Source organism: Bosea vestrisii (assembly GCF_030144325.1).
GTDB lineage: Bacteria > Pseudomonadota > Alphaproteobacteria > Rhizobiales > Beijerinckiaceae > Allobosea > Allobosea vestrisii_A.
Genome location: NZ_CP126308.1, coordinates 285,720 through 340,989, shown reverse-complemented (window position 1 = coordinate 340,989; position 55,270 = coordinate 285,720). Strand labels below are relative to the sequence as shown.

Annotated in this window: 60 protein-coding genes and 1 pseudogene (2 of these 61 only partly in view); 29 read left to right on the top strand and 32 right to left on the bottom strand. The window is 62.8% G+C overall.

Features of this window, described 5'->3' with window-relative positions; translation table 11 throughout:
- The 5 genes from QO058_RS30825 to QO058_RS30805 form a co-directional block, all read left to right on the top strand.
- On the top strand, positions 1-309 hold the end of the coding sequence (locus tag QO058_RS30825; protein WP_284173271.1) for a phosphoribosyltransferase-like protein. The gene continues 813 nt to the left of window position 1, outside the view; only the last 309 of its 1,122 coding nucleotides appear in the window; its start codon lies off the left edge, out of view; the stop codon is at positions 307-309.
- A gap of 5 nt (positions 310-314) precedes the next feature.
- Positions 315-2,222, top strand: a complete 1,908-nt coding sequence (locus QO058_RS30820) for a hypothetical protein (protein WP_284173270.1) — start codon at positions 315-317, stop codon at positions 2,220-2,222.
- 7 nt (positions 2,223-2,229) lie between these two features.
- On the top strand, positions 2,230-3,348 hold the full coding sequence (locus tag QO058_RS30815) for a hypothetical protein (protein WP_284173269.1): 1,119 nt from the start codon (positions 2,230-2,232) through the stop codon (positions 3,346-3,348).
- Positions 3,349-3,357: 9 nt separating this feature from the next.
- Entirely contained in the window at positions 3,358-5,190 is a 1,833-nt protein-coding gene (locus QO058_RS30810) for a hypothetical protein (RefSeq protein ID WP_284173268.1), read from the top strand.
- A gap of 138 nt (positions 5,191-5,328) precedes the next feature.
- Positions 5,329-6,282: a PfkB family carbohydrate kinase gene (locus QO058_RS30805; RefSeq protein WP_284173267.1), complete on the top strand. Its 954-nt coding sequence runs from the start codon at positions 5,329-5,331 to the stop codon at positions 6,280-6,282.
- Position 6,283: 1 nt separating this feature from the next.
- Here the strand turns inward: QO058_RS30805 and QO058_RS30800 are convergent, their stop codons facing one another.
- On the bottom strand, positions 6,284-6,787 hold the full coding sequence (locus QO058_RS30800; RefSeq protein WP_284173266.1) for an NADAR family protein: 504 nt from the start codon (positions 6,785-6,787) through the stop codon (positions 6,284-6,286).
- A 48-nt stretch (positions 6,788-6,835) separates the two neighbouring features.
- Here QO058_RS30800 and QO058_RS30795 point away from each other — a divergent pair, with 48 nt between their 5' ends.
- The gene (locus QO058_RS30795) at positions 6,836-7,207 is read left to right on the top strand and encodes a helix-turn-helix domain-containing protein (RefSeq protein ID WP_284173264.1); all 372 of its coding nucleotides are present in this window, start codon (positions 6,836-6,838) and stop codon (positions 7,205-7,207) included.
- Positions 7,208-7,261: 54 nt separating this feature from the next.
- Here the strand turns inward: QO058_RS30795 and QO058_RS30790 are convergent, their stop codons facing one another.
- From QO058_RS30790 to QO058_RS30770, 5 genes are all read right to left on the bottom strand, one after another.
- A complete protein-coding gene (locus QO058_RS30790; protein WP_284173263.1) occupies positions 7,262-8,110 on the bottom strand; it encodes a PD-(D/E)XK nuclease domain-containing protein in 849 nt (282 codons plus the stop codon).
- A 399-nt stretch (positions 8,111-8,509) separates the two neighbouring features.
- A complete protein-coding gene (locus QO058_RS30785) occupies positions 8,510-8,833 on the bottom strand; it encodes an acylphosphatase (protein WP_284173261.1) in 324 nt (107 codons plus the stop codon).
- Between the two features lie 282 nt (positions 8,834-9,115).
- Positions 9,116-9,484, bottom strand: a complete 369-nt coding sequence (locus QO058_RS30780) for a RidA family protein (protein ID WP_432212097.1) — start codon at positions 9,482-9,484, stop codon at positions 9,116-9,118.
- Complete coding sequence (locus QO058_RS30775) at positions 9,481-11,817, bottom strand: molybdopterin-dependent oxidoreductase (protein ID WP_284173257.1); 2,337 nt, start codon at positions 11,815-11,817, stop codon at positions 9,481-9,483. The genes QO058_RS30780 and QO058_RS30775 overlap by 4 nt, the downstream gene beginning before the upstream one ends.
- A gap of 16 nt (positions 11,818-11,833) precedes the next feature.
- On the bottom strand, positions 11,834-12,562 hold the full coding sequence (locus tag QO058_RS30770; protein WP_284173256.1) for a GntR family transcriptional regulator: 729 nt from the start codon (positions 12,560-12,562) through the stop codon (positions 11,834-11,836).
- 285 nt (positions 12,563-12,847) lie between these two features.
- Between QO058_RS30770 and QO058_RS30765 the strand changes: the two genes are divergently transcribed.
- The 8 genes from QO058_RS30765 (at position 12,848) to QO058_RS30730 (ending at position 20,413) form a co-directional block, all read left to right on the top strand.
- Positions 12,848-14,773, top strand: coding sequence for a TRAP transporter permease (locus QO058_RS30765; protein ID WP_284173255.1), 1,926 nt, complete (start codon positions 12,848-12,850; stop codon positions 14,771-14,773).
- The gene (locus tag QO058_RS30760) at positions 14,770-15,492 is read left to right on the top strand and encodes an aspartate/glutamate racemase family protein (RefSeq protein ID WP_284173252.1); all 723 of its coding nucleotides are present in this window, start codon (positions 14,770-14,772) and stop codon (positions 15,490-15,492) included. The genes QO058_RS30765 and QO058_RS30760 overlap by 4 nt, the downstream gene beginning before the upstream one ends.
- Before the next feature lie 8 nt (positions 15,493-15,500).
- Positions 15,501-16,496, top strand: coding sequence for an NAD(P)/FAD-dependent oxidoreductase (locus QO058_RS30755; protein WP_284173250.1), 996 nt, complete (start codon positions 15,501-15,503; stop codon positions 16,494-16,496).
- A gap of 104 nt (positions 16,497-16,600) precedes the next feature.
- On the top strand, positions 16,601-16,912 hold the full coding sequence (locus QO058_RS30750) for a (2Fe-2S)-binding protein (RefSeq protein WP_284173248.1): 312 nt from the start codon (positions 16,601-16,603) through the stop codon (positions 16,910-16,912).
- Positions 16,909-18,303: an FAD/NAD(P)-dependent oxidoreductase gene (locus QO058_RS30745; protein WP_284173247.1), complete on the top strand. Its 1,395-nt coding sequence runs from the start codon at positions 16,909-16,911 to the stop codon at positions 18,301-18,303. The genes QO058_RS30750 and QO058_RS30745 overlap by 4 nt, the downstream gene beginning before the upstream one ends.
- Positions 18,300-18,695: a carboxymuconolactone decarboxylase family protein gene (locus QO058_RS30740; RefSeq protein WP_284173245.1), complete on the top strand. Its 396-nt coding sequence runs from the start codon at positions 18,300-18,302 to the stop codon at positions 18,693-18,695. The genes QO058_RS30745 and QO058_RS30740 overlap by 4 nt, the downstream gene beginning before the upstream one ends.
- 8 nt (positions 18,696-18,703) lie before the next feature.
- Positions 18,704-19,396: an RraA family protein gene (locus QO058_RS30735; protein ID WP_284173244.1), complete on the top strand. Its 693-nt coding sequence runs from the start codon at positions 18,704-18,706 to the stop codon at positions 19,394-19,396.
- A gap of 33 nt (positions 19,397-19,429) precedes the next feature.
- Positions 19,430-20,413, top strand: a complete 984-nt coding sequence (locus tag QO058_RS30730) for a TAXI family TRAP transporter solute-binding subunit (protein WP_284173243.1) — start codon at positions 19,430-19,432, stop codon at positions 20,411-20,413.
- Between the two features lie 375 nt (positions 20,414-20,788).
- Here QO058_RS30730 and QO058_RS30725 read toward each other — a convergent pair.
- The 16 genes and pseudogenes from QO058_RS30725 to QO058_RS30650 all read right to left on the bottom strand — a co-directional run.
- Positions 20,789-21,651: pseudogene (locus QO058_RS30725) on the bottom strand (transposase); the annotation flags it as partial.
- A gap of 203 nt (positions 21,652-21,854) precedes the next feature.
- Positions 21,855-23,987 carry a type IV secretory system conjugative DNA transfer family protein gene (locus QO058_RS30720; RefSeq protein ID WP_284173242.1) on the bottom strand — a complete coding sequence of 711 codons (2,133 nt, stop codon included), beginning with the start codon at positions 23,985-23,987 and terminating at the stop codon, positions 21,855-21,857.
- Positions 23,965-25,023 carry a P-type DNA transfer ATPase VirB11 gene (virB11, locus tag QO058_RS30715; protein WP_284173240.1) on the bottom strand — a complete coding sequence of 353 codons (1,059 nt, stop codon included), beginning with the start codon at positions 25,021-25,023 and terminating at the stop codon, positions 23,965-23,967. Before virB11 ends, QO058_RS30720 begins: the two co-directional genes overlap by 23 nt.
- Positions 24,983-26,347 (bottom strand): type IV secretion system protein VirB10, encoded by a 1,365-nt coding sequence (virB10, locus tag QO058_RS30710; protein WP_284173239.1) that lies wholly within the window; start codon positions 26,345-26,347, stop codon positions 24,983-24,985. The genes virB11 and virB10 overlap by 41 nt, the downstream gene beginning before the upstream one ends.
- 12 nt (positions 26,348-26,359) lie before the next feature.
- Positions 26,360-27,169 carry a P-type conjugative transfer protein VirB9 gene (gene virB9, locus QO058_RS30705; protein ID WP_284173238.1) on the bottom strand — a complete coding sequence of 270 codons (810 nt, stop codon included), beginning with the start codon at positions 27,167-27,169 and terminating at the stop codon, positions 26,360-26,362.
- A complete protein-coding gene (locus QO058_RS30700) occupies positions 27,166-27,888 on the bottom strand; it encodes a VirB8 family type IV secretion system protein (protein WP_284173237.1) in 723 nt (240 codons plus the stop codon). The genes virB9 and QO058_RS30700 overlap by 4 nt, the downstream gene beginning before the upstream one ends.
- Positions 27,885-29,012, bottom strand: coding sequence for a TrbL/VirB6 family protein (locus tag QO058_RS30695; RefSeq protein ID WP_284173236.1), 1,128 nt, complete (start codon positions 29,010-29,012; stop codon positions 27,885-27,887). The genes QO058_RS30700 and QO058_RS30695 overlap by 4 nt, the downstream gene beginning before the upstream one ends.
- A gap of 9 nt (positions 29,013-29,021) precedes the next feature.
- Positions 29,022-29,213, bottom strand: coding sequence for a hypothetical protein (locus QO058_RS30690; RefSeq protein WP_284173235.1), 192 nt, complete (start codon positions 29,211-29,213; stop codon positions 29,022-29,024).
- A complete protein-coding gene (locus QO058_RS30685) occupies positions 29,210-29,401 on the bottom strand; it encodes a hypothetical protein (protein ID WP_284173234.1) in 192 nt (63 codons plus the stop codon). The genes QO058_RS30690 and QO058_RS30685 overlap by 4 nt, the downstream gene beginning before the upstream one ends.
- Positions 29,402-29,415: 14 nt before the next feature.
- A complete protein-coding gene (locus tag QO058_RS30680; RefSeq protein WP_284173233.1) occupies positions 29,416-30,126 on the bottom strand; it encodes a type IV secretion system protein in 711 nt (236 codons plus the stop codon).
- A 9-nt stretch (positions 30,127-30,135) separates the two neighbouring features.
- Entirely contained in the window at positions 30,136-31,062 is a 927-nt protein-coding gene (locus QO058_RS30675) for a hypothetical protein (protein WP_284173231.1), read from the bottom strand.
- The gene (locus QO058_RS30670; RefSeq protein ID WP_284173230.1) at positions 31,059-33,470 is read right to left on the bottom strand and encodes a VirB4 family type IV secretion/conjugal transfer ATPase; all 2,412 of its coding nucleotides are present in this window, start codon (positions 33,468-33,470) and stop codon (positions 31,059-31,061) included. Before QO058_RS30670 ends, QO058_RS30675 begins: the two co-directional genes overlap by 4 nt.
- 10 nt (positions 33,471-33,480) lie before the next feature.
- A complete protein-coding gene (locus tag QO058_RS30665) occupies positions 33,481-33,777 on the bottom strand; it encodes a VirB3 family type IV secretion system protein (protein WP_284173229.1) in 297 nt (98 codons plus the stop codon).
- Entirely contained in the window at positions 33,774-34,076 is a 303-nt protein-coding gene (locus QO058_RS30660) for a TrbC/VirB2 family type IV secretion system protein (RefSeq protein WP_284173227.1), read from the bottom strand. Before QO058_RS30660 ends, QO058_RS30665 begins: the two co-directional genes overlap by 4 nt.
- Positions 34,077-34,087: 11 nt before the next feature.
- Positions 34,088-34,345: a lysozyme family protein gene (locus QO058_RS30655; protein ID WP_284173226.1), complete on the bottom strand. Its 258-nt coding sequence runs from the start codon at positions 34,343-34,345 to the stop codon at positions 34,088-34,090.
- A complete protein-coding gene (locus QO058_RS30650; RefSeq protein ID WP_284173224.1) occupies positions 34,309-34,827 on the bottom strand; it encodes a transglycosylase SLT domain-containing protein in 519 nt (172 codons plus the stop codon). Before QO058_RS30650 ends, QO058_RS30655 begins: the two co-directional genes overlap by 37 nt.
- Positions 34,828-34,975: 148 nt before the next feature.
- Here QO058_RS30650 and QO058_RS30645 point away from each other — a divergent pair, with 148 nt between their 5' ends.
- The 7 genes from QO058_RS30645 (at position 34,976) to QO058_RS30615 (ending at position 39,273) form a co-directional block, all read left to right on the top strand.
- A complete protein-coding gene (locus QO058_RS30645) occupies positions 34,976-35,437 on the top strand; it encodes a hypothetical protein (RefSeq protein ID WP_284173223.1) in 462 nt (153 codons plus the stop codon).
- 1 nt (position 35,438) lies between these two features.
- The gene (locus QO058_RS30640) at positions 35,439-36,032 is read left to right on the top strand and encodes a thermonuclease family protein (protein ID WP_284173222.1); all 594 of its coding nucleotides are present in this window, start codon (positions 35,439-35,441) and stop codon (positions 36,030-36,032) included.
- An 80-nt stretch (positions 36,033-36,112) separates the two neighbouring features.
- Positions 36,113-36,661: a thermonuclease family protein gene (locus QO058_RS30635; RefSeq protein ID WP_284173221.1), complete on the top strand. Its 549-nt coding sequence runs from the start codon at positions 36,113-36,115 to the stop codon at positions 36,659-36,661.
- Between the two features lie 62 nt (positions 36,662-36,723).
- Positions 36,724-37,245, top strand: a complete 522-nt coding sequence (locus QO058_RS30630) for a hypothetical protein (RefSeq protein WP_432212108.1) — start codon at positions 36,724-36,726, stop codon at positions 37,243-37,245.
- The gene (locus QO058_RS30625) at positions 37,242-37,895 is read left to right on the top strand and encodes a hypothetical protein (protein ID WP_284173219.1); all 654 of its coding nucleotides are present in this window, start codon (positions 37,242-37,244) and stop codon (positions 37,893-37,895) included. The genes QO058_RS30630 and QO058_RS30625 overlap by 4 nt, the downstream gene beginning before the upstream one ends.
- Positions 37,861-38,559 carry a hypothetical protein gene (locus QO058_RS30620; protein ID WP_284173218.1) on the top strand — a complete coding sequence of 233 codons (699 nt, stop codon included), beginning with the start codon at positions 37,861-37,863 and terminating at the stop codon, positions 38,557-38,559. Before QO058_RS30625 ends, QO058_RS30620 begins: the two co-directional genes overlap by 35 nt.
- Before the next feature lie 15 nt (positions 38,560-38,574).
- Positions 38,575-39,273 (top strand): hypothetical protein, encoded by a 699-nt coding sequence (locus tag QO058_RS30615; RefSeq protein ID WP_284173217.1) that lies wholly within the window; start codon positions 38,575-38,577, stop codon positions 39,271-39,273.
- An 8-nt stretch (positions 39,274-39,281) separates the two neighbouring features.
- On the opposite strand, the gene QO058_RS30610 is transcribed toward QO058_RS30615, so the two are convergent.
- Positions 39,282-39,500, bottom strand: a complete 219-nt coding sequence (locus QO058_RS30610) for a hypothetical protein (protein WP_284173215.1) — start codon at positions 39,498-39,500, stop codon at positions 39,282-39,284.
- Positions 39,501-40,319: 819 nt separating this feature from the next.
- On the bottom strand, positions 40,320-40,553 hold the full coding sequence (locus QO058_RS30605; protein WP_284173214.1) for a helix-turn-helix domain-containing protein: 234 nt from the start codon (positions 40,551-40,553) through the stop codon (positions 40,320-40,322).
- A gap of 263 nt (positions 40,554-40,816) precedes the next feature.
- On the opposite strand from QO058_RS30605, the gene QO058_RS30600 reads away from it, so the two are divergent.
- Both QO058_RS30600 and QO058_RS30595 read left to right on the top strand, forming a co-directional pair.
- A complete protein-coding gene (locus QO058_RS30600) occupies positions 40,817-41,776 on the top strand; it encodes a GHMP family kinase ATP-binding protein (protein WP_284173213.1) in 960 nt (319 codons plus the stop codon).
- On the top strand, positions 41,773-42,801 hold the full coding sequence (locus tag QO058_RS30595) for a cysteine synthase family protein (RefSeq protein WP_284173212.1): 1,029 nt from the start codon (positions 41,773-41,775) through the stop codon (positions 42,799-42,801). Before QO058_RS30600 ends, QO058_RS30595 begins: the two co-directional genes overlap by 4 nt.
- A 19-nt stretch (positions 42,802-42,820) precedes the next feature.
- Here the strand turns inward: QO058_RS30595 and QO058_RS30590 are convergent, their stop codons facing one another.
- From QO058_RS30590 to QO058_RS30565, 6 genes are all read right to left on the bottom strand, one after another.
- Positions 42,821-44,314, bottom strand: a complete 1,494-nt coding sequence (locus QO058_RS30590; protein ID WP_284173210.1) for a tripartite tricarboxylate transporter permease — start codon at positions 44,312-44,314, stop codon at positions 42,821-42,823.
- A gap of 4 nt (positions 44,315-44,318) precedes the next feature.
- Positions 44,319-44,744: a tripartite tricarboxylate transporter TctB family protein gene (locus QO058_RS30585; RefSeq protein WP_284173209.1), complete on the bottom strand. Its 426-nt coding sequence runs from the start codon at positions 44,742-44,744 to the stop codon at positions 44,319-44,321.
- Complete coding sequence (locus QO058_RS30580) at positions 44,744-45,706, bottom strand: Bug family tripartite tricarboxylate transporter substrate binding protein (RefSeq protein WP_284173208.1); 963 nt, start codon at positions 45,704-45,706, stop codon at positions 44,744-44,746. Before QO058_RS30580 ends, QO058_RS30585 begins: the two co-directional genes overlap by 1 nt.
- 48 nt (positions 45,707-45,754) lie before the next feature.
- A complete protein-coding gene (locus QO058_RS30575) occupies positions 45,755-46,837 on the bottom strand; it encodes a threonine synthase (protein WP_284173207.1) in 1,083 nt (360 codons plus the stop codon).
- Between the two features lie 170 nt (positions 46,838-47,007).
- Positions 47,008-48,195 carry a M24 family metallopeptidase gene (locus QO058_RS30570; RefSeq protein WP_284173206.1) on the bottom strand — a complete coding sequence of 396 codons (1,188 nt, stop codon included), beginning with the start codon at positions 48,193-48,195 and terminating at the stop codon, positions 47,008-47,010.
- Positions 48,196-48,205: 10 nt separating this feature from the next.
- Positions 48,206-48,982, bottom strand: coding sequence for an IclR family transcriptional regulator (locus tag QO058_RS30565; RefSeq protein WP_284173205.1), 777 nt, complete (start codon positions 48,980-48,982; stop codon positions 48,206-48,208).
- Between the two features lie 127 nt (positions 48,983-49,109).
- On the opposite strand from QO058_RS30565, the gene QO058_RS30560 reads away from it, so the two are divergent.
- Positions 49,110-49,349, top strand: coding sequence for a helix-turn-helix domain-containing protein (locus tag QO058_RS30560; protein WP_284173203.1), 240 nt, complete (start codon positions 49,110-49,112; stop codon positions 49,347-49,349).
- Between the two features lie 248 nt (positions 49,350-49,597).
- Positions 49,598-50,425, top strand: coding sequence for a LuxR family transcriptional regulator (locus tag QO058_RS30555; protein WP_284173202.1), 828 nt, complete (start codon positions 49,598-49,600; stop codon positions 50,423-50,425).
- Between the two features lie 160 nt (positions 50,426-50,585).
- On the opposite strand, the gene QO058_RS30550 is transcribed toward QO058_RS30555, so the two are convergent.
- The gene (locus QO058_RS30550; RefSeq protein ID WP_432212096.1) at positions 50,586-50,831 is read right to left on the bottom strand and encodes a helix-turn-helix domain-containing protein; all 246 of its coding nucleotides are present in this window, start codon (positions 50,829-50,831) and stop codon (positions 50,586-50,588) included.
- A 145-nt stretch (positions 50,832-50,976) separates the two neighbouring features.
- Here QO058_RS30550 and QO058_RS30545 point away from each other — a divergent pair, with 145 nt between their 5' ends.
- A complete protein-coding gene (locus tag QO058_RS30545; RefSeq protein WP_284173200.1) occupies positions 50,977-51,645 on the top strand; it encodes a hypothetical protein in 669 nt (222 codons plus the stop codon).
- Positions 51,646-51,748: 103 nt separating this feature from the next.
- On the opposite strand, the gene QO058_RS30540 is transcribed toward QO058_RS30545, so the two are convergent.
- Complete coding sequence (locus QO058_RS30540; protein ID WP_284173199.1) at positions 51,749-51,979, bottom strand: hypothetical protein; 231 nt, start codon at positions 51,977-51,979, stop codon at positions 51,749-51,751.
- 304 nt (positions 51,980-52,283) lie between these two features.
- Here QO058_RS30540 and repA point away from each other — a divergent pair, with 304 nt between their 5' ends.
- The 3 genes from repA to repC form a co-directional block, all read left to right on the top strand.
- Positions 52,284-53,498, top strand: a complete 1,215-nt coding sequence (gene repA / locus QO058_RS30535) for a plasmid partitioning protein RepA (protein WP_284173198.1) — start codon at positions 52,284-52,286, stop codon at positions 53,496-53,498.
- A complete protein-coding gene (gene repB / locus QO058_RS30530; protein WP_284173197.1) occupies positions 53,495-54,535 on the top strand; it encodes a plasmid partitioning protein RepB in 1,041 nt (346 codons plus the stop codon). Before repA ends, repB begins: the two co-directional genes overlap by 4 nt.
- 274 nt (positions 54,536-54,809) lie before the next feature.
- Positions 54,810-55,270, top strand: partial view of a plasmid replication protein RepC gene (repC, locus tag QO058_RS30525; protein ID WP_284173195.1) — the start only. The gene runs 769 nt beyond the window's last position; only the first 461 of its 1,230 coding nucleotides appear in the window; its start codon is at positions 54,810-54,812; its stop codon lies beyond the right edge, outside the window.

The window sequence follows — 55,270 nt, the reverse complement described above, 5'->3', positions numbered from 1 at the left end:
GGCAGCTGGGCGATCTCTGAAGGGTTGCTGCTGCCGACAACCTTGCCGGTGTCTCCGGCCACCGACGGAGCGATGATCAATCTATGCACGAAGTATTATGACAATCAATTGTTTGAGCGACTCAGAAAGCACTGCGAAGAAAATGGGCAGACAACTATGGCGTTCGGTTATGCCGACTGCGCGTTGCCGATTGTCTTAGAGCATAACACTCCCAACAATAGCATCCCTCTTTTGTGGGCGGACACGGATGGAAAAGGCGGCGCGCACCCGATGCGATCACTGTTCCATCGCCGCGATCGGCACGGATAAGGTACATGGCTAATCCATTTCTGCGGCGAGCGACCGAGTATATTCGGGATGCATCGGCGTTTCTGTCGATCGTCAGTCCCGAGCCCTTGATCACGTTTGTCGGCAATAATCCTGACAAGGCGCGGCTGTTTGAAATGCCGGTGCGTGTCGTCGGCAGTCCAGGCAGTGGCAAGACCATGATGGCAAGCCTGGTCGAATTTCGAATGGTTGAAGCGATCGTTCGGGATCAAAGCAGCGAGAACAGTCGCACGCTTGCTGCCGCGCTTTCCAAGAGCGGCTTCATCGATAAGCTCATTCCCCAAGTCGCAGCTGTCCGCCTTCCGATGGAGTCCGAATATCGCGACTTCTGGGAGCTCCCCTATGACGAAACAGTCAAAAACAAGCTGCTGCTCTCGCTGATCCAGGCGCGGGCGATCCTGGCCTTGTTTAGGAACCTGACGGCTAATGGTCGCCGCGAGCTCTCTGGCGTTCGCCTGATTGCGCGCGATGACGCGACCTCCCAGCTCGAACAGATCGGCGGTAGCGATGCGATGGCGATGCTTGATCGCGCCAGGGCCGTCGAGAGGGCAATCTACGACATCGGTGCACGGCTGGTGCCGCCGCGGATCGAGGACCTCTCTGTTGACGCAAGCTCACCATACCAGCCGTTCGAGGTGCTGCGGGAAATCGAAATCGATTGGAATGGAAAGGCGGCGCGGCTGAAGCCGCTCGTTATCCTGGACGACGTTCACAGCCTGCATCCGGATCAGCTGGATGGGCTCTTCAGAGCCCTTACCCGCCGCGAGATCAGGATCGGACGGTGGATGATGATGCGGATGGACGCCTTGTCGCCAGGAGCGGTCTTCCAATCAAAGCTCGTCGATGAGCATCCCGGAGTGAAGCCCGACAGAGACTTCATCGCGATTGCCATGCAAAGCCCCACACAAAGGCGCATTGAGCGGAGCCAATTCCGCAAAATGGCGGCTGGCATGGCCGATCGCTACCTTAGGCATGTGGAGACACTGGAGGCTCGCAATTTTTCGCGTTTCAGCGACTTGCTCAGTTCCGAGCCACCCGCGTTGCCCGCCGGCAAATTCGAGGAGCTGAAGCGCAAGGTTTCCCGCGAGCAAAACAGCCTGGAAATTCCGCAAGGGCGGCGTTTGAAAATTGACGACATTGTATTGCGATACTCAAAGGGAGCGCAGTCATCAGATGTCGGTGAGGACGTACAGCTCGGGATGAGCCGTGTCCTGCTGAACCGATATGCCGTCAGGCTAAGATCGGTCACGCCGAGCCTGTTTGGTGATGACGGGCCCGAGACGAAAAAGCCCCTCAAGGCTGATGCGGATATTGCTGGGGCTGCTCGCCTGTATCTCCACTCTGAGTTTCAGCGGCCGTTTCATTACGGGCTCGACGCACTTTGCGATGCGAGCAACGAAAACGCTGAGCTGTTCCTTCAGCTGGCGGGCGCGCTGGTCGACAGGATGGAGACCAAGGCCATCCGAAACCAGGATCCCGCATTGACGCCGGCGCAGCAACAGGCCGCGCTGAAGGAAAAGGCGGACGCGATCATCGGGGGCTGGAATTTCCCATTCATAAAAAAGATCCGAGGACTGATCGCGAATATTGCGAGCGCCTGCCTGGAGAAGTCGCTGCAGCCCAATGCTCCGCTCGGCTATGGCGCGAACGCGATTGGGATTCCCGACGAAGAAGTGGAACGGCTTCTGAACGACGGCGAGGCCTCGCTCGTGCTGAAATTCGCCGTCGCCTACGGTGCGCTGGTTGCTGTCCGCAGCTACGGGCAGGGCGGCAAATCTTGGTGCCTGTTGGAGCTAGCGGGGCCTGTCTGCCTTTCCTACGGGCTTACGCTCAATCGCGGCGGGTTTCTCGAATGGGACGCCGAAACGCTCTCCCGCGTTATCGACGAAGTCTGAGGCGAACATGCGCGACCACTGGAGCAATTGCATCACGCATTTCGACGAGCGCGTTGATGTTTTCGTAAAAGAGCACTTCTCTGACCCAAAGACCCGGTGTCTTCTGATCGCGGGAGCGGGCTTCGATCCCCGGGCTCGGCGTGTCGCCGAAAAACTCGCCGCTGCGATGGGGCCGCGACTGCACGCGCTTTTTCTTCGTGAGGAGCGCGGCGATCCAGCTGCAAACCTGACGACAGAAGCGGATACGAACGAGCAAGAGCTTCTAAGTTTGGTGCCGAATGGAGTTGTTCAGCAGATCCAAATCTTCGCTGAGGACGGGGCCCCGGTCGCCGGGCAGCGGCTGAGCGATACGCTTGCGAGATTTGAGTGGCCGGAAGAGCTGACCGATGTCGTCCTGGATATGAGCGCCCTTTCTCTAGGCATCGCCTTTCCGGCAGCGCGCTTTTGCCTCGAACACTGTGAGCGAGACGACAACCTCAACTTCCATTTGATGATCGCATCCAATCCCGAGCTCGATGCCAGGATTCTAGGCGAGCCGTCGCCGCAGGTGATCAACGTCCGCGGATTCGCCGGCATCAATGTCGAATATGCTTCGAAGCCAGTGGCTCGCATCTGGTTGCCGCACCTCGCGCACGGATCAGCCGCCAAGCTGCAGAAAATTCGCGCGAGCCACAACGATGTCTACAAAATTTGTCCGCTGCTGCCGTTCCCTGCTCGTAATCCACGGCGAGCGGACGAGCTACTGACAGAATTTCTCACGCAGCTAACGGATGAATGGGACTTCGACTCGCGGGACTTGATCTATGTTTCGGAGCGGAATCCGCTCGACTCGTATCGGACGATTTCGACCCTGAAGGAGCGATATGATCGCACGGTGGACGGCATATTCGAGCCTCAAATTATTCTTTCACCGTTGGGGAGCAAGGTGATGGCGGCTGGCGCCATGATGGCCGCCATCGAACACAATCTGCTCGTTCAGTACGTCGAGACGCTTCGGTATGACTTCGACCATATGGGCAATGGGCATGAGCACCACGCGGACATGACGGTGCATGTGTGGCTCCATGGGCCGATATACGCCAGTTACAAACAGCAAGAACCTGCCCCCGAACCAGAGGCCGTCTGAGGCGCGAGCATGACGGTTTTTTCTGAGAAGCTTGATGCTCTCATGCAAACGGTCGAAGCCGTTTCGCACGCGGAGCTCAGTGCATTGAGCCAGGCTCTGAGGAAGGGGTTGCTGTCTCCCGCCATCGCTGTCGGGTCGGGCGGGTCCGCTGTTGCGGCTGCGTACCTGGCGAGGTGCCGGCTGACTGTTGGCGGTTCTCCGACTTCGGTACAGACCCCCTTGGAGATGGTGATCGAGTCGACATCATTGGCTTCCACGCAGGTCTGGCTTTTCACCGCGAATGGAGAAAACCCCGACATCCTGGCCGCATTCGACGCGGCAGTGGCACGCGGTGCTGCCTCGATCCAGATTGTCACCAGCAAGCCTGACAGCCTGCTGGTAGCAGCTGCCGCAGGCCAGCCCACCGCTCAAGTGCATATCGTGCCCGTGCGGGATCCGAAGGATGGCTTCCTCGCAACGCATTCGCTTGTCGGAGCTGTCACTGCTCTTCTCCTTGCATTCGATCAGGCCACCGAATTCCCGGTGGGAGACGAGTTGCCCAGGGCCTACGGAGATGCTGCGCGGGAGATCCTGAACGGGCCGCGACGAGAGGCGATGCGGGAATTGCTGGCGCCGTTTGCGGGGCGTTCGACGCTGCTCGTTCTGGAAGATCCGCGCCTATCATCCATCGGGACACTCGTTGAAACGTCGCTATGGGAGTGCGCGGTTTGCGCCGTTCAAAGAACGGATTTTCGGAACTTCGCGCACGGCCGACACGTCTGGTTGCACAAGCGGGCCCATGACACCGCCATTATCGCGTTGACCGGCACCGAGACGATGGAGGTCTGGGCAGATATCGCAACGCAGGTTCCAGCGATTTGCGCTGTGTCGTCGTTGGACCATGGAAATTGCGGGCGCCTTCAGAACGCGCTCGGGATTCTCCGTGGGCTGACTATTGTGGAGGCGCTCGGGAGCCTGTCAGGGATCGATCCCGGGAAGCCTGGAACCGGCACCTTTGCGCGCCCGATCTACGATGCCCCTTCTCTTTCTGTCGTTAATGCGCGACTACACCCCTCTGTCCGTCAGAAGCAGGCCGCCGTTATCCGCCGCGACCATCCCGGCAATCGCGAAGAGGATCTGACGACCCGGTTCCTTGGGTTCACCGAGAGGCTGTCCTCAAGTGCCATCGCTGGAGTGATCCTTGACTACGATGGCACACTCGTAACGTACGCGGGGCGATTCCGGCCGCCGCGAGACGAGCTGATCACCGAACTCCGTCGGCTTCTTGGACTCGGACTGCTGCTGGGGATCGCGACGGGCCGAGGTAAGTCTGCTGGCGACGATCTTCGTCCACTTATCCCGGAGGAGCATCACCGCGACATTTTGATCGGGTATTACAACGGTGCCTACCTTCAGCCGTTGAGTGTGGACATCAAGAAGCAGAAGCCCCCGGTTTCGCCGCGGATCGCCGATGTGGCAAAATGGATCGGGGACAGTCCCGGCCTTCTGTTCAAGCAGGAATTCAAAAACAGCGGCCCTCAGCTCACCATCGACCTCGAGGTCGTCCGGGAACCGGAGTCCTTCGCGCGCGAGTTTATGCAGGCGTTTGGAGGCGCCGGCGATCTGCGGATCGTTCAGTCGTCACACACGTTTGATATTTGTCTCGCCAGCGCGTGCAAGACAGCAGTGGTGCAAGCTCTGTCCAAGCGGAGCAAATCGGCGGATGCCAAGTTTCTATGTGTCGGTGACAGCGGGGGAGGGCCGGCAATGATCATATCCTCCTCGGCACACCACTGGGGATCAGCGTTGACGAAGTGTGTGATCGGGTCGGTGCATGCTGGTCACTGTTCGGAGCCGAAATAAGGGGACCAGACGCCCTACTTCGCCTGCTGCAAGCGCTGGACGCGGATGAAATGGGGATTGTCAGGCTCAACGTTGGACTAGTGCTAAGCAAGGATGCGATAGAAATTTGAATCCATCGAAACCTGGGAGGGCAGGCATATGACGCATAGCGGGGTCGATGTCGCTGGAACCGGCTTCACGGTTCTCGATCGGGTCTACCAGGACGATGTGATGGCGTTCGAGGCGCTCGGCGGCTCGTGCGGAAACGTGCTGGTGTCTCTGGCGATGCTCGATCGCGCTGTGGTTCCGGTCATCGCCTTGGGTGACGACGCGGTGGGCCAATGTCTCATCGGGGAATTCGAACGGGCGGGTGCGGACACTCGCTACATCTCCCGCTCTGAGGAGCGAGCTTCCCCTGTTCTGGCTCAGAAGCTCGACACAGGCTCAGGGGCGCATTCGTTCAGCTTCACATGCCCGGAGACTGAGGAAGAGCTGCCGAAGTACGCGTCGATCGACGACGATCAGGTTCGCGTGGCCGCCGATATTTTTGAGTCGTGCCTTGTCTTTTACGCGGACCGTATATCGGCGCCCATCGTGGATGCCATGGAGCGAGCCAGTAGGGCGGGCGCAATTGTATATTTTGAGCCGTCGAGCATCGATGACCAGGACCTGTTCGAACGAGCGGTGACCTGCAGCCACATTCTGAAATACTCGTCTGACCGTCTCGCGGCACGTTTGGAAACCGTCCCCCTCAAGGACGGCGCTATTCTGGTAGTGACGTACGGCGTTGATGGCCTCGAACTACGCCAAGGTGAGCAGTCGAAGTGGTCGGCCGCAGTTCAGGCTCCTAAGGTGACGGATACCTGTGGGTCCGGCGACATGGTCAGTGTGGGTATCATTGACTGGATCGTCGAGCGCGGACGCGGCACGCAGTCACTGGCCATGGACGATCTGCTGGAAGGCGTTGTCGCTGGTCAACGTTTGGCCGCGGCCAACTGCGCCTATGCAGGGGCGCGTGGACTCTTCGCAAAGTGCGGCGCAGCCTCAGCGCGCCGCTTGCTCAGCGCCGACCGTGAGTTGCTGGCGCCCGTGGCCGCTTTCTCAAACGCGTAACCTATTCCGCAGCAACCAAGCCGGATTGAGGCTGCTGCATTTCGGCCGCGGACAATTCCGACCGTAGCTCCATCAGCATCTTGCCGAGCATATTCTCGCCGACCCCGTTCACTTCGCCCCACAGGCGGTTGACCGGGTTGTCTTCGGTGGCGGCTTCTACCAGTCGGGCATCTCCTGTCCCAAGCAGGAGCTCACGAAAGTCGGCGTGCTGGGTGAATTTCGCGCGCAGAATGCGACGCATCCGGTCGAATTTGGTCCGCGACCAACCGGGCGCGACATCCCAATAGTAGAGACCGTGCGCGGCCATTGCCAGCAGCGCTGGCGACGGCGCTGCCATCAGCCATTTCTTTACGGCTTCCTTTCGCGCCTTCCCGGCCTGATAGGCGTGCTCTGAGGTCGGGTAGATCTCACCCTCAAACTCAACCGGGCGCCGGAACAGATTGCTGAATGGGCCGTAGGGCTTGTCGCTTGCCCTGTAGAATTTGATCTCAGCCCGCTCTGCCATGCTCCCGGATCCTTGCAAATAAGCAGAAACTATCTTATGCAAATATGCATGAAAATTGACAGCAAGACAAGGGGCAAACTCGTTGCTGCGATCCAGCAACGGGTCGCTGATTCAGGGCTGTCGTATTCCGAAATTGCGCGTGCCGCCGACGTCGACGTCAGCCAGGCCAGCCGCATCTGCCGCGGCCAGTTCAAGACAGTAAGCCAGAACGTGGTGCAGATTTGCAAAGCGCTGGGGCTGAAAACGGAAGCCCCTCAGGATGGACTGCCGACCGTCAATCCTCATTTCCAACGTCTCCAGAACGGCCTTTACAAGCTTTGGGATCAAACGCCGGAGGATGCCGATCGTCTATTTCAGCTGCTCATACAATTGGCTGAAATCCGCCAGGCCACCAACTCCAAAGGGGCGACCAATCCATAGGTTTCATCTGGCTGGCCTGCTGCATCCTCCGATCCAGGCGGAAGTAGGTGCCCTCTAAGTCATCGTAGTCGCGGCCGCGAGGTCGGACCTGGGCGCTCTCGGCTTCCGCTTCCGTTCGCCGGGCCCGTTGACAATGATCGGCGTCCAGTTGACGTCAGCCTTGGCGAACCGGAACTCTTCCTCCCATTCCTTTTGATGGGCAAAGGGCGCGGTCATGTAGATGACCGCATAAAATGTCCGCCAGTCGTAGTGCCCGCTGTAGCCACGCATATCGGCGTAAATGTCGTCGAGCGCCTTCTTCAGCGCCGTCTCCGAGTCAACGTACTTGTATTCGACGGCGGCCATCAATGAAGCAACGCCGATATCCGGCTTGTAGACCTTAAATGTCTTGGCCGCCGAGACCTCTTTGAGCGTATCCCGAAACGAATAGCGCAGAACCTTGAGTACCTCGTTTCTGACTTTCGCCTCGTTGCTGGCGTCAATCCTCGACTCGTGGATGATGATCGCGGTGTTTTCCAGAATTGTCTGGAACACTTGCAGGCCGCTGACGGCGCCGGCCTTCGTGATGGTCGACAGCGATCTGAAGTAGCCGCGCAGTTTTCCGAGCGTGGTGCTGTAGAAGTCCCCGTCTGGCGTGACGCCCATGTCGACCATCTTCGCCGGCTTCAGGCGCTTGCGCTCCTTTCGGATGTCCTTGGCCAACTGTGGCAGGCTGAGTCGCTCCGCGAGGATGCCAACGTCCCGATACAGCTGCTCGACATGGTACTGAAGCATCGTCTCGGCATCCCACTTCCGCTCGCTCTCTGTCTCGTCAGGATCGCCGTTGGTGCGGGCCAGGATCTCCCCGATCTTGTCCTCGGCAAGTCCAGCCTTGTGCAGCGCCTCCTGGATGCTGGCAGTCAACAGCTGCTCCTCACGACCCGACATTCGCGCTCCTCCCGATCCATTCGGCGCTGAATAGCAGCTTTCAGAGGTGATTGTCCGGCGCGTAAGGGCAACTCGATGTTTAAGCCGCTCGCCAATGCCGTGGCCAAGTTCGAGTTTCAGAACGAGCCCACCGAGATGAAAACCAACTAGGCGCCCGAGCTGCCGAAGCTGAAGGGGCGCGTCACGGCTCTTAACGGCTCCCTGAAGCTGACGCTGCGCTCGACGATCCCTATGAAGTCACCGAACCAACGCCCGTTCCCAGTGTACGAATGTCCGCTTGCTGGCCGTGAACGAAGGTCTGCAACTGGCGCATCGAGGCCCTGCCCTACAGGGTCGGCGAATTCCTCGAACTCTCCGGACTTCAAGGGCGACTGGCTAAGGCGAATGAGGAATATCACGCCCTTGTCGTGGAAAGCTATCGGTCGCGGCAATGAAGAAGGTCTGGCCGCCGCCATCCAACCGCGGCGGTGCAGCTTCTAGGCGACGAATATCCTCGACATCTGCGCCGCAGGGGCCCTGCCGCGCCTCAAGAACTAATCGCTCGACACTTTCGGCTGGACCGGAAAGCGCTGCTTCCACGGTGCCGTCTACGCAGTTGCGCACCCAACCGCTTACGCCAGCTGTGAGGGCGCGGCCGCGGAACCATTGCCGGTAGCCAACTCCCTGGACCCGTCCGGAAATGCTGATGTGCAGCTCCATTCGATCCCGCGCTTTTCCGTCAAGAAATCGCTCCACGAATTCTAACACCCAGTCTTGACCACTCTCAAGGCGCGCTCGTTTGAATGTCCGCTTCCGGGCGGGATCCCAATGTCTGAAAGTGGCGCAAGCCTGCCTTGAAGCTCTTTTGATCGCATGGCCCGACTGAATTTAGTCTGAGCCGATATCAAATGAGCGCCGGCAAGCGCTCAATAAAAACGGGCTTGTGACCCGGCATTTGACTTTGATCCAGAAGGGGCCACGGCCTGACGGTCGATGTCCGCATCACTGCGCCGCCGTCAGGATGATTTCGACCTTGATCCTGGGATCGGCCATCTCGACGACTCCGCAGCAACGGGCCGGAGCGTGGTCGGGATCGATCCAGCGGTCCCAGACTGCGTTCATCCCGGCATAATCGGCCATGTCCTTGAGCCAGATCGTGGCGCTGAGGACCTTGCTGCGCTCGCTGCCCCCCTCGGCCAGTAGCTTGTCGATGCGGGCGAGCGCTTGCTGTGTCTGCTGGCCGATGTCGCCGCTGAAATCGTCGGCGACCTGGCCGGCGAAATGCAGCGTGCCATTATGGACGACGACGCGGCTGCGGCGGCCATTGGAATCGATGCGGCGGATCTCGGTCGTCGACACGGCTATCCTCATTCGGGTTTTTCGACGCCCGCCGGCACGATTGCAGGCGGCGCATAACTGGTGATCTCGGGCAGCGGCCCGCGATAGGCTTCGATCTCGACGAGGCAGGAATGGGCGCTCGGCCCCTGCCCCAGCCGCGAGGTGCCGCGATCGGGCGTCAGCACGTTCGGGTTGCCATGCTTGTCGAGCGTTCCCGGCCTGCCAGGCTCGAGCGGATCGAACCATGCCCCCGTCGAGAGCTGCACCACGCCGGGGCGCAGCGCGTCCGAAACGCGCAGGCCGGCGAGGCAGGCGCCGCGATCATTGAAGATCCGGACGACGTCGCCATCCTTCATGCCTCGGCTTGCTGCGTCCTGCGGATGCATCCGCACCGGCTCGCGCCCGGCGATCTTGCTGTCGCGGGCTTGACTGCCATGGTCGTACTGGCTGTGTAGCTTGGTCACCGGCTGGTTCGAGATCAGATGCAGCGGAAAGCGCTCCGCTGCGGCTGCGCCCAGCCATTCCTGCGACGGCAGCCAGGCGGCGTGACCCAGGCAATCCTCGTAGCCGAAACTGGCGATCCGCTCGGAAAAGAGCTCGATCAGCCCGGAGGGCGTTGCAAGCCGATGCACCGGTGGATCGGCCCGGAAATCGGCCAGCAGCGGCTTCACGTTTTCCGGCTCCGGTAGCAGGGTCACGCCCTGGCGCCAGAAGCTGTCGAAATCCGGAATGTCGAGATTGGCCGCGGCGATGCGCTGGCGCGCCAGCCCGTAGAGCTGGCGCAGCCAGCTCTCCTCGTCGCGCCCCTCGGTAAAAGCCTCTTCGACGCCGAGCCGTGCGGCAAGGCCGGAGAAGATCGCGTAGTCGTCGCGCGCCTCGCCGGCCGGATCCACCGCCTTGTGCGACGCCGCCAGCATCAGGTCGCGATTGGCGCAGACGATGTCGTTGCGCTCGAGCTGGGTGGTGACGGGCAGGACGATGTCGGCATGGCGGGCGGTCGCCGTCCACCAGGGCTCGTGCACGATGATCGTCTGCGGCCGCTGCCAGGCGCAGACCAGGCGATTCAGGTCCTGATGATGATGGAACGGGTTGCCGCCGGCCCAGTAGACCAGCTTGATATCGGGGTAGACCCGGCGCTCGCCGTTGAAGTCATAGGCCCCGCCGGGATCGAGCAGCATGTCGGCGATGCGCGCGACCGGGATGAAGTCGGCGACCGGATTGTCGCCCTGCGACAGCGACGGCCAGGTGATCTCCTGCGCGGCATTGCCGACGCCGTTGACCGAGCCGTAGCCGAAGCCGAAGCCGCCACCCGGCAGGCCGATCTGGCCGAGCATCGCCGCAAGCGTGATCGCCATCCAATAGGGCTGCTCGCCATGGTCGGCGCGCTGCAGCGACCAGGACATCATGACGAAGGTCCGCTTCGCCGCCATCTTGCGGGCGAGCGCGCGGATGTCGTCGGCCGGAACCTCGCAGAGCGCCGAGGCCCAGTCCGCCGTCTTGGGCGTGCCGTCGGCAGCGCCGGTCAGATAGGCCTCGACCTTGTCGAAACCGGTGGTGCAGCGCGTGAGGAAGCCGCGATCGTGAAGGTTCTCGCTCAGTAGCGTGTGGCAAAGGCCGAGCATCAGCGCGACATCCGATTGCGGTCGCGGCGCCCACCATTGCGCGCCCGCCTCCAGCGCCGTGTCGTCACGGATCGGGCTGATCGAGACCAGCTCGGCGCCCTTGTCGCGGCAGGCCAGGATGCCCTCGCGCAACGCGTGGCGGCTGAGCCCGCCGGAGGAGACCTGCGCATTCTTCGGCGAGGCGCCGCCGAACATCACGATCAGTTCTGCATGCCCGGCCAACAGCCGCCAGGGCGTATGGCCGCCGGCGAGGCCCCGGCGATCGCCGATCACATGCGGGAGGATCGTGTCGGCGGCGGCGAAGGAGTAGTTCTGGACCGAACGGGTATAGCCACCGATGGTGTTGAGGAAGCGGTGGACCTGGCTCTGCGCATGGTGGAAACGCCCGGCGCTGGCCCAGCCATAGGAGCCGCCATAGATCGCGCCGTTGCCATGCCGGCTGCGCACCCGGTCGAGCTCGCCTGCGACGAGCGCCAGCGCCTCATCCCAGCCCACTTCGACGAAGGGCTCGCCGCCGCGCCCCTCCCCGCCGGCGGCATGACCCCGTTCCAGGAAGGAGCGCCGCACCGCCGGCCGCAGGATACGCGCCGGGGCGGTACGCGCCTCCAGCATCGCCGAGGCGATCGGCGAGGGGTCGGGATCGGCCTCGAAAGGGTCGAGCGCGACGGGACGCCCCGCCTCCATCCGGACCCGGTAGGTACCCCAATGTGTCGCCAGTGTCGGTCGGTCGGGCTGCGGCAGCATCTCGTCCTCCGGCGTTTTAAAGCTGCGCTGCGGCAGGCGCGCCGGCCAGCGTCGCCTGCTGGGCTTCGAGCAGGTCCAGCGCCCGCCAGGCGCTGGAGAAATGCTCGACGAGGAGCCGGCCGAGCAAAGCGCCGTCGCGCTTGTCGAGCGCCTCAATGATCGCCTCGTGCTGGTTGCTGACGAAGGTCCAGTCCTTCCGCTGCATGATCGCGAGGTAGCGCACGCGGTGCAGGCGCAGATTGAGCTGGCCGTGCACTTCGATCAGCGAGGCGTTGCGCGACGCGCCGATGATGCCGAGGTGAAAGGCCTGGTTGGCGCGGAAATAGCCGAGCTTGTCGCGCCGTTCGAAGGCCCCGACCATCTCCTGGTGCCAGCGGTGGGCGGCATCGATATCGGCCTGCACGGCACGCTCGCAGGCCACCTGCCCGCCAAGCCCCTCCATGGTCGAGTAGACCCGCAGCAGGTCGCGCAGCTGTTCCACGCTCGGATTGGCGACAGTCGCCCCGCGGTTCGGGTGCAGGTCGACGAGCCGCTCGACCGCGAGGATCTTCAGGGCGTCGCGCAAGGGCGTGCGCGACACGGCGAGCTCCAGCGACAGAGGCTGCTCGCGGACGCGCTCCCCCGGCTTCAGCTCGTCATGGATGATCAGCTCGCGCAGATGGGCTGCGATCTGCTGGGGCAGCGGCTGGGCCGCTACACGTCGCACTGAGGCTTCCAGCATCGGCAGGCTGAACGGCACCGTCACGCTTCCGCCTCCATTTTCGCGCCGCTCCCGGCATCCCCGATTCCCTGCAAGATCATACTCACTCTTCAGGCAACCGGGAGTTGTCCGCCTGAACGGACGATCCATTCGGTGCGGAGAATTTTTTTCCGAAAATTGCGCGTCAAAGAGAATTGACGACACGAAACTTAGCTGTCTTGATTATTGTATGCAATCGACAAAAGTAGGGACACGTCAAGTCCGACGTTCCTCCCCTGGTTCTGGTCGATGCATGTCCGGCATGGCGGCTGCGCTCGGGGGCAACGAACGATGCGGCGGATAGACGGAATTCCAGGCGTTCTTCTCGGCCTGTGGTCGGTGGCCGCGGTGCTGGTCCATCTCTATTTCGCCGGCACCGGCTACCCTGAGCCGCTGGAGCTCGCCGCGATCCATCTGGCGCTGTTCGTGCCGCCGGTCTTCCTGCTCTTCCCCGCGACCCAGCATTCCCCAAAGAGCCGGCCGAGCGTCCTAGACCTCGTGCTGGCGATCTGCGCCTTCGTGCCGAACGTCTACATCTATCTGAATCAGGAACAGATCTACGAGCGCACCAGCTTCATCGATCCGTTGACGCCGGTGCAGTACGTACTCGGCACGATCATGGTCGCGACCGTGGTCGAGGCGACGCGACGCTCGATCTCCTACACGCTCGCCGGCCTCGTCCTCGCGGTGATCGGCTACATGGCGATCTGCCACCTCCTGCCGGGCGCCTGGTATTATCGCGAGTTGCCCTTCGCCCACATCACCGAGATCAACTTCCTCTCGGTCGGCAGCGGTCTCTATGGCTCGCTGACAGTGATGAGCGCGACCATCGTCGCCTCTTTCCTGATCTTCGGCTCGCTGATGCAGGCGAGCGGCATGAGCCGGCTCTTCGGCAATTTCGGTGCCCTCACGGGCGGGCGCTTCACCGGCGGGCCGGCCAAGGTCGCGGTGATCTCCTCGGCCCTGTTCGGCACGATGAGCGGCTCCTCCGTCGCCAATGTCGTGGTCACCGGCTCGATGTCGATCCCGCTGATGAAGCGGCTCGGCTTCCGGCCGGTCTTCGCCGCCGGAATCGAGGCGGCGGCGAGCGTCGGCGGGCCGCTGGTGCCGCCGGTGATGGGCGCGGCCGCCTTCATCATGTCGGAGATGATCGCCGTACCCTATTCGGCGATTATCGTCGCGGCGGCGATGGGCGCAGCGCTCTACTACGTCAATATCCTCGCCGCGGTTCACTACGAGTCGAAGAAGCTCGGCATCGGCGCGATCCCGCGCCACATGCTGCCCAGCCTGTCCGACCTCGCGCGCGACGCCCATCTCGTCCTGCCGCTCGCCTTGCTGGTGACGATGATGATGATGCGCTTCTCGCCCTATCTCGCTGCCTTCTGGGGGACGATCGCGACAGTCGTGGTCGCGGCGCTACGCAGCCATACCCGCATGGGGCCGCGCGAGCTCTTCATCGCGCTACGCGACGGCGGCTTCCTGATCTCGATGATCGCGGTCGCGGTGACCTCGGCCGGCATCATCACCGCGGCGCTGACCGCGACCGGCCTGCTGCTCGCCTTCACCGGCATGATCAAGGCGGCGGCCGGCGGCTCGCTGCTGCTGCTGGCGGTGCTGATCGCCGGCACCTGCCTGTTCCTCGGCGTCGGCATCCCGACGACGCCTGCCTACATCATCACCGCCGCCATCGGCGCGCCGCTGATCGCCGAGCACGGCGTGCCGCTGATCGCGATCCATCTCTTCATCTTCTATTTCGCCGTCCTCGCCGACGCCTCGCCGCCGGTCGCGCCCGTAGCCGATGCAGCGGCGACCATCGCCGGCGCCCCGCCGATGACGACCGGCTGGTATGCCTGCCGCTTCGCCCTCGGCGGCTTCGTCACCGGCATGGCCTATATCTACGAGCCGGGCCTGATCCTCGAAGGCTCGCTGTTCAACATCGTCTCGACGGCCATCGCGCTCGCGACCGGGCTGGTGCTGATCTCGGCCGGCCTCGTCGGCTACACTTGGGGGCCGTTGCCCGCCTGGCTGCGCCTCGCCTATGTCACCGCCGGCAGCCTGTGCTCGCTTTGCTACGTCGTGCCGGTCTGGCAGCGCGGGCTCGCCGGCATCGCCCTGGTCGGCGCCACCATCCTGATGAGCCGCATCGCGATCGCGCGCGGCACTGCGCCCGCGCTCAAGCCGGCGCTGGTCAGCCATGCCGAAGGAGAACTGCGTTGAACGAGCGGAAGAAGACCTATTACGGCGTGAGCGTCGGCATCCTGATGGTGCGCTCCTATTTCGAGCGCTTCCTCGGCGATATCGGTCATGCCGGCACCTGGGACTTCCCGGTGCAATACCGCATCGTCCATGACGCGATCCCGGCGCGGATGACCGACCTGCACAATGTCGACCTGCTCGACAAGTTCAAGGCGGCGGCGCAGGAGCTGATCGACGCGGGCGTCGACGGCATCACCACCACCTGCGGCTTCCTCTCGATCTACCAGCGCGAGCTCGCCGAGTTCTGCAGCGTGCCGGTCGCGACCAGCGCCCTGCTGCAGGTGCCGATGGTCGAGCGCCTGATCCCGGCCTCGAAGCGCGTCGGCGTTCTGACCTACAACGCGGCATCGCTGAGTGGGCGCTATTTCGAGGGCGTCGGCGTCGCCGCCGACACCCCGGTCGTCGGCATGCCCGCCGATAGCGAGTTCGTTCGCTCGATCCGCGACGGCGACAACAGCGTGCCCTTCGACACCTTGCGGGCCGAGGTGCTGGAGGCGGCCGGCCGCCTACTGCGCGAGCATCCGGATGTCGGCGCGATCGTCTCCGAATGCACCAATCTTACGCCCTACAGCGCCGATATCGTCGATAAGTTCGGCGTGCCGGTCTATGACGCGGTCTCGCTGGTGAACTGGTTCCATGCTGGCTTGCGGCCGCGCCGCTTCCGCCAGGACGAGCGCTGAGACGCGCCATGGCAGCGGGCACCGAGATCGCGATCGTCGGAGGCGGGCTGGTTGGCGCCGCGATCGGGCTCGGTCTCGTGCGTGGCGGGGCGAGCGTCACCCTCTATGACGAGGGCGATGTCGCTCACCGCGCCGCCCGCGGCAATCTCGGCAATGTCTGGGTTCAGGGCAAAGGGTTGGCGAGCCCGCCCTATGCCGAGCTGACCCGCCGAGCCGCCTTGGCGTGGCGCGGTTTCGCCGCCGAGCTGACCGACGAGACCGGCATCGACCTGCGCTTCCGGCAGGACGGCGCCTTCTTCTGCTGCTTCACGCCCGAGGAACTCGACAAGCGCGCCGGCCAGCTCGAGGTGGCCGAGGTACGCTCGCAGATTCCGAGCGGGTATTCGCGCGCGAGCCTCGCCGACCTCCGGGCCGACTTCCCGATGATCGGCGAGGGCGTCGCCGGGGCGACCTTCTGCAGGCTCGACGGCATGGTCGACCCACTGCGCCTGCTGCGCGCACTTCTCGCCGCCTTCCAGAAGCGTGGTGGACGTTACGTGCCGCGCGCCCGCGTCGAGACCATCGCGCCGGCGGCCGGAGGCTTTCGCATCGTCGGCACATCCGGCCAAGGCCATGCCGATCGCCTCGTGCTCGCCGCCGGGCTCGGCAATGCAAGGCTGGCGCCGCAGCTCGGGCTGGAGGCGCCGGTGCGGCCGGTGCGCGGCCAGATCCTGATCACCGAGAAGCTGCGCCCCTTCATGCCGCGCGGCATCAGCTTCATCCGCCAGACCGCCGATGGCGGACTGATCTGCGGCGAATCCTCCGAGGAGTCCGGCTTCGATGAGGCGACGACGCGCAACGTGCTGCAGGACACGGCGCGGCGCGCCACCACCGCCTTCCCCTTCCTGCGCGATGTCAGGGCCGTGCGCGCCTGGGGGCGCGCTCAGGGTGATGAGCCCGGACGGGCAGCCGATTTACCAGCGTTCGGCCAGTCATCCGCAGGCCTTCCTGACCTCGGTCCATAGCGGGGTCACGCTCGCCCCCTTCCATGCCGGCCCGCTCGCCGACGCCATCCGCACCGGCGCACTGCCCGATGATATCGCCCTGCCCTTCTCCCCGGCCCGTTTCCATGTTCAAGCAACTCGCGCAGCCTGACCGGCCTCTGGTCGGCATCGTCCTCGCCGGTCGCGCCGTCAGCGCGCCCGAGGGCGAGATGCTGGCGGCCGTGCTGCTGCGCGAAGGCTTCGGGCCGCTCCGCACAACGCCCGCCGGCGGGCGCGAGCGCGCCGCCTATTGCATGATGGGTGTCTGCTTCGACTGCCTCGTCACCATCGACGGCCGCCCGAATCGCCAGGCCTGCCAGGAGCGCGTCCGCGCCGGCATCTCAGTCGAGCCGCAACAGGGCGCGGCCCTCCTCCCAGTCGGCGGGAGCAAGGCATGAGCGCGAACGTCGATCTCGCCATCATCGGCGCGGGACCGGCCGGCATGGCGGCGGCCATCACCGCCCGCCGGCACGGGCTCGTCGTCGCTGTGAGCGACGAGCAGCCGGCTCCGGGTGGCCAGATCTTCCGGTCTGTCACCGAGCCGGCCCCACTGCCGGCTTTCGTGCTCGGCCCCGACTACCATGCCGGACGGACGCTGGCGGAGCGCTTCCTTGCCTGCGGCGCCGACTACCGGCCGAGCTCGCTGGTCTGGCAGGAGGAGAAGGGCACGCTCGACCTCACCGGTTCCGACGGCCCGCAGAGCCTCCAGGCGAAGCGGATCATCGTCGCGGGCGGGGCGATGGAACGCCCCTTCCCTATTCCCGGTTGGACGCTGGCCGGCGTGATGACGGCCGGCGCGGCCCAGATCCTGCTCAAGACCGCGTCCAGCGCCGCGCCCGGCGCCGTCTTCGCCGGCAGCGGGCCGCTCATCTATCTCGTGGTGGCGCAATATGCCCGCGCCGGCGTGCCGGTCGCCGCCCTGCTCGACACGACGCCGCGAGGAGCGCGATTGAAGGCGCTGCGCCATCTGCCGGGCGCGCTGATGGCACCGTCCTATCTGCACAAGGGCTTTAGCCTGCTGGCGGAGATCAGGCGCGCCGGCATCCGCGTCGTGCGCCATGTCGAGGTGCTGCGGATCGAGGGCGAGAGCGCCGTCCACAGCGTGCGCTGGCAAGCCGGCGCCGAGCACGGCGAGATCGCGACCGAGACGGTCTTCCTGCATCAGGGCGTGATCCCCAACGTCAATCTCGCCATGGCGCTCGGCTGCCGCCATGTCTTCGACGAGAGCCAGCGCTGCTGGCGGCCGGAGCGTGATCGCTGGGGCCGCTCGAGCCGCAACGACATCCTGATCGCCGGCGATGCCGGCGGCATCCTCGGCGCCTCCTGTGCGGAGCTCACCGGCGAAATCGCGGCGCTCGCCGCCATCGCCGATCTCGGCCGCCTAACGCTGGACGCCGCGGAGCGTGAAGCCGCTCCGGCCTTCGCCAGGCTGCGGCGGGAGAGCGCGATCCGACCCTTCCTCGAAGCGCTCTACCGGCCGGCGCCGCAATTCCTCGCCCCAGGCGACGACGACACGCTGCTCTGCCGCTGCGAGGAGGTCACGCGTGGAGCAGTCGCCGCGGCCGTCGCCGAGCAGTGCCAGGGGCCGAACCAGCTCAAGGCCTTCACGCGCGCGGGCATGGGTCCCTGCCAGGGACGCATGTGCGGCCACAGCCTCGGCGAGACGATGGCGGCCCTGACCGGCCGCTCGCCGTCCGAGATCGGCTATCTGCGCATCCGCATGCCGGTGAAACCGGTGACGCTCGGCGACATGGCCGGGCCGATCGAACAAGGGAGGAACGCAGCATGAGCAGCAGGCCGAAGCCGGTTTCCTACGAGGAAGCCTCGCCCGAAGCGCGCGCCGTGATCGACGACATCAAGCGCAGCCGCAATCTGCCGGACGTCAACGATTTCTGGAAATACCTCGCCCGCGATCCCAAGACGCTGAAGCGGACCTGGGAGAGCATCAAGGAGGTGATGGCGCCGGGGGCGCTCGACCCTTTGACCAAGGAGCTGGTCTATCTCGCGGTCAGCGTCACCAACAACTGCACCTACTGCATCGCCAGCCACACCGCCGCCGCCCGCAAGGCCGGGATGAGCGAGGAGATGTTCGCCGAGCTCGTCGCGGTGATCGGCATGGCCAACGAGACCAACCGGCTGGTCGCGGCCTATCGCGTGCCGGTCGATCCGGTCTTCGACTGAGCCCGGCGATGACGAGCGACATCCAGGCCCGCCTCGCTGCGATCGGGACGCCGACCCTGTCGAGCCAGTTGATCAAGCACGGCTTGCGCCAGAGCTATCTTGCCGGCCCGCGCCGGCTGGTCGGCGAGAACGCTGTCTGCGGCCCCGCCTTCACGCTGCGCTTCGTGCCGGCACGCGACGACAAGGCGGTGCCGGCGAGCTACGGCTGGCCCGGCGCCCTGCCGGCCGCGATCGATGCAGCCCCGCCCGGCAGCGTCGTCGTCATCGATGCGCGCGGCCATCCCGCCGCCGGCACCGTCGGCGACATCTTCGCCGACCGGCTCAAGCTCAAGGGCGTCAGGGCGATCGTCAGCGACGGCGTCGTGCGCGACCTGCCGGGTCTGCGCCAGGTCGGGTTGCCGGTCTGGGCGAGCGGCACCGCCTCCCCGCCCTCGATCGGCGGGCTCAGCTTCGCCGGCCGGGGCGAGCCGATCGGCTGCGGCGACGCCGCGATCTGGCCGGGAGACCTGATCGTCGCCGACGAGGACGGCGTCCTCGTCGTCCCGCCCGAACTCGCCGGCGAGATCGCCGTCGGCGGCGAGAAGCAGAACCGGTTCGAACTCTGGGTGCAGAAGCGCGTCGCCGCCCGCGCGCAACTCGTCGGCCTCTACCCTGCCGACGAGAGGACACTCGCCGAGTTCGAAGCACAAGACGCCGCCTGAACCCCAACCCTCATATCGAACGGAGCCTCACGGATGTCACGCTTCCTCCCGCGTCTCTCGCTGCTGGCGCTCATCGGCGCCGCCCTCGCCGCCCCGCTGCCGGCCGCGGCCCAGAGCAAGAACCTCGAATGGACCTCCGGCTCGCCGGGCGGTGCCTGGTTCACCCAGACCACCGGCGTCTCGACCCTGGTCATGGAGGCGAACCCCGGGGTCAACATCCGGATCGTCCCAGGTGGCGGCAAGGACAATCCGAGCAAGATCCAGGCCGGAATCAGCCAGATCGGCATGGGGATCGACTTCCTCAGCGCCGCCGCCCTGAAGGGCGAGGAGCCCTACAAGCAAAAGCACGACAAGCTGCGCACGCTCGGCTCGACCGGCGTCGACGTCTATTTCATGATCTATGTGCCGGTGGAGGAGAAACGCTCGCTCGCCGAGATCCTCGCCGATCCCAAGCTGACCATCGGCGTGACCTCGGCCGCCACTTCCGAGCACCTGACGCTGCAGCGCGCACTCGAGCACTACGGAAATTCCTTCGCTAAGATCCGCGCGGGCGGCGGCAAGGTGGTGATCTCGGCTTATGGCGAGCTGATCCAGGGCTTCAACGACAACCAGTTCAGCGTGCTCTGGACGGCAGGCGAAATCCCATCGGGCCTGGCGAGCCAGATCGTCGACGGCCGCCGCAAGGTGAAGTTCGCCGCCTTCCCGGCGGAGCTCCAGAACGCCCTGACGGACAAGTTCGGCTATTCGAAGGGCACCATCCCGGCCGGCACCTTCCCGGAGCTGCAGAGCGGAGACATCTCCGTCTCCTCGATGGGCAACATCTACCTGGTCTCTTCGGAGCTTCCGGACGATTTCGTCTATGCGATGACCAAGGCGATCATCGCCAATAAGCCACGCTTGGCGAACATCTACCAGGCCATGGGTCGCTACGACCCCGCGACGGCCTGGAAGGCGCAGCCAGTGCCCCTGCATCCGGGTGCAGAAAAGGCCTTCCGGGAGGCTGGTGTCCTGAAATAGCGGGGATAGCCGGTCCGCCGCCCTGGGAGAGGCCGCAGTTTGCGTCCTCTCCTACGCTGCCGATGTATCGAGTCGGAGAAGCAAGCTAGCCCGCAATTTCGCAGAGCGGTTGGATGATTTCCGCAAGATTTGCCATTCCCACGGTAAGGGTTTGGTTGTTCCGAAACTTAAATTTCGAAGATCTCTAAATCCGGCAGCTTGAAACCTGGTATTGGGCACCTCAGCGCAGAGGCGGCAGTTGTCCCAACGTCATAGCTTCGGATGTCCGCTTCTGCGCGATAAGCTAACGTCCGCAACTGACGGATATCGTTGAAAAAGTCGGCCTGCGAGCGAGTCGATCACGAGCTGCGATTTGCCAGCGAGGGCTTTGGCCCTTCACGCGGCCTTGACCTGCGGCCCGTCCGACAGAAGCTTTGCGAGCTTCCTGAGGTTCTGGGCTGCTGCAGCGAGATGGAATTCGTTTCTGGCCATGTCGCGAGCGCCCTCGTGGATCGAGCGCAGGATCTTGCGAGCCGGCGTGTTGGGCGAGCACTGCGGCTTCAGTGAGCAAGCGTCGCAGTCGAATTTACTGACGCGGTAGCGCATGAAGCCTTCGGGGTCGACACCGTCGCGGCCAATGCTGAGGCGCCTGCGATACTGGTGAAGCTCCTTCCCGCCCGGGCAGGTGTAGAGATTGTAGGCGTGATCATAGGTAAAGTCGGAGCGGCTGAAGGTGCCGTCGCTGGGCTGGGGTTTGTCGAACGCCGGAATGTGCGGCTCGATCCCGCGCTCGTGCACCATCCAGGCGAGGTTCTCGGCTGAGCCATAGGCGCTGTCAGCAGCTAATCTGGCCGGCCAGAGCCCGAAGCGCTCCTGCGTTCGGTCGAGCATGGCCGGGCCGAGCCGACTTCGGCCTGCCGGATGGCGCGACTGGCCTCGACATCGACGATGACAGCGTGGTCAAGGTCGATCAGATAGTTGGTAGTGTAGGCGAAGAAGGCGTGCCCCTTCAGGGCTCCAGTCCATTGTGCCGCTGGATCAGAGCGCGAGACGAACTTCGGCTTTGCCTCGCTGGCCGCGCCCCAGGCGGCCTCGTCGAGCGTGTCGAGATACTCGCAGACAGAGCGACGCGTCCGGGCGAGATCGTCCCAGTCGACCACTTCGGAGGCCTCCGCCGAGCGCTGCTTATTGGCATCGGCCTTGATCAGACTGGCATCGACCGCGAAGCCCTCGCCGCCGACAAGCCCCTCCGTGATGCAGCATTTGCTATGACAGTAGGGCCGATTTTTGTCGATTTCGGCTGGTCTTCCGAGTTGAAATAATAGGATCGAGTGCGGCCTACATCGAGTGACGGCTAGGAGGTCCAATGTCGGCTTTCGGGTAATCGCCGAATGCCCGGGGTGGCGCCAAGCTGATGCATGCCATGGCATCGAACAAGCGCGGCTAATGGCGCAAAATCCACTTAACCCCGATCATCGTCGCCGAAATTCTGCTCAAGTCGATCCAAGTCCGAACGTGCATTTGATATCTTGGCGTCGTCTGAGCCGCAGGCGCTCAGGCTACCCATCATCTCGCTGAATCCTGCTGTCTGGGCGACCTCCGTTGCGGACAAGACATGGCGCAGATTGCAACTTTCCGACTGGAATTCAGGTCTACGGCTGCCCAGCGATAATGGCTTTCGTGAGCGCGTTTGCGCGGGCACTGCTATCTGCAAAGGCCGCTCGGCCATCACTGCGAGCTCAGTCGGCTGCTCCAGTCCCGAGCTTTCGAACTGCTGATGCGACGATTGGGATTGTGTTTCGCTCGCGGCGGCGACGACGCTCTGATGATCCCCACGCGAAGCAGCAGCTGTGCGCGCGCGCTGCCCTGCGGCGTCAAGCTCCTCCACCCAAGCCATCAAAGTTGGCAAAACTGGCGTGCTTAATACCGAGCGCTGATGCCGCCGATATGGCTGATCGCGATAGTGTCGAATCTTTGTGACTTCGAACGACCTCGAATTCTTCACCATCAGGATCGCGGTCCGCGCCGACATCTCGCGCAGCTCGACAGGCGAGCGCAGCGGCCTGGAGGTATAGTGTGGCGCCCAGGCGCGGGGCGCGAACAGCCCCTGCCCCGGCCGGATCACGGGTGTCTTGTAGACCTGGGTGGTGTCGCCCAGCATTTCCGAGACAAATTCCGACGTCTCGAGATCGTTGATCTGGATGAACAATTTGACCTGTGAACCCGAGACCGTCGTAATCCGGGTGTTCTTGCCGTAGAGCTCGTCGAGCTGGGCGAGGTCCTGCAGGATCAGGCACATGCGGAAGCCGTAGCCGGCACTGATCGTGATTTTTGAGATCAGCGCGTCCATGCGCCCGACATGATAGAACTCATCGAGCATGAGCAGGACCTGATGCGGCTCATCGGCGCCAGGCAGCCGCGCCATCAACATGTCGTGGATCTGCTGGAACAGGATACGGATCAGCGGCCGGAAGATCGCGAGTTCGGCGATGGTGCAGCCGATGAAGATGGTCATCGGCCGGCGCCGCAGCTCCCGGATGTCGAAATCCGACGTTTCTGTCGCCGCTGCGATGAGCCCGTTGTTCCAGAGCGACATCGCCATGTTCAGATTAAAGACGGCCGAGTTCCGGGTTTCGGGCTCGAGCGCGATGTACTGGTTGAAGCTATCGGTGACCCAGCTCGGCAGATGAGCTTTTTCCTTCTCCACGATGGCGCGCAGGACCGACGAGATGTCCTTGCCGGTGGTGGTCATGCGCGCGACCGAGCGCATGTGCTGGGCCTGTGCGGTCAGCGGCGAGCTCAGCACGTAGCCGATTAGGGCCGAGAGCAGCAGGCGGCCGGCGCCTGCCCAGGTGTCGTCGGCCTTTTCGGGCATGATGAAGGAGGCGACGACGAGGCAGTCAGTCGCCATCAACTCGTCGCGGCGGACGAAGTCGAGGGGATTGTAACGATGGGTGTCGCGCGAGCCCGGTGAGAACATGAAGACGTTGTTGCCCATCTGCTCGCGATGGCCGGCGAGCGCCTCGAAATTCTCGCGCTTCGGATCGAAAAACACGGCCGACCCCTGCCAGAGATAGCCATTGGGCAGGACGAAGCCGGTCCCCTTCCCCGAGCGCGACGGCCCTACGACGAGAATGTGAGCAGGCTCATCGGACCGGATCGTGACGCCGCCCATCGTGCCGAGAATGATGCCCTGCTTTCCGGTCAACCCCTGTTTAGCTGCCTCGAGCAAGGTGCCGAAACGCGCGGCGCCAAAGGGCATCTGGCGGCGGTTGATATAGCCGAAAAGCCAGCCGCCAAGCCCGAGCGCGATGACGCCGCCCGCCGCGATCCCGGCGCGGATGAGCGCCTCACTTTGCGTCGCCGGATAGCCAAGCCGCGCCTGAAAATGGTTCCAGGCAATCAGGGCGAAGCCGGCCGAGCGATCGGCATTCTGCATCCGGAACAGCGCCCAACGACTGGCCCCTTCGCTCGGGAACCGCGACGGCGCCCAGCGCCAGGCGACGACGATCTCGTAAGCCAGGCTCCAGAGCAGGAAGAAGGCGAGGATCCCAAAGAGGGCGATGCCTGCCCTATAGAGATGGACGCGCAGCACGGCCGCCTCCCCGCCGCTTGAGGCTCGCCTGCCACTCCGCCATCCGCGAAAAATAGATCGCCGACGTGCCGCGCCAGCCGCCGATTTTCGTCTGCTGGATGACGATGGGCAGGACAGACTGGATGTAGGCGACGATCTCATCGCGCCTCAAACCCAGCCCTGCCTGCATCACCATCAGCGCGAGCTGCTCGAAGGCGCCCTGCGGACTATCGGCATGGACAGTGGTGATTGAGCCGGGATGGCCGGTGTTGATGGCGCGCAGGAAGGAATAGGCTTCCGGCCCGCGGATCTCGCCGAGGAAGATGCGATCAGGTCGCAGCCGCATCGAGGCTTGCAGCAAGGTCTCGACCGTGACGCGGGCCTCGCCCTGATCACCCTTGGAGGCGACGAGTGCCAGATGGTTGGCCTGGATCGGGCGAACCTCACGCGTATCCTCAATGGTGATGATCCGCTCGTCGGCCGGCACCTCCTTCAGGATCGCGTTCAGAAAGGTGGTCTTGCCCGAGGAGGTGCCGCCGGCGAGCAGGATCGAATAGCGACTGACGACCGCGAGCCGGATGAAGTCTTCGATCTTGCCGTCGTCGAGAAGTGCACAGAGCTCGCGATCTACGTCCGAAAATTCGCCAGCCGTCGCGACCTTGACCCGGTCGAACGAACCGAGCTTGCGATAGTCGCCAAGCCCCATCTCCTTGATCACCTGCTTGCGGATGGCAAAGGCGCCGCCACCCGTCGTCGCCGGCGGCAGCACCCCTTGAAACCGTTCGCCGGTGGCGAGCGCTGCTGAGAGTAGCGGATGCTCCTCATTGACGCTCTGGCCGGAATGGCCGGCAACGCGCTCGTTGAGATGGCGGATTGCGGCCGCGGTCAGCTCAGGCAGGTCGTAGCGCTCCATCGCGGCTTGCCCGAAACGCTCGACAAAGATTTCGCCGGGACCATTGGCGCAGATCTCGACGACCTGATCGTCATCGAGCCAGGCCCGCAAAGGAGCGAGCGCCCTATCGAGGAAGACGGGCCGATGCAGGCTGATTGCGTTCACGACGAAGCTCCCTGAGCGCTTCCTTGACCGGGTCGGGATAGAGCGCAGCAAAATCGAGATCGCGCCGCACGAACACGGTAATGCGGGTGCCTTGGTCGAGATGGATCGTGGGCGGAATGTTGATCGAGTTTTTCAGCGCCTCCTGGGCGATGTTGGTCAGGGTCTGCGAGACGTTTTGCGCCGCAATCTGGCGCGCCTGCAGACCCTGATTGGTGCCGCTCGCACCGATCTGCGTGGTGGTGGTGAGGCCCGTGACGGGATCGGTTGTCGTGATCGTCGAGCCGTTGCCGTTGTTACTGTCGGACTGGCCGTAACCGCTGAGGAACTGCGAGACGCCGCCGACGAGGCTCAGCACGACCGCCGCGCCGAAGCGCTCAAGATAGTGGTTGTCGACGAAGCCGGTGTTGCCGGCGCGGCCGAGCTCGTCGGCGCCGTTGGAGCCGAGCTGAACGGAGACGCCGTCCGAACGCAGCAGACGGCTCCAGACGATGAAGACGCGGGTCTGGCCCTGGGCGAGGCCCGATTTGTATTCCCCGACGAGGCGACTGCCGGCCGGAATGATGATGCGGCGGCCGTCGAACGACCAGACATTCTCGGCCGTGACGGCGCGCACCATGCCCGGCAAATCGCTCTGCACGGCGGTCTCCAGCACGCCGCGAATGGTCGTCCCCTGCGCGACCAGCGCATCGATGCGATCGTTCTTCGTGGCCTTCGCAGTTTCGACGCCCGCGCTGGCGACCGAAGCCAGAAAGCGCCGGTTCGGATCGGTTTCCTGCTCGGCGCTGGCGCGGGCGGCGCTACCGTCAGGTGCTGCAGCCAGAGCGCCGGCATTGCCGCTCGCGTCGGTGATGACCTGCGGCGCGCGCAGGCGCTCCCATTTGCGCCGCTCCTCCTCGAGGCGCTGGCGTTCGAGTTCTGCGAGGCGACGGGCCTCGTCGTCATTGGCGATGCTGGGCGGCGGAAGGAACTCCGGCGGCGGTGGCGCCGGCAGGGCCTGCGGCGGCGCGACCGGCGGCGGTGGGATCGAGGGTTCGGGGGTGACCGGAGCGGGCGGGATCACGATCGTTCCCTGCCCTGTCTGGGGCCTTGGCGTCTCGAGAGACGGGGCCGGATACTGCGTCGTCCGGAACTCTTCGGTGTCCGGCGCGGTCATATTCTTGGGACCCTGCCGGAACGAGGACGAGATCATCCAGGCCGCGATGAGCAGGGCTCCAACCGGGACACCAATTCTCAGGAGATTGCCGATCGCGGTCGGCGACCGCGCTACGGCGGTGGCGGCCGCAGCCTCCAGCTCGATCGAGCGATACTCTTCTGGTCTTGGCATCTCCCCTCCCCTTCAGCGCTTGGCCTGGCCGACGCGCTGCGGTGCATAGGGCTCGAGGCCCGTCGGTTCGCGGAGATTGCTGGTGCGGCGGTTGAACAGGCAGGTCGATTCCTGGCCGTTGCGCAGCGTCCATTGCGCGGCGACCTTGTCGACGACGACGAACGGCCCCTCGTTGCGATGATTGACCAAGGCCTCGTTGCGCTCGCCATCGACGCTGTAGATCGCCGGCGTCTCGCCCTCGAACCGGAACCAGGTCTTTGTGCCGTCGTCGAAGACAGCCAGCGGCTTGTTCACCGATGAGCCCTTATAGGCATAGTCGCTGTTGGCATTGGCGATGTTGAGATCCTTGAGGTTTGGGTTGGCGGCGCGCTCCTTTGCGACGGAGAGCAAGCGCGCATCGGCCTCGTCGTCGGGAAAGCGGAACCGGACGGTGTAGAGCTGGCCTTTCGGCGGCCGCTCGTTCGAGCGCAGCACGAAGGAATAGACCCGCTTGTCGGTGACGATGTTGAGGTTGGACTGCGCGTTCTTCTCGACCGGCTTCAGGAAGATGATGTTGCCCTTGCGGTTGGGCTCGACCTTCCAGGCGATCGAATCGCCGATCGCCAGCGTCTCGATCTTCTCGCTGTCCTGGAAGACGATCATGGTCGAAGTGCCATAGGTCGCGTCGATCGCCGTGACGTTGTCGCGGTTGTAGACGATGTCGCGAATGCGTGGATCGGTCCGGCCCGGCGCCGGCACCGCCTCGGACCAGACCGGCGCGTGCGAGGCCGAGAGCCACGCCGCCGCGAGGAGGCCACGCGAGATCAAACGGACGTCCATCATGATCGGGGCGATCCGACGGTTCCGGGCGACGGTGCGGTTTCCTGATCGCGGCGATATTCTAGCGTCTGGAAACCGAGGGGATTGTCGAAACGGTACTCGTTGCGCATCGGCGAGGCCGTGTAGCGGAAGCGCAGCAGCGAGACCCAGTTGCGGGTGGTGATCGAGGTTGCCGACTTCTCCTCGGTCGAAAAGCGCACCAGTGCGGTGCGATTGTTCGGAAAGGACACCGATTTGATCGCGACAGAGATAACCGTGTTGGCCCCGAGCAGCCTGACGGGGTTTTGCGGATTGGCCGGCGAATAAATCTCGGTGAGCTCACGCGCGGCTTCGCCAGTCGCCAGCAATTGCGCGAGGTCAAAGTTGTCCTTGAGCGCCTTGGGATCATAGGTCTCGCGCGCCTTGATGTAGCGCACGACGTTGAAGGTCGTGACAGCCTCGTCTTGGCTCAGTGGCCCCTCAGCCATCGGCCGCTTGACCTCGACAAAGCCCGTCGTCTTGTCGACGACCACCATATAGGGCTCGTAGGTCTTCAACGGCACGAGCAAGGCGAGCGTGCCGAGGGAGGCCAGCGCGACGATGGTCATGATCGTCGCGACGATCCAGGCGATCGCGCGGGAATTGCGGTTTCGGCGCGCAAGATCATGCTCCCAAGTGACGCCATCGGCGAAATAACGAGGATCGAGCTTCACTGCGGGTTCGGTGGAGGTCGCGTCGCTCATGAGTTCGCCCTCGTGCTCGGCCGAGCACCGGTCTCTGGGTTGCTGATCTGCGCGGCCAGGCGTTGGAATTCAGGCGATTGCGCCCATTGGTTCGAGCGCAAGCCGACGCGGGCGCGCTGACTGGCCGAGAGTTCTTCGCGCCGCGAGAGCGATCCGGGGTTGAACGGGTTACGGATAGCTGCGCCTAGGGCATAGGCTGCGCGCGTCGCTCGGTAGCCGGTCGCGTTGGCGTAGAACGCGCCAATGCGCGGTGCTCCAATCGGGAAACCGCCGGCGATCGCGGCCGCGACGTTGTTGATCTGGGCGAGCAGCAGGATGCCGATAATCGCGAGCAGCACGACGGGTCCGATCGTCGCCCAGGTCGCATTCCGGGAGGCTGCGACGCCATTCAGCGCATCGACCGATTGCTGGATCAGCGAGACGTAAAAGGCCAGAAACGCATAGACCAACACCTGCACCACGAAATACTGCACCAGCGCGCTCATCCAGCCGCTGAAGAAGCGGCTGGTGACGCCGAAGAACAGGAGCAGGATGAAGATCGGCGCCAGCGCGAGCAGCAGCCACATGAACAGTTTTGAGAGCACGATCAGGAAGAGCGCGAATCCGATCAGGATCGCCATCACGACATAAAAGACGGCGGCAAAAATGTAGGGGCCCCAGTTGGTGATGCCGGCATTCTGCAGGAAGGCTTCGGTCGCGTTGTTCGTGGTGTTCCACATGTTCTGCAACGCGTTCTGGACGCCGTTGACCGAGGTCAGATTGGCGGACAGGCCCGTGCTGTTGGCCGAGGTCACAGCGCTGAGCAGAGCATTGCCGATTGCGGACGGACCGTCGTTCATCAGCCGATAGGCCAGCGTCTGAAAGTCGCTCCAGCTCGTCGCCATGGCGTAGATCAGGAAGGCGCGAAACAGTCGAAAAGCATGGTCGGCCGGACCGCCCGTCGCCGTGCCCTGCCAGATGCCGACACCCCACAGGATGACGTAGAGCGTCAGCAGGAGGCCTGCGACGCTGGTCGCGCCGCCCTGCGTCACCGCGTTCGAGAGCGCCTGATAGGCGGTCGAGACATAGTTCTGGCCGATCTGATCGACCTGCGACAGCAGCGTGGTGATGGAGAAATTGCCCATGCCGGCGGCTCAGATCGGCTGCATCGGACCGCAGGGGTCGATTGATGCGAACGGCTCTGGCAAGGAGGGTGTCGCGGCGTAGGCTAAAGGCTGACCGCTTTCGTCAGGGCCGCACGGCGCCTTCAGCGGCTTGTAGGCGCAGGCCGAGAGCATGAGCCCGAGCGTGATTGCGCCCAGGATGATCGCGAGATGCCGCTTCATCGCGAAGGATCCTTCGGGGACGAAAACGTCATGGCGCGAGAAGCTGCCTCGGCATCGGCCTGCGGCGCGACCTGGGCAACGGGCTCCTGCGGCATGACCAGCCGACCGATGGTGACGATGCAGGCCAGCACGGCAACCGCCAGGCTCGATGCTACGACAAAATAGAAGACGGGTCCGCGACCGAGCATGGTGACGTTTCCCCTCAGCGCTGCGAAAAAACCATGGCGCGGGCGGCAGCCGATTCCGACGCGATCCGATCGAGGTTTTGCTGGTTTGCCGCGGCGGCTGCGTTGTTCACGACGCCGGTGAGTTCGTTGATCGTTTGCCCGGTCTGGACCTGGATTTGCGTGTTCTGATCGACGCTGCCCTTCAGATCCTTGGCCTGGCCGATCTGCTGACCGCCCTGGACGAAGGCGCTCGAGCGCGTCTGAATCGCGCCTTGGGTCGAGTCGATCAGTCCCGACAGCGTCGCCGCGACATTGACCGCATTGGAATAGGCCTTGTCCGATGGATGCGATTGGCCGCCTGTCAGGCCGGTGATCGTCTTCACCAATTGCAGGCCGTTGATCAGCCCGGAGACGATGTTCTGAGAGGTCGAGCCCATGCCGGTGAAAGAGAGCGCACCGCCCGAAATCACTGAGCCCAGCGAAGGCGCTTTCGCCATGGAGAATCCACCGCCCAGCGCCATCTGCGCGAGACTGCCCTGAGCGTCCGACGTCTTGTCGCCTGTGACAGCCTCCAGCGTCTTCTTGGTGAACTGCAGTATATCGCGATCGGCCTGCAGGATCTGCTGGGTGTGAGTCGCGATCTCCTGCGCCTTGGCGAGGTTCGCATTGTCGATGACCGGCACCCCCTGGGCATGGCACAGGTTCGGGCCGAGGATGACGATGCTCGCAAGAACTGCGATCCGCATGACAATCTCCTATCGGTTTGGGGATGTGATGGATTGAAGCGCGGCCGCCACTTCGCTGGCTGTCAGTCCCGAGCCTGATACGCCGGTGCCAGAAGGAGCCGCGCCGGTTCTCACAGTGATATGGCCAGCGTTCTGCTCCTGGCTTTGCGCCAGGTAGAACAGGACGTTGCCGCTGCTGTCGACAAAGCGCGCACTGACGCAGGCTGGATCTGGCGTTGAACCGATCGGCGTCGTCGAGCAGGTCGAGGCGCTGCGGCAGGGATCGGCGGTCGTGCCGCTGCCGATCATGCCGACCGGGCAGATTGTGCCGTTCGACGCGAGCCCACCACCCATCCTTAAACCGCCGGCGCCGCGGCTACGGTCGCTGGTGCGTGCGAAGTTGAGGGCGTTGATCGCCGTGACCCAAATGTTCGTGGCATTGGTCGCACCCATCCAGGCAAGGCCGTTCTGGGTTCGCGCCGCACTGTTCATGTCGAAGGCGGCCATGGCCGTCTTGGCTGTGCCGACCTCCTGCCCGGCTTGTCGAAAAGCGCTTTGGGCACTCGTCAGACTCGTGCGGCTGGCTTCGAGCCCGCCGACGATGTCGCCGGTCGTCTTGAAATGGTTTTGACTCGCTAGCGCGCCGCCCTTGGCATCGGCCGCGGGCGTCGCCGGCATCGCGGGGGCATAAGCTTGAATCGTCTTGGCGCCGGCGCCAGCCTGGGCCTTGCTCGCCGGATCCTTGACCTCGGCCTTTTTCCCGGTGGTGACGGCGCATTTGACGCCGTCATTGGCGGTCTTTCGTTGCGTCGTGATCGGGACGAGCTTGATGGTCGTGCCCGAGGTCGCAGCTTTCTCATCGAGCTGTTTTGCATCGTTGGTCGGAATCGCGGCGTAGGCAGGCGCGATGCCCAACAGACTGAAGACGATCAGGCATGGTCTGATGATCCCGCTCATGCGTCGCTCCTTCCCATGAAGATCGGCAGCCAATCGGCAGGATCGTCGCCGACGCGGGCGCGCAATGCCGCCAGTTCGGCGACGGTCTCGGTGCGGCCCGACAGCACCTTGATCAGATCGGGCATGCCGGCGAGGTTCAGTTTGGCGATGACGCTGTCGCGGCCATGCTTGATCAGGAACGAGCGGCTTTCCGGGACCGTGTTGCGAATCCATGCGACCTCGCGCTCCGACAGTCGAAAAGCCTGGGCGTAGCTCTCGTCATCGGCTTTCGGATTCGGGAAGAAGATGTTGGTTGCGGTTTGCTCGATCAGCGTGTTGGCGGATTTGGAGCGGACGATGTCGGCGGCTGATTGCGTGCCGAAGCCGATGATGCCGTTTTGCTTCCGGATGGTCTTGAGCTTGTCCTTGATAAAAAAGGCGAAGACCTCGTCATCGAGCAGCCGCCAGCCCTCATCGAGGAAGATCATCACTGGATCGCCGGTTAGCAATTCCTCGGTGCGGTGGAAGATGTACATCAGCGCGGCGGTGCGGATGACCGGGTCGTCGAGCACCCGCGTCATGTCGAAGCCAAAAATGCACGAGAGCGAAAACTGGTCCTGCTCGTTGTTGAAAAGCCAGCCTCGCTGATCGGGCCGCATCCAGCTTTCCAGACGCGCCAGCAAATCGCCCTCCCCTGCGCGGATGCGACCGCGCAGCAGAGTCGAGAAGGCCTGCAGCGTCCGACCGTCACGACCTCCCGCCAGCGCCGAGCCGATCGCGTTGCGGATGACCTGTTCTTCCGAGGCGCTGAGCGCCCCGCCATTGGCCGGGCGGAGCATGAAGGCGAAGAGCTGGAACAGGAATTCGCGGTTGGGCGCGGTGTCGGGTAGCGACAGCGGATTGAAGCCGGTCGGCTCGCCTGGCGTCAGCACCTCGTACTGGCCGCCCAGCGCTCGGATAAAAATCTCGGCGCCGCGATCCTTGTCGACGAAGAGCAGCTTCGGTCGCGGCGTGACGCGCTGCGACTGCGCCGAGATGAACGACAGGAACACCGTCTTGCCCGAGCCGGATGGGCCGACGACGGTGAAATTGCCGAGATCGCGGATGTGGTGGTTGTAGTAATAGGCGGTCTGCGAGGTCGTCTCGAACACCGAGATCGCCGGGCCCCAGTGATTGTTGTCGGGCCGACCGCTGGGATAATTATGCAGCGAGACAAAGCCGGCAAAGTTCTTCGACGAGATGATCGATTTGCGCGCGATATAGGGGAAGTTTCCCGGGAGCTGCGCCCAGAAGGCTGGCTCGCAGTTGAGGTCCTCGCGGGTCCAAATCACCGAACGGTCGGTGAGCGCCGCACCCACCGCCGTCACCGTGGCGCCGACCTCGGCCATGCCGCGGCCAAGGCACATCACGGTCATATGATGCTCGCCATAGATCGCCTCGGACGCGAGGAGGTCGTCCCTCGCCTCGTCGAGTTGCTCGGCGACGATCGAGCCGGCTTCGTCGGACATATCGACCTGGCGCGACACCCGGTCGATCTGTTTGGCGGCTTCCGGCCGATCGACGATGGCGAAACTCTGGGTGGCGATGAACTCGTGCGGCACGCGCAGCAGGTTGTCGAACGATCCCGGGCCGGTCTGGGCGGGGTATTCGCGGATCGAGATCATCGCTCCAAAGCGCGTGTCGTCAGGCGATGCGCCACGGATTTCGACGGCATTGCGGCCAAAGAAGATGCGCTTCAGCGACAACGCGTCAGCGAGCTTCATCCGCGGAAGATGCATCGGCCGTGGCAGGCCGCCATTGACGAGTTGAACCAGGAACTCCGAGGCTTCCGAGAACCAGATGCCATCGCGTGAGACGACGCCGAGCGGGCGGGCGCCATAGGCGGACAACGTTTCGCGGACGGCGGTCGCAGCATCTCGCAACTCGCCGAGCGCGGTCTGCATCGCGACAGTCTCGCCGCCTGCGTCCTTGCGGCTGAGCAGACGTGACAGCGAACTCTCGAACGTGCCGGCCTGGCCCTGGAGTGCTCTGCGCACGATCGTCAAATAGAGGTCGTTGACGAACATGCGCCGCGTCGAGAGCGCGGCCTGATAGCGCCCGTCGATCTCACGGCAGAGCGCATTGTCGAAGGTCGAGGGGATCGCGGGTTCGACCTCACGCCGAATGATGTGGCTGACGAGCGCGAAGCGGGAGTTGGCGAGCGTGCGGACGACGTCGTTGCGCGCCAGCAGCCGCGAGTTGACCGCGCTCATATCGGCCGTCTCGAAGGAGTAGCCCTCGAGCTTCAGGATCGTCATGACCAGACCGTCGCGCGTCCTGATGATGTGATCGTCGACATGGCGGGAGTAGGGAATATGCGCCGCGACGGGCCGTTCCCGGCGCGAGACCGAGCCATAGGTCAACTCATCAAGGAGGGCTCGCGCGACCATTTTTTGGGCCTCACACGCGATAGCTGTCGGCGCCCCAGAAGGCGCGTGAGCGCGGCGGGCAGCGCGAGGATTTGACGAAGAGGATCTCGAAGATGCGGTCGTCGCGCAGAGTCAGCACGTAGCCGAAGAGATGCAGCGGGATCGCGACCAACAGCATCAGGAGGTTGTGCGAGACGAGGAAGCAGACCGACGAGGCGACGCCGTTGAACATGAAATACAGGTACGGCACGCCCATGAGCGTCGGCGCCCGCGTCAACGCCTTGACCAGTGGGGTGATCAGCGGTTGCTCGAGGTCGCGCGCCGTCATTGTCCGACCGCCGACTGGAAGAACTGGACGATCTGGGCCGAGCCGAAGACCAGCACGATGCCGAATATGACCGAGCCGGCGACACCCCAGGTTAGCCGGCCGGCCCACGCGAAGAAGCCGCAGGCGATGACGGCAAGCGTCGCCAGAGCCGTCGAGATCGGACCGGTCAGCGCCTGGACGAGCTGGTTCAGGGTCGACTGAACCGGCTGCAGCGTGCCGGACTGCGCGTGGGCTTCGACGGTCGTCAGCAGCGACAGGGCCGCTCCAGTAACGCGGAGAAGACTTCTCGAAAGCAGCATCGGCAGCGTCCTCATTCGACATGCATAACAAAGTCGGCCGCCAACGCTGGCCGCTTGGCGGGCGCGGGACGACCTTGGGCGGGAAGGTACTTGGGCGGCCGCCGATCGGACTCAGCGCCGCTGGGCGACCGGCTCTCAGTGCCTTCGACGCCGGGCCAGCCTTTGAGATCGTTCATGACCGCGGCAACGAAGCGGACGGTCTCTGGAAACGGCGGCACGCCACGATGCGCGATCAGCGTCTGCTCGCCGGCATTATAGGCGGCGAGCACGTAGAACGGATTGCCATGGCGTGACTGGAGGTGGTGCAGGAAGCGTAACCCCCGCGAATATTGCTGGCGGGCTCGCAACGATCGACCTTGAAGCGCTCGGCCGTCTCAGGCGTCAGCTGCATCAGGCCGTAGGCACCCTTTTCAGAAAGTGCCGTGGAGATCAGGCGGCTTTCCGCCTTGGCGACGGCCACTGCGAAAGCGGCGTCGAACCGCTCCTCGGCCGCAATCTTGCGGATCAGTGCCTCGGCTTCGCCGGCGGGCAGCTCGGTGCTCGATGCGCAGGCCGGCTCAAGGTCGCGTGCGCCAATGACATCGATAGCGGAGGGTCGTTGCAACAGCGGCAAAACCCGGCCGAATGCATCGAGTGTCGCTGTCGGCTGCGGCAGCTTGTCCTGGAATTTGGCGGGCGCCCTCGCCTCCTCCGCGCAAACCTGCCCCGCCAGCATCACCATCATCACGCTCGTCGAAAGCGGCAGCTGCATTGAAAGTCGCCTCTCGCCAAATCAGTCGTTAGTCAGTATATTGACCTTCTGACAATTGGCAACAGCTGGAAACACGATGCCACGATCAATGCGCGCGACGACATCCGCATTTGGACGTCGACTGAAAGCCGCTAGCCTGGCGGTTGGCTTGGGCCTCATCTCCACCGCGTCCGTGGCTAAGGAGGCCTCGTTCGGCTGCAAGGTTCTGCTCTGCGCTGTGGCGACTGCGCCGAGCTGGTCGGGCATTCCCTATTGCGTGCCGGTGATGCAGCAGCTCTTCCGCCAGCTCGCCAAGGGGGGCGGCTGGCCTCCCTGCCCCGAAGGTCAGACCAGCGGCCTTGGGCATGAGCCCTACCTCCCCTGCCCTGCTGGCTGGACGCAATCCGACAGCGCGATCCCGCGCGACGAAACTACAGCTGCATCCTCGCCGAATAGCAGTGTCTGCCTCGATCTGTCTAAGCCGCGGCGCGATTGCACCTCGGGGTCGGAAGGCGGTTGCCAGACAAGCTATCCCAGTCAGTCGCGGCAGACCCGGGACGAGCCCTACTTCGTCGATATCACCACCGGCAATGGTCAGCAGCGCTTCTATTTCGCGCTGCGGGGCTACTGACATGCGCGTCTCGACCACGCTAACTGCTGGTCTCGTCAGCGTCGTCGCCTCGGGCAGTCTGGCGCAGGACGCAGGTGCTGCGCGCTGGTTTGCGATTTCTCCAGCCGCGATCTTCGAGACCGGCGATAGCTGGACGGAAGGTGGCGTGGTCCATCGCCTCTATGGCGTTCAGGCTTGTCTGCGCGGAACGAGCTTCACGAACGCTTCCGGCGTGAGACGGGACTGCGGCGAGGCTTCACTGGCGATGCTGGTCGCGCTGATCCGTGATCTGCAGCCGCAATGCCATCGGGCCGCCGCGCCATCGAATTCTCGCACCGTCTTCGTCTTCTGCGTCGCAACCCGAAGCGGAGGTGCCGGAGCAGGTTCCCGGATCGATCTCGGCACCGCCATGATAGCATCCGGCTTCGGGTTCGCCTCGCTCGCGACCGACGGTCGGCCCGTGCATCAGCCCTACTTCGTGGCGCAACAGGTCGCGGCGCGCGCGAAAGCCGGTCTCTGGGCGTATCCCGACACACCTGAGCCCAATGCCATCATCCTGCGCAGCCTGCGCGATAGCGTTCCCATGGGCTCGCCCAATCTGACGGCGCCGCGATGATGCGCATATGCGGAACTCCGCAGCGCGGTCGCGAAACCAACCGCTCGCTGCGGATCGCCCATTTTGGCGCTGCGGTGCTTATGGCCGTGACAGCTGATCTGAGCACCGCGGCCAAGGCCGATCAAACGGCGCCGTCCGAGCCGCCGGGCTTCTATTCGCCGAAGGGATCGCAGCAATCACCGCCCTTGCGGGTCGAGGTGATGGAGGGGGTGAAATTCCGGGATATCGAGACCGGCGATGTCTACCGACTTTACGGGATCGATGCCTGTGCGCCGGCGCAGCGCGCAACGCTCGGGCGTCAGCCCTGGCCTTGTGGGGTGATGGCGACTGCCTGGCTCGTCTCAGCAACGCTCGGGAAATGGGTCGCCTGCGCCAAGATTCATGAGATCGACGGTGTGATCCAGGCGCGTTGCGCCTCATCGCAGCATGGCGATCTCGGCGCCACGATGCTGCGCGAGGGGTTGGCCGTCGCTGTGCCGGTCGAACCGCCACTCAGAACCTATGCGGCGCTCGAGCAGGATGCACGAAAAGCCTATCGCGGACTCTGGGCTAGCCGCTTCCAGATGCCGGGAGAGTTTCGCCGAAACGCTGCGCCTTCGTCGGCAGAGGTCGAGGGCCGCCGGCGATGACGGGATGTCGCATCGAGAGAGAGGATCGGATTGTCAGGCGCTGCGGCGTCGCCGTGATCACGATGCTGGTGTCGGCTTGCAGCCAGTCGCAGCAGGTTGTCGTCCTGAAAAATCGACTGCCGACGACGGACGCACTCTACCACGCCGATCCCGTAACACCGGGCCGTCTCGCTTATGCTCCTGATCGCGAAACCTTCGCTCCGGTGCTGACGGAGCCCTTCACCTATCCCACGCAGAGGCAAGCCGAGCATGCTTGGCATCGGGCGAACTTCAGCCGCGTCGACGTCGGCGAACAAGAAACGCGCCCATCCGGTATCCGGCTGTTTGGGTGCAAGCCTGGCGCTCTCGACAGCTTGAGTGGACGCATCACGCGCTATCGCGGCCCCGTCGTGCATTGCGCGGTGGATTTTGGGCTGGCGCCTGAACAGCCGTTTCGGCGCGAGACAGTGAACTTCTACCACCACGGCGGCGCCTGGCGCCTGCTCACGGTCGATCCTCCGCGCGCGCCGGTTGGCTGGCTCAATCGCGAGAAATCCGAGCGTGATGCTTGGCGGTTCCTGCCGTGGCGGGAACGTTACGAGTGACCGCGACGCGCATCACGAAGATGGCGGCAACGACGCCGACGCCGAGGCTGTGGCGTGCGTGCAGATGCCCATTCGCTGCCCTTCGTGCCGTGCCGATCGCAACTGTCCTTGTCTGGCAAGGCTTGCACCTTGAGGTCAACGCCCAGCAGCGCACGCCCGATCCGGGAGCTTGGCGACCGATCTCCTATTCGGATCTGACAAAGCCATCGCTCGCGACTGCGACCTTCGCCGACATCTGGAAAGACGAAATCGAGGCCAACAACAAGGCCTATCGCGAGGCTGGAGATTTTCGCTTTGCCAGCGGCAACGCCCCCGCGACCGAGGCGCATTTCGTGATCTGGAGCCCGACGAAATCCGTCGTCCTCTCGATCCTCAACGCCGCGACCCGATGCACGTCGAAGCAGGCTGAAGCTGGCGTCCGCGTCAAACTCTGCCCCATGCGCCTCATCATCTATGAGGGCATCCGGGTCCGGGTGCTCGATGCCGATCGGGGCTGCTTTCTCGAGCTTGATGGCGCGGTCGGGCAAATCATCCCCTCCGCAACAGCATATGCCGCCTATGACGTCACGTCGCGCACAGTGAAAACCGGATTGGTGGCCAAGGGCCGGGCCGTCGATGGCTGCTCCCACGGCATCCCCATTCCGCCATGACCGCGCCCGGCTCGTCCGTTCAGCCCGGACAACTAGCGCTGCCGGTTTCGCGCGGTCGACTCCCCTCCCCCGCCGTTGTTGGAAAAAGGAGCAGATCATGAAGACAGGCTTGCTACCGGCTATCGCGCTCTGTTCGATCGCAATCGCGGGCACCGCAGCTGCGCAGCCTGGGGCCCCGACCTGGCGGGCGATGACATTCCATGATTTTCGGCAGCCGTCGGCGAGCGATGTCCTGCAGTCTGTCATCTGGCCCGATGTGATTGCGTCCGCAAATGCCTATGCCGAGAACGAGCTCAAGCGTCCGCTCAATGGCCGAAATGCTCTCGTCACGGCTTTGTCCTCGACCTATCAGCTCGGCGATCGCACCGTGATCATCAGCACGGCGCTGGTACGCGGCTGCGACAGCGGCGCGAACTCCAGCGGCGCCGAGATCGAGCCGTCGATCTGCCCGCTCCGCATCGTCGGGATGAAGGATGGAAAAGTCGTCTCGTCCAAGACCGAGAGCGGCTGCTACGTCGATCATGCCGACAAGGACCTTCCTGAAAAGAACCGATCAGACAGCTCATACACGCAGTTCGATCTGAAAACCGGGACGATTGCCATTCGCACGGTCGTCGGCGGCAAGGAGATTTCCGCCTGCCAGCGCACCTATTCCATCAACTGAGCCCTGGAGCTGGACATGTTAAAAACGTCGAAGGTGCACTTCACGGTCGCGCTGGTTATTGGCCAATTTCTCAGCTCAGGCGCGCTCGCCCAGCGTGGGCAGTATTGCGAGCGCACCAACTATTCGGCCCAAGACATTACAGATGCCGTCCGAAACTCGTCCCTGCGCGACGATCTGAAATCGACATCGTGCTCGCTCGGCGGCCTCGGTCGTTATGAATCCGGCGGCAACAAAGGCGTTTACAATGGCAGTTGCTGTACCGGTATCTTCCAGCTGAACAACGCCAATGTCCGAAAGTATGCGGGCACCGATCGCGAGGGCTATGGCTGTCTTACGCTGCAGCAACAGGTCAACGCCTGGGCCAATCTGACCAATGACGGCTACAACACCGGTGTGGTGCGTCAGCTTGCATCCATGCAGACATTCGACGGCCAGAAGGTCGATGCCGGCTTCTTGTCCGCCTGCATTCAACTCGGAACCGGAAACTGCCAGAAGATGGTGAGTTCTGGTCGTTGCTCGGGCTTCGCAGACATCAATGGCACTACAATTTGCGACATGGCGCGTTCGGCGCGCGTGATGTCAGATCCGAATTGCAAGGAAGGGGAAGCGTCGTGCACGCAGGGGCCGGGCGATTTTCCGACGAACATCGGCGTCGCGGCAAATCCACCGACGGCTCGAATGGCGAATGTCGTGGTGGGGTCATCGGAAGTTTAAAGATGCCGTCAGTCGATACCGTTTGGATCAGGCAAGACGATTTCGGAAAACCGGGCCATTGTCAGCTTGGTATCAGAGAACAATGCAGCACGGTAATAGGCATGGACCAGAGCCCAAAATATTACGGTGTCTACTTTACCAGCAAAAAGAGCTTTGGTCATGCATTGACCGATCGTGGTGATGGCTTTCCACGGCTCGTCGTACCGTTCATGCAGCTTTGCGGCCATTGTCTTCGCACTCGCTTCGCAAGCCATCATGCCACCTGCCCCTTTTGAGGGGTCAGCTCGCGAGTAAAGCAGGAACTCAAGCGCTCTGCGGCCGTCTCCTGAATCGCAAGCAGACCCGCGACCGCAAGGATCGCACCATGCCTGCGTGGAGAACCACAGCGACCAAGCGGCCAGCATGCGCGCGGCAGCACCGCCTCCCGGGGAAAGCTGAACACCTTGGCAGCCTCTTCCAAATCGTGACGGCGATCGCGATCGCCAATGGCCGCGAGGAGCGCCAGTGCCGCGGGGTCCAGCCGTCCATTCGTCGTCGCCAGTGAGGTTCGCGCGGGGTCGTCATTCCGGCGAGACTCTCGAGCGACTGCCCTGGCATCTGCGATCCGTCCCACGACGAATTCCCTTTTTGCAGGCGGCTCATCCCGCCGCCACCTGGAGCGCGTGCTGAAATTCTGGGTACGTGCGCCTTCAGCACGCGGGTATCGGCTCATAACCCGCGTTCCCCGAAAGATCGCCGCTGGGCGAGTTCAGCGCCGACCTAGTCGTAACGGTCGCGCTACAAGTCAGCAGGCCGCACCGGATAGTGAATCAGCTCACGCCTCGAATGAGGGTGAGAATGTCATAGGATTCGCTGTGAGGAATCGTCGGAAAGGGCTATTGGGGACGCCGTCAATGCCGGTCGAAATTAGCCTAATACCCCGCCTGTAGCAGTCTGGCGTCGGCAATAATGACCGCTGCCTGATGCATTGTATCGGCCGCGGAGGTGGAGCGAGCTCCCGGTGATGGCCAATCCAATACTGCCGCCCGGCTCGCCGACCTGGCTCGTCAGCTTGAGAGAGACTGTTTACGTTCACCGGATTTCGCCGGGCGGAAGATAAGACTTTCGAGGGTGACGTCCAAGGCCACTGCGAGCTTCCATAGCGACATGACGGTAGGGTTGCGTCTGCCAGCCTCCAGACCGCTCAAATAAGCGCGCGAGAATCCTGATCGAAACGACAACTCCTCTTGTGAGAAGCCGCGTTCGCGCCGCACACGCTGCACATTGAGGCCAACGACCATGCGCATATCCATAGGGCGAGGTCGCCCGAGGGTGCACTTTGAGACGACACACTATAGTAAACATTCTGGGCGAGTTGCGCCCTTTACTGTTTCGGGGTGCGACGCACGCTGCGCCTCCAAAGTCGTGGTTCGCGTTGAAGTTGGCACGCTGTGGTGTCGTGCGCGATAAGCTTGCAGTTGAATGTTCATTTTGCCGCGTGGTCGATTTTGACGAGTGACGATGCGCTGTCCGCCTCGCTTTCCTGTCGCGATGGAGGTGGCCAATGGCAATCGGCGCGGATGACGGGTCTGATCGGGCGGTAAACGAAGGTTCGCTTCGCCTCGGCATCGGCATCGGCAAGGCCGCGGCACATCACGGGGAAATCCTGCAAGGGGTATTTGACGGGAGCGATGGCCGATTGCACCGCGGTCTGGTCACATTGCCTTGCCCAATTTTTGGCAGCACGGCTGCTTTCTGGCCGCGATCAGGTCGAGATATCGCAACCCGTCCAATGGGGCGCGAAAAAGCCAGCCGCGCCGCGCGGTTGACGCTCGAGCGACTGCAACGCCCCGATATCGGCGGTGATCTCGTCATAGAAAGCACCGTTCCGATGGGACACGGTTACGGCTCGTCCACATCCGATGTCGTTGCCACGATACGGGCGGTAGCGAGCGCTGCTCGGGTGATCTTGCGACCGGAGACGATAGCTGCGCTGGCTGTCTCCGCGGAAACCGCGAGTGATCCTCTCGCTTTTGAGAATTTGCCCATCCTGTTTGCCCAGCGCGATGGCTACATGCTTGAACTTCTGGGCTTCGCCTTCCCTCCGCTCGTGATCGTAGGCTGCAACTTGGAGCCCACCCGGCCGGTAGATACTGTGCTCACCTCGCCTGCGCGCTATAATAGCGAAGAGATTGAAGTCTTTCGGGTCCTCAAAGGGTTGGCAAAGCGCGCCATCTCAGACGGTGATGCGCAGTTGCTTGGACGAGTGGCAACCGCCAGCGCCAAGATCAGCCAGCGGCATTTACCAAAGCCCGATTTCGAAGCGCTGTGCGCAATCTCCCTTTCGGCTGGAGCCGATGGTCTCCAGGTCGCGCATAGTGGCACCTTGGCTGGGTTTTTGTTTGATGGTGCTTCATCGACCACGCGCGAGCGCGCGATTGAAGTCGTGCGGCAATTGAAAGCACGCGGACACTCGCAGATCATCACCTATGAACTCGGCATGGACGCGAGGAGCGCGAGATGATGGGATCCTCGCGTCTCGATTATCTGGCTGGCTATGAGCTGCCGCGGCTTGCCAGAATATCGCCCAACTTGATCGTTGCTTCTTTTTCGCTGATGAAGCTTCTGCCAGCTCGCTTTATGCTCGAACGGGCCGTGGAGCGCAGGGAAGTTGTCACGGGTGGCCATATCGTCGAGACCACGTCCGGCACCTTTGGTCTTGCGCTGGCATTGCTGGCCGCGGTCAAGGGTTATCGCCTTTCACTTATCACCGCCGATAGCCTCATCGATTTGCCCCTACAACAGCGCCTTTCGGCGCTAGGGGCCCAAGTTCAGATTGTCCCCGACGCAGACCATACAGGGGCGCAACACACCAGGCTGGCTCGACTGCAGGCTGTTCGCGCTGAGTTGCCGCAGTCCTGGTGGCCGCGCCAATACGATAATGTCGACAACCCCCATGCTTATGCACGATTGGCTGAGCTTCTCGTCACCGAATTCGGCACGATCGACTGCCTCGTTGGCCCGGTTGGCTCGGGAGGCTCTATGTGTGGCACGGGTACCTTCTTGCGCATGTTATTTCCGGAGATGCGCGCCATTGCCGTAGACACACATCGAAGCGTGCTGTTCGGGCACGTCGCCGGCCCGCGTCTATTGCGCGGCTTGGGAAACAGCATATTGCCGCGCAACCTCGACCACACAATCTTTGACGAGGTCCACTGGGTAGGGGCCCTGCAGGCGTTCGGAGCGACACATCGTCTTTATCGAGAACATGGAATTTTCGCTGGCCCGACGAGTGGGGCGGCCATCCTTGTCGCAGGATGGTACGCTCGCCAACATCCCCACCAATTGACGGTCGCGATCCTGCCTGACGAAGGGTATCGCTACCAAAATACGGTGTACAACGAGGCGTGGCTCTCAACACTACCGGGTTGGCCCGTCCCGCAGGTGGCACGACCTGAAGAACTGCAACGGGTCGAGCCATACGATGAGGGCTCTTGGACGCGCCTGAATTGGCGGCGGCGTTCCCTGGAAACAGGCTCTGTGGACTAAGGGCGCCTACATAGCCGACTTACCTAACAATCAACATCAAACGGCGCATGGCGGGAAGCGAAAGCATTAGTATCGTCGCGGCAAGAAAGCCGAGGCTGATCGGGCTGTAGAAGAACACCGTTGGACTCCCCAACCCGATAATAAGAGCTTGGCGGGTGTTTTGCTCCAGCAAGGTGCCGAGTAAGAAGGCGAGCACCAGCGGAGCAAGATCAAAACCGCCTCTGCGGAGGCCATAGCCAAGAAAGCCGAAGGCGATCATGGCAGCGACGTCGAACAAACTATTGTTGATGCTGAACGCGCCGATGACGCAGAAGAGCAATATGAAGGGTGTCATGTAAGCCGGCGGGACGCGCAGAAGCATGACGAAGATGCGAACAAGCGGAACGTTCAAGATCACCAGCATGACATTGCCGACGAACATGCTGGCGACGACACTCCAGAACAGCTCGGGGTGATCGGCGACGAGCCGTGGTCCTGGCGTCACCCCCTGCATCAACAGCGCGCCCATGATGACGCCGATAACGGCATTTGAAGGTATGCCAAGACATAAGAGAGGAATGAAGCTGGCCTGTGCGGCGGCATTGTTGGCACTCTCTGGACCTGCGACACCCTCAATCGCGCCCTTGCCGAAGTGCTCAGGATGGGAAGACAAGCGCTTCTCCAAAAGATAACTGGCAAAGCTAGCGATCAGGGCGCCTCCGCCAGGCAGGAGGCCAAGGAGAAAGCCCAGCCCGCTGCCACGGGCGATCGGACCAGCCGAGGCCTTCCAGTCGTGGCGGTTCGGCAACAGGTCTTTCAGCCGACGCCCGACCGCTGCAATGGGCGCAGGTGGCTGAATCTTTTCAGCCGCGACAAGCACCTCGCTCATCCCGAAAACGCCCATGGCAAGGACGGCGATATTGAACCCATCGCGGAGTTGCGGCATGCCGAACGTGTAACGCTCGTCGCCAGAAACAAGGTCGACGCCAACTGCGGCCAGTAAGAGGCCCAGGCCAATCATGGCCCATGCCCGCATCGACGGGCCATCGCCGATGCCGGCGACCATGGTCAAGCCGAAGAGAACCAATGCGGCTTTCTCGACCGGACCAAAGGCCAACGCCGTCTCCGCGAAAGTCGGGCCGAGCAGCGCGATGCCCAGCGTGGCCGCAATTCCGGCGAAGAAACTGCCGAAGGCGCTTATGCCGAGCGCGACGCCAGCGCGCCCCTGCCGGGCCATGGCATATCCATCGAGGCAAGTAACCACACTCGCTGCTTCGCCCGGCACCCGCATCAGGATTGACGTCAGCGAACCACCATACATGGCGCCGTAATAGATTCCGGCCAGCAAGATGATGGCACTTGCCGGATCGAGCATGGCTGAAAGTGGCAGCAACAAACTGACCGTCGCGGTCGGGCCCAACCCGGGCAGGACGCCGACGGCCGTTCCGACCACGGCCCCGATAAATCCCACGAAAAGATTGAACGGCGAGAGGGCGACGCCCATGCCACCGGCTAAACCCGAGAGCGTTTCCATAGAGTTAGTCCAAAAGGCCGTTTGGGAGTGGCACGTCCAAGAGATAGCCAAAGAGGATCCAGCTACCGGCGGTCGCAGCGAGCGAGCAGACGCTGGCAGCGATCCAGGAGCGTTGTTCGATTCCGCGCAGGATGAGGAGGAAGACCGCGGCGGTCGCCGCAAACGTGCCAATGATCAAAATCAGCAACGGATAGAGCGCGATCACGGCGCCATACCGCAGCAGGCGGCCAGCTTCTAACGTGTCGCCATCGGTCCCCTTCGCCGGAGTCGCGGCGACACCTATGCTGGTGGTGAGCAGCAAGGCTGCGGCCGTGAAAGGTAGGAACCCTGCCCCCGGGGCGCCGTGGCGCCAAAGACCGTAGCCGACGGAAACCAAAGCTGCCGTAGCGGCGATGAGGCTTAAGAGCGCTGCTGTAAGACGCGTTGTCATCACGTCTTCAGCCCCATCGCAGCAAGCTGGACGCCCACCGCCCGATAGCCGTCATGCACTGTTCGGGTAAAGGTTGCAGGATCTTGAAGGGTAGCCGTCCCGCGTATGGTGCGCAGGAATGTTTGGTAAACCTCGGTCTGCGACAGCTCGCGAATGCTGTTCTGCCACCATTCAATCACGCTATTGGGCAGTCCAGCGGGGCCGATAAGGCCGTAAGACGCCGGAATGCTGATGGGATAGCCTCGGCTCTTGAAAGTCGGAACATCAGGCAGGCCGGGGATCGAATCGGGGCCCGTCTCGATTAGAAGGCGCACGCTGCCAGAGTCGAGGTGCGGGCCATAGTCCGAGGAGACGACAGCATGAATATGTCCTCCAAGCAGGGCTGTAATGGCTTCCGCGCCACCTGAGAACGGAACGAATGTCGTCCTCACTCCCTCCCGAGCAAATGCCGCTTCGGTCGCAATGTGAGCTACGCCCCTCGGAGCCGCGGTCGCCCATCGCAAGCCGCTGGGATTGGCACGGGCGTATTCGAGCACATTATCCCAACCTTGGAGGCGACTATCGCTGCGCACGAAGAACGGAATCGCGATGGCGACATAGCTGCCGATGTAAGTGAAATCCTTCAGGGGGTCATAAGGGACTTTCTGGAGATGAGGCGCCACGATGATCGGGCTTGCCGAATACAAGGACAAAGTCGTGCCGTCGGGTTTGGCTCGGGCAAGTTGATCGGCCGCGAGCGTGCCTCCGGCCCCGGGCCGGAAATCGCGACCCACCGGTATCTTGTGGGTGAGCCGAACGTGATCGGCGATGACCCGTGTAGCTAGGTCCCCTGCCCCGCCGGCGGCGAAGCCGACGGTGATGGTGACCGTTCGCGGCGAGTAGCTGTCGGCGAGCGCCTCGAGCGGTGAGTAGCCGAGACCGCCAGCCGCAAATGCGGTGACAAGTAAGTCACGCCTATTCATCAAATCCTCCCGGTTTATTCTAATTGCGGCGAGGCATCGCCGATGCCGTTAAAGGTCTGCGACCTGTTCGAGGTAGCGGAGTGCCTCGGCCGGCCCGTCGAAGCCGTCGATGGCGGCCTGCCGCGACCGCGATATTTCGATGTCCTTGAGCCCGCTCGCTGTCGCGATGGCGACGACTGTGTCGGCTTCCGCGATCGTTCCGTTGCGGCGCAAGGCGCTTATGGCAGCGAGCGAGATGACAGAAGAAAGCTCCGCAAATATCCCTTCGCTCGAAGCCAGATCTTGCTGGAGTTCGAGAAGCCCCTCGTTCCCAATTGGTACTGCCAGGCCCCCGGATTCTCTCAAAGCCGCAAGCGCCTGATACGCGCTGCGAGAAGCGCCGAGGGAAATCGCGAGCGTCGCAAAGCTCGCACCAACATCGGATACTTGCTCCGAACCTTGCGCCAGCGCCGTCGCCAGCGAGCCATGGACTTCAGCCGCGATCAGGCGCGGCAGCCGAGTGATTATGCCGGATGCATGCAGCTGCCTGAACCCCTGCCATAATCCAGATAGCGCGTCTCCGTAACAAACGGGGACTGCGCACCAGTCGGGCACGCGACCATCAAGCTGCTCGACGAGCTCCCATGCCAACGTCTTGTAGCCTTCGATGCCAATGGGGTGGCTGCCGACGACTGGTGAGCGGAACGGCGAAGTGACAAACCACCGATCGCGATCCATGCCTTCGGCGAGGACCTGCCAGCGATCCGCCTTGTGGCGCATCGGCACGATGATGGCGCCATACTTTTGCGCCTGATCGATCATGGTGCCGGCGCTTTCGGCAAAGGTCACCACGATCGCGGTTAGCCCTGCGCGCGCTGCGTAGGCGGCGAGCGACGCTCCAGCATTCCCCGACGAACTGGTGGCGACAACGCGAGCCCCCAAACTTCGCGCTACCGAGACCGCTACGGTCGAAAAGCGATCCTTGTGCGACCAGGTTGGATTACGCGTCTCATCCTTAAGGTAAAGTTGCGCCAATCCAAGGCGTGCCCCTATGCCCGGTATCGGCACGAGCGGCGTCAGCCCCTCGCCAAGTGACACGGCCTCGGACGCATCAAGCGGCAGCATCGCTGCATAGCGCCAAAGCGAGGGCATGCTGCCTGCGCTGCGCTGATTTGCGTCGCATTGGGAAGCCGCCGGGTAAATAAGCCTCAAATTAGCCGGAGCGTCTGCCGCGCAGTTTGGACATCCGCGCGAGTCTATCGGAAGTTCGGCGTCGAACCGCGCGTTGCAGCGCAGGCAGGAAAACCCTTCAAAGCGGAGCATTAGCCGACCACGCTGATATCGCCGGAAGTGGTCATCAGGCTTTCGACACCGCCTGCCCGAACAACGACCATATCCTCGACCTGCAGGCCCCAGCGACCAAGATCGTAGTGGGGTGTCTCGATACATAGGACCATGCCCTCTTCAATAAGGTCGGAACTACCGGGCGAGAGGTCGGGAAGGTCGTAACCGTCAAGCCCGATGCCGTGGCCGACATGATTGCGGGCATAATCTGGAATGCCAGCTCGCCTCACCGTTTCGACAGTGATCTCGAAGACCGAGGAGGCTCGCATTCCAGGTCGGATGATCTCGCAGGCGTGCTCCACGCCAGCGAGCAGCGCCCGGTGGAAACGGCGAATCTCGCCATCCGGCTCGCCCACCGTGGCAATCCGGGCAATGTCGGCGCGATAGTGTCGATAACGGCCGCCGACGTCGAAGCGAAGCACGTCACCAGACGTCAGCGCGCGCTCGGAAGGTTGGACGTTCATCAGCGCGCTCCGAGGACCCGAGCCGATGCAACCGAGCACCGGAACTGCGTCTTCCAGGACGGTCTGGGCATGAAACGCGCGGGCGAGTTCAATCTCGCTAACCCCGGTTCGCGCGACCGAAAGCGCCGCAGCGATCGACCTCTCCGCAATACCCGCGGCTGTTTTCAAGCGCGCGATTTCTTCGTCGGTCTTGACCGCTCGTACTTGGCGCAGGAGCGACGCGGCCGGCACAAGCGTTGCCGAGGGCAAGCGCTCCTGCAGTCGGCCCCAATCTCCCGGCATCAACCCGACTTCGTCAACGCCGATCCGGGCCCGTGCCAACCCTGCCCGCTGCAGCGCTCCCGCAAGGGCCGACAACGCGTCGCCATCATCAGGAAGGGCGTGCAGGTCGCGATGGCGCAGACTTGTTGGATCGAGTTCCCGGGCGTTTGCGACGACTGCAAATGAGCCGAAGCGCCGGACCTCATCGATCCAGGGGCGCTGGTCGGCGACCAGGTCGAGCGTTGCTGTGCTCGTGATTATGACGGGCTCGCCCTGCCCCGGCACTGGCAAGATAACATAGGCCTGGGGCCCCCGCCGAATCCACTGGGTCATGGCCCAGAACCCGCTGGTATAAGTGACGTTCTCCGGCGTCGACGCCACTATTGCGGCGAGATTTTCCCGCTGCAGATGCGCCGTCAGGCGATCTTGGTTGAGCAACATCGGATGTCCTTCACTGATGTGAGGTAGCGTGACTTTCAAAGCCGAGCTGCTGGGAAATGCGTGTCGCCGCGGCGATCACGAGATCGGCGATAGAACCTGTTGTTGGCGCCGGCTCGAGTAGCCGCGGATAGGCCACGCTGATGCCGGCAATCACGGCGCCGGCCGCATCATGAATTGGCGCTGCAATCGAGCTGATACCCGGCAGATTTTCCTCGATGGAACTGGCGTGGCCTGCCACGCGCACCTTGCGGATCTGGGCGATCAGCCGATCGGGATTTGTCATTGTGTGGGACGTTACCGCCTCGAGTTGCCCTGCCCCTAGTAAGGCGCGCAACTCGGGATCGTCGACGGCGGCAAGCAAGATTTTGCCGAGGGCAGTGGTATGCAAGTGAAATGTGTCGCCCGGCGTCGCTCTTACGACCAGCGGGCCATCGCTTTGCACCGCCATTAAATACACGCCCCGGTTGTCACGCCGAATCCCAAGGAAGCCGTTGAGATGGTGCTCGCGGGCAAGTTGGCGCAACTCAGCGAGTGAGGCTTCCAGAAGCGGTTCCTGACGCGCGAGGTTGTGCGCCAGGGACAAAACCGCATGGCCGAGCTTGTAACGTTTTGTGACCTCATCCTGGGAGACATAGCCCCATTCCTCCAGCGTGTTCATCAAGCGCTGGATGATTGCTGCGCTAAGCTCACAGCGGCGCGCAACCTCCCGAATACCCATTTGTTCAGGCGATTGCGATAGCAATTTCAGTATGTTGAGGCCGCGCTCAAGAGATTGGCTTCCGGTCATAGCGTTCCTGTTTTCGGAACAGTGTTCCTATAATAGTTTGATGCAAGCGGAGTTGCGCTCAGCTGTCAACCAAAAATGTTCACTATAGTGTGTCGCCTCATAGTGAGCGTCGTGGCGAGCGTTCGCGATGGACGTTCGCGCGCTCGTCGGAATCAACGTGCAGCGGCTCCGACGCGGTCGGGGGCTCACTCAGCTTGAGCTGTCGTTGCAGTCGGGCTTCACGCGCGCCTATCTTAGTGGGCTCGAGGCCGGCAAGCGCAATCCAAGATTGCTCTCGCTCGAGCGGCTGGCGAGCGTGCTCGAGGTTCAGATCGAGGATCTGGTGCGTCGATCAAAATCAGGGTTTGGGAGCAGCGATGGAGGGTGACGCTTTGTGGTCTGACCCATCCACGATGGCTGTGCCCATCGGTGAGCGCGCTCAATTTAGAGCAAATCGTCGAGTGAAGGGTGGAGTATCGACTGTGCTCGAGCCGGTGGCAGATCTCGCGCGCGCCGTGGCGAATACGCATGACAAGTGCCACGAATTTGTCGCGGCGCTTCAAGCACCCTCGTGGAGAGGCACGAGAGTTCTCAATAAATTACCATAAATCCTAACAACGTTTAAGATGCACTATCGTGTACATAATCGAACGAAGCCCTGTTGCTGGCGCATTACGTCATCATTTATATTGTGAAATGCAAATTCCAGGTGAAACGATGCTGTCTGATGTCGCAATCGACTGGGACGTGCTGGAGGAAATCTCCGATATCGGTGACGCTGGTGGAGCAGCCGGTTACAAAGAACACGTGAACAAGCTGCTGCAGCGCTATGGCATAGATTGCTGGCTTGTGACCGCACTGCAGCCGGTAACCGCCGCTGACGCTTGGCAATCAGGTATCTTCATGAACGCCTGGCCGGAACCATGGTACCGTCGCTACCTCGCCGCCGGACATTATCGCCATGATCCCTGCGTCGCCCGCAGTCTGGAGAGTCGGCGTCCATTCGCGTGGCAGGACCTTTCGGTTGAGGTTCCGCTACACGGGTCTGCGGAAGCCGTTATGGCCGAAGCCCGCGCTTTCGGCCTGAAGCAAGGTGTCTGCGTACCATTGCATGCGCCAGCGGGGGGACTAGCCGTTGTAACTATGGCCGGTGAAGCGATCGATGATGCTCCGCGCACGGTCCAGATCCTGGAACTCATAGCGCTAAAGGCATTTTGGTCGTTATCGGGTCTGCGCCCCATACGCCGGCCGAGTAGCGAACAACCACCCCATCTCTCGACGCGGGAGCGAGAAGTCTTACAGTGGTTTGCCGCGGGCAAGACGGACTGGGAAATTGGCCAGATTCTCGGTATTGCACACGCGACGGTAACCGCGCATCGTCGCAATATGCGGGCGAAGCTCGGCACCACAAATATCGCTCACACGATTGCGGAAGCGGTTCGTCTCAATCTAATTCAACTCTGATCAGTAGCGAGGCGGCAGCACGGTGTCCCCTCCCCTCGAACCCGAGCGCCAAGATTGCGCATCCGATCTGGTGTCGATGGAATGGGCTATCTTTGGGCGCCCCCATTGAGCTCAGCTAGTGGGCAAGGCGTCAAAGCAGGGTCGATTTGATTTGGGTGCGTCAACTCTCTGCAGATCGCGATAAGCGTATGCCGGCGCCACCCCCGTTTTCGGGAATAAATTCGATGCCTGCCCGTTGAAATGCGTCATGGATGGCAACCAGATTACTGCGATGAGGAACTCGCAGCCCTCGTTCGAAATCCACGATCGTGGCGCGGGACACATTCGCTACCGCAGCGAGATCCGCTTGGCTCCAGCCGAGCATTCCTCGGGCGCCTCTGCACTGCTCAATCGAAATAAGGGTCATCAGTAAAGTCAGTCTTTTTGGTTGACTTCGAAAAAATTCTCAGCTTAAATGGCTGACATTGACCAAAGGTGACGTCCTAGGCTGAGCGGAAAGGAAGTCATTCCGCGCAATTTGACCACGCCCGTGCCTGCTTGGAGTTCGGATCATGGATGATTCCGACAATAGCACGTCTTTGCCTCGCGTCATCCGTCGGCACGTTCTCGCGGGCACGGCCTTGAGCGCGTTGGCATCGCGATTTCCTTGGCTGGCGCCGCCTGCCGAGGCGACTTTCATACACGCTGACCCGGTCTTGCTACTTCGGGATAAATGGCGGGCGGAAATGGTCCGGAAAGCTGCGCTTTGCCAAAAGCAACAGCGGCTCGAGAAGAGGTTGGTCCGAAATATCGGCTTTCCGCGGGCGACGATGCGGATGTTGGATACCGAAGAGGACGTCCTCGTCTTCTCCCCGGCCGCTATCGAAGGCATGGTCGAGGCCGATCCCCGGATGAAAGGCCAGCAGGCTAGCGCCAAGGCGGCACTCATCGCGCATCAGCGGCGATGGGAGGCCGCCGATAGCAAGATTGGTTATTCCGCTGCCAGGCGGGACGAGGCGGAGGTGGCCGATCGGCAGCAGCATCTCGTTGAGGCGTTGACAAGCACAGCCGCGACGTCGCTCGCCGGCGTCATTGGCAAACTCGATATGGTGATCGAGGAAGGCCAAGACTGCGATGAGGACACTGAGTTTCCCTGGCCGCAGATCCGCTCGGCCCTGTGTGATCTCATGCGGATCAGCCAGGCGTTTGGGCAGACTGTACGCATCCCTCCCCATGATTGAATCGTTACGTCCGCGGGGCCAGCGGCGAGCGAGCGTCGATTGGGCTGACGATCAAGGCGCCTTGGGTTGCCGAGGCGAGGCTCGGCGCAGGTAAACTTGCTGGCTAAGGTCGGGTGGTGGTGGCGACCGCGATCCCGCACCGGCCGGCATCACCCTCAAGCTTAGCGGCTGATATCTGGTCGACGCTGTGTCGCATATCGTAATCGGCGATTGCATCGACCAACGCTTCGAACTCCTGCCCTTCTGGAGTGTCGGTTGGGCAGGCCATGAGCTGCATTGCTTTTGCGACGGCCGCGCGTCTCTCTCGGAGATCGTTGACGGTGGTTGCGGTCATGAATGGGCCCCGCGTCATTCGGACGGGGCTCAGCAAATAGAACTCTCCGTTCTATGCAAGGACGATAAGGGGTTAGGGCGCGCTCTCTCTTTGGCTTTCCCGAATCAGCAGTGCTGCCTTACGCCTCTTCGAGGTTTACCGCGGGTGTCGCGGGCGACTCTTCTCCAGGCTGAGCTTCGGGTTCTCCCGCGTTAGCGTTGAGTTAACTTTAAATCGCTGGACCCGCCCTTAGAATCATGGCGTAGCTTGTCGGGCAAAGGTCGCCAGATCGGCCTTCGGCCGACAATGAGGATACGCCGCGCCAATGCCGGACGCTCTAGCGCAAAAAGCCATGTACTCTTCTAACCCCGCTGAGCGCGTATGGCGGCACGCCCGGGTGCTCTCGCAGCAGCTGAATGCACTGCGCGAGCGCATGTATCCGCCCCATGCGCAAAAGAGCCTTCGACACTTTTTGACGAACGAAGTGTCCAAACTAACGTCGATTCCCGATTCGACTCTCAAGCTGATGTCGAACGAGGGCAAAGGCCCCCTCCCCGCTCGCTTGGAAAACAATCACCGGGCTTACACGCTTGCGCAGATCAATGAGCTCCGCCAGTTGTTCGCGGCGCAAAAACCCGCGGAGGCCTTACGCTTTCTGCCACATCGTCGGCAGGGCGAGCATCTCCAGGTCCTCGCGATCGCTAATTTCAAGGGCGGTTCGGCCAAGACCACCACAAGCCTGCATCTTGCTCACTATCTGGCACTGCAGGGCTATCGCGTGCTTGCGATCGACCTCGACCCGCAAGCGTCGCTGTCGGCGATGTTCGGCGCCCAGCCGGAGATGGATGTCGCGGCCAACGAAACCGTGTGGGCAGCGTTACGTTATGACGCGGAACGCCGCCCGCTCAGCGAGGTGATCCGGCATACCTATTTCCCTGGCGTCGACCTCATCCCTGGCAACCTCGAAGTCATGGAGTTCGAGTACGAGACGCCGCGCATCCTGGCTCAGGCCAGAAAGACCGACACGCTGTTCTTCGAGCGGTTGGGTCTTGCCATCAAGGAAGTCGAATCCGCCTACGACGTCGTCGTCCTCGATACGCCTCCGTCACTCGGATACCTCACGCTTGGCGCAATTTACGCCTCGACCGGCATGGTGGTCACGATTCATCCCGCAATGCTCGACGTCGCATCGATGGGGCAGTTCCTGCTGATGATGGGCGATCTGGTCAATGTGATCTCGCAAGAGCGCGCCACGATGCGACAGGATTTCTTCCGCTATTTGATCACGCGCCATAATCCGTATGACAAGCCGCAGACCGAGATCGTGTCGATGCTCCGGATGCTGTTTCCCGACGACGTCTTGATGCCAGCCGCGGTGGAAAGCACGGCTGTGGAAGCGGCGGGTCTTGCCAAGCGCAGCATCTACGAGCTTGAGCCAGGCGAGATCGGCCGTGACGCATTCAAGCGCGCTCGCGAATCGTTTGATGCAGTGAACGAGGGAATTCTCGAGCTGATCAACGAGAGCTGGGGACGGCGATGACGAAGAAAGCCCCTCGCCGCTCGATCGTCGCTAGCTTCGGTGCCCTCTCGCAGACAGTCTCGGAAGCCGAGCTGGAACGTACTGCGCCGGACGAAGCAGAGCCGCAATTCGCTTCACCGCCGCCACGTGTTCCTGCCGGCGTGATTGGCGCAACGCAACGAACTCTTTCGGACATTCGCGAGGAGCGTGATCGCCTGCAAGCGATCGTCGACGCAGGTGCCCCCGGCATCGCCGATATCGACGCCAGGCTGATCGACCCATCGCCATTTCCCGACCGCTTGCCTGACGATGACCCTTCGACTTTCGAGGCCTTCAAGAAGTCTATCGCTGAGGATGGGCAGCGCGTCCCCGTGCAATTGCGCCCTCACCCTGACCAGGATGGTCGATACCAGGTCATTTACGGTCATCGCCGTGTTCGGGTCGCCCAAGAACTCGGCGTCCCGGTCAAGGCCTTTATCCGGCCGCTATCCGATAGCGACCTCGTGGTCTCGCAGGGCCTCGAGAATGCAAGCCGCCAGGACCTCAGCTGGATCGAGCGAGCAGTCTTTGCCAGGCAAATGGAAAGCGCCGGCGTTCGTGCGCGCGATATCAGAGGCGCCTTGTCGCTCGATGATCCCGAGCTGGCGAAGATGCGATCCGTCTGGCGCTCAGTACCGCGCGAGATGATCACGGCGATCGGGCGCGCACCTAAGATTGGGCGCCCGCGCTGGCTGGAGTTGGCCGCCGCGTTAGAGCGGTCAGAGGGCAACGTGCCGCGCGCTTTGGAAACCTTGTCAGCTGACAAGGTTCGGACCCAGCCGTCCGACCTGCGGTTTCAGATCGTTCTGGCCGCGCTATCCGAAGCCCCGAAAGCGAGCCAGAAGACCAGCCTTGATTTGCAGGCTGAAGGACGGCGCCGCCTCGGGAAGGCGAGCTTTGACGGACGCGAGATACGTCTGGTGGTCGAGGCGGAATCGGCGGCGGCGTTCGCGTCCTTTTTCAGGAAGGAGCTGCCCGCTTTGATGGAACGATTCGAGGCCTCGCAAGACGACGGCTGAGAACCTTGTCAGCTGACAAGGTTGGGAGAATGAGAAGGAGGACTGGGAGCGAATGACTGATCGCCGGTAGATCTCAGCGCAGAGCCGAGAAAAGCCAGCAAGCAACCCAAATCTGCAAAAGAAAAAGGCCCCCGAAACGGTGTTCCGGAAGCCCTTCTCGTAGTCTCGACAACACGAGAATCGCACTTCCCCGAATCGCCGTCAAGAGTCTCGTGCGAGACGAAGCGCCATTTCGGCGAGCGGATTTCTTTTGCCCAATGACAGGTGAAAGATCGTGGTATCCCACATTTCGACGACGCCTTTTGGGCGGCGGGTGCTGTCGCTTGCGCATGTTGCAAGCCAGGCAAATGCCAAGGACAGGTCTCCAGAGAAGGCCGTCCACAAATGGAATATCTTCCGTGCGGTCTGCACGGCCAAGAATCGTCTCGGCGTGACCGAGCGCGCGCTGGCGGTCCTGGACGCACTGCTCACGTTCCATCCAGAGACGGTGCTGATGGGCGAGGGGCTGGTGGTGTTCCCCTCCAACCAACAGCTCTGCTTGCGCGCTCACGGCATGCCGCCGGCGACGCTTAGGCGTCATCTGGCCGTTCTAGTCGACTGCGGTTTGATCATCAGGCGCGATAGCCCGAACGGAAAGCGCTACGCCCGCAAGGATCGAGCTGGCGAAATCGAGCTCGCATTCGGCTTTGACCTGGCGCCTTTGGTCGTCCGCGCCGAGGAGTTCGAGGCGCTGGC

What these genes read in the sequence shown, in the direction of transcription:
- QO058_RS30820 (WP_284173270.1), top strand. Translation starts at nt 315, where the DNA reads ATGGCTAATCCATTTCTGCGGCGAGCGACCGAGTATATTCGGGATGCA.
- QO058_RS30815 (WP_284173269.1), top strand. Translation starts at nt 2,230, where the DNA reads ATGCGCGACCACTGGAGCAATTGCATCACGCATTTCGACGAGCGCGTT.
- QO058_RS30810 (WP_284173268.1), top strand. Translation starts at nt 3,358, where the DNA reads ATGACGGTTTTTTCTGAGAAGCTTGATGCTCTCATGCAAACGGTCGAA.
- QO058_RS30805 (WP_284173267.1), top strand. Translation starts at nt 5,329, where the DNA reads ATGACGCATAGCGGGGTCGATGTCGCTGGAACCGGCTTCACGGTTCTC.
- QO058_RS30800 (WP_284173266.1), bottom strand. Translation starts at nt 6,787, where the DNA reads ATGGCAGAGCGGGCTGAGATCAAATTCTACAGGGCAAGCGACAAGCCC.
- QO058_RS30795 (WP_284173264.1), top strand. Translation starts at nt 6,836, where the DNA reads ATGAAAATTGACAGCAAGACAAGGGGCAAACTCGTTGCTGCGATCCAG.
- QO058_RS30785 (WP_284173261.1), bottom strand. Translation starts at nt 8,833, where the DNA reads ATGGAGCTGCACATCAGCATTTCCGGACGGGTCCAGGGAGTTGGCTAC.
- QO058_RS30780 (WP_432212097.1), bottom strand. Translation starts at nt 9,484, where the DNA reads ATGAGGATAGCCGTGTCGACGACCGAGATCCGCCGCATCGATTCCAAT.
- QO058_RS30775 (WP_284173257.1), bottom strand. Translation starts at nt 11,817, where the DNA reads ATGCTGCCGCAGCCCGACCGACCGACACTGGCGACACATTGGGGTACC.
- QO058_RS30765 (WP_284173255.1), top strand. Translation starts at nt 12,848, where the DNA reads ATGCGGCGGATAGACGGAATTCCAGGCGTTCTTCTCGGCCTGTGGTCG.
- QO058_RS30755 (WP_284173250.1), top strand. Translation starts at nt 15,501, where the DNA reads ATGGCAGCGGGCACCGAGATCGCGATCGTCGGAGGCGGGCTGGTTGGC.
- QO058_RS30750 (WP_284173248.1), top strand. Translation starts at nt 16,601, where the DNA reads ATGTTCAAGCAACTCGCGCAGCCTGACCGGCCTCTGGTCGGCATCGTC.
- QO058_RS30745 (WP_284173247.1), top strand. Translation starts at nt 16,909, where the DNA reads ATGAGCGCGAACGTCGATCTCGCCATCATCGGCGCGGGACCGGCCGGC.
- QO058_RS30740 (WP_284173245.1), top strand. Translation starts at nt 18,300, where the DNA reads ATGAGCAGCAGGCCGAAGCCGGTTTCCTACGAGGAAGCCTCGCCCGAA.
- QO058_RS30735 (WP_284173244.1), top strand. Translation starts at nt 18,704, where the DNA reads ATGACGAGCGACATCCAGGCCCGCCTCGCTGCGATCGGGACGCCGACC.
- QO058_RS30730 (WP_284173243.1), top strand. Translation starts at nt 19,430, where the DNA reads ATGTCACGCTTCCTCCCGCGTCTCTCGCTGCTGGCGCTCATCGGCGCC.
- virB10 (WP_284173239.1), bottom strand. Translation starts at nt 26,347, where the DNA reads ATGCCAAGACCAGAAGAGTATCGCTCGATCGAGCTGGAGGCTGCGGCC.
- virB9 (WP_284173238.1), bottom strand. Translation starts at nt 27,169, where the DNA reads ATGATGGACGTCCGTTTGATCTCGCGTGGCCTCCTCGCGGCGGCGTGG.
- QO058_RS30700 (WP_284173237.1), bottom strand. Translation starts at nt 27,888, where the DNA reads ATGAGCGACGCGACCTCCACCGAACCCGCAGTGAAGCTCGATCCTCGT.
- QO058_RS30695 (WP_284173236.1), bottom strand. Translation starts at nt 29,012, where the DNA reads ATGGGCAATTTCTCCATCACCACGCTGCTGTCGCAGGTCGATCAGATC.
- QO058_RS30690 (WP_284173235.1), bottom strand. Translation starts at nt 29,213, where the DNA reads ATGAAGCGGCATCTCGCGATCATCCTGGGCGCAATCACGCTCGGGCTC.
- QO058_RS30685 (WP_284173234.1), bottom strand. Translation starts at nt 29,401, where the DNA reads ATGCTCGGTCGCGGACCCGTCTTCTATTTTGTCGTAGCATCGAGCCTG.
- QO058_RS30680 (WP_284173233.1), bottom strand. Translation starts at nt 30,126, where the DNA reads ATGCGGATCGCAGTTCTTGCGAGCATCGTCATCCTCGGCCCGAACCTG.
- QO058_RS30675 (WP_284173231.1), bottom strand. Translation starts at nt 31,062, where the DNA reads ATGAGCGGGATCATCAGACCATGCCTGATCGTCTTCAGTCTGTTGGGC.
- QO058_RS30670 (WP_284173230.1), bottom strand. Translation starts at nt 33,470, where the DNA reads ATGGTCGCGCGAGCCCTCCTTGATGAGTTGACCTATGGCTCGGTCTCG.
- QO058_RS30665 (WP_284173229.1), bottom strand. Translation starts at nt 33,777, where the DNA reads ATGACGGCGCGCGACCTCGAGCAACCGCTGATCACCCCACTGGTCAAG.
- QO058_RS30660 (WP_284173227.1), bottom strand. Translation starts at nt 34,076, where the DNA reads ATGCTGCTTTCGAGAAGTCTTCTCCGCGTTACTGGAGCGGCCCTGTCG.
- QO058_RS30650 (WP_284173224.1), bottom strand. Translation starts at nt 34,827, where the DNA reads ATGCAGCTGCCGCTTTCGACGAGCGTGATGATGGTGATGCTGGCGGGG.
- QO058_RS30640 (WP_284173222.1), top strand. Translation starts at nt 35,439, where the DNA reads ATGCGCGTCTCGACCACGCTAACTGCTGGTCTCGTCAGCGTCGTCGCC.
- QO058_RS30635 (WP_284173221.1), top strand. Translation starts at nt 36,113, where the DNA reads ATGGCCGTGACAGCTGATCTGAGCACCGCGGCCAAGGCCGATCAAACG.
- QO058_RS30630 (WP_432212108.1), top strand. Translation starts at nt 36,724, where the DNA reads ATGCTGGTGTCGGCTTGCAGCCAGTCGCAGCAGGTTGTCGTCCTGAAA.
- QO058_RS30620 (WP_284173218.1), top strand. Translation starts at nt 37,861, where the DNA reads ATGGCTGCTCCCACGGCATCCCCATTCCGCCATGACCGCGCCCGGCTC.
- QO058_RS30615 (WP_284173217.1), top strand. Translation starts at nt 38,575, where the DNA reads ATGTTAAAAACGTCGAAGGTGCACTTCACGGTCGCGCTGGTTATTGGC.
- QO058_RS30610 (WP_284173215.1), bottom strand. Translation starts at nt 39,500, where the DNA reads ATGGCCGCAAAGCTGCATGAACGGTACGACGAGCCGTGGAAAGCCATC.
- QO058_RS30605 (WP_284173214.1), bottom strand. Translation starts at nt 40,553, where the DNA reads ATGGTCGTTGGCCTCAATGTGCAGCGTGTGCGGCGCGAACGCGGCTTC.
- QO058_RS30600 (WP_284173213.1), top strand. Translation starts at nt 40,817, where the DNA reads ATGGCAATCGGCGCGGATGACGGGTCTGATCGGGCGGTAAACGAAGGT.
- QO058_RS30595 (WP_284173212.1), top strand. Translation starts at nt 41,773, where the DNA reads ATGATGGGATCCTCGCGTCTCGATTATCTGGCTGGCTATGAGCTGCCG.
- QO058_RS30590 (WP_284173210.1), bottom strand. Translation starts at nt 44,314, where the DNA reads ATGGAAACGCTCTCGGGTTTAGCCGGTGGCATGGGCGTCGCCCTCTCG.
- QO058_RS30585 (WP_284173209.1), bottom strand. Translation starts at nt 44,744, where the DNA reads ATGACAACGCGTCTTACAGCAGCGCTCTTAAGCCTCATCGCCGCTACG.
- QO058_RS30580 (WP_284173208.1), bottom strand. Translation starts at nt 45,706, where the DNA reads ATGAATAGGCGTGACTTACTTGTCACCGCATTTGCGGCTGGCGGTCTC.
- QO058_RS30575 (WP_284173207.1), bottom strand. Translation starts at nt 46,837, where the DNA reads ATGCCCTCGCTTTGGCGCTATGCAGCGATGCTGCCGCTTGATGCGTCC.
- QO058_RS30570 (WP_284173206.1), bottom strand. Translation starts at nt 48,195, where the DNA reads ATGTTGCTCAACCAAGATCGCCTGACGGCGCATCTGCAGCGGGAAAAT.
- QO058_RS30565 (WP_284173205.1), bottom strand. Translation starts at nt 48,982, where the DNA reads ATGACCGGAAGCCAATCTCTTGAGCGCGGCCTCAACATACTGAAATTG.
- QO058_RS30560 (WP_284173203.1), top strand. Translation starts at nt 49,110, where the DNA reads ATGGACGTTCGCGCGCTCGTCGGAATCAACGTGCAGCGGCTCCGACGC.
- QO058_RS30550 (WP_432212096.1), bottom strand. Translation starts at nt 50,831, where the DNA reads ATGACCCTTATTTCGATTGAGCAGTGCAGAGGCGCCCGAGGAATGCTC.
- QO058_RS30545 (WP_284173200.1), top strand. Translation starts at nt 50,977, where the DNA reads ATGGATGATTCCGACAATAGCACGTCTTTGCCTCGCGTCATCCGTCGG.
- QO058_RS30540 (WP_284173199.1), bottom strand. Translation starts at nt 51,979, where the DNA reads ATGACCGCAACCACCGTCAACGATCTCCGAGAGAGACGCGCGGCCGTC.
- repA (WP_284173198.1), top strand. Translation starts at nt 52,284, where the DNA reads ATGCCGGACGCTCTAGCGCAAAAAGCCATGTACTCTTCTAACCCCGCT.
- repB (WP_284173197.1), top strand. Translation starts at nt 53,495, where the DNA reads ATGACGAAGAAAGCCCCTCGCCGCTCGATCGTCGCTAGCTTCGGTGCC.